Below are 56,919 nucleotides of genomic sequence, written 5' to 3' on the forward strand. Positions count from 1 at the left end.
TCGGCAGCGGCCGGTGGGAGGGTGGCGGAAAGGCCGGTGGGACCGCCGCCGGAACGAATCCCCGGAACAATGCTCAGGACAACCTCGGAGCAATCCCCGGAACGGTCGCTGACGCGCTCGCTGACAAGGTCGCTCGGAGGGGTGGGGGAGGGCCGTGGGGGGACGGGTGGAAGATCTCCTGTCTGCCGTCCCCCGGAAATGAAATAGATGTCTCACGATCCGGACCAGGGGCAGAAAGTCCGGTCCGGTGAGTGAGACTGGGGCAACCGGAAACGTCCGTAGACGGTATGAGGAAACGAGGTCGGATGATGCGTACGCGTCCGCTGAAGGTGGCGCTGCTGGGCTGTGGAGTGGTCGGCTCAGAGGTGGCGCGCATCATGACGACGCACGCCGACGACCTCGCCGCCAGGATCGGGGCCCCCGTGGAGCTCGCCGGAGTGGCGGTGCGGCGGCCGTCCAGGGTCCGGGAGGGCATCGACCCCGCCCTCGTCACCACCGACGCCACCGCCCTGGTCAAACGCGGGGACATCGACGTCGTCGTCGAGGTCATCGGCGGCATCGAGCCCGCTCGCACGCTCATCACCACCGCCTTCGAGTACGGCGCGTCCGTCGTCTCGGCGAACAAGGCGCTCCTCGCGCAGGACGGCGCCGCGCTGCACGCCGCCGCCGAGGAGCACGGCGAGGACCTCTACTACGAGGCCGCCGTCGCCGGCGCCATTCCGCTCATCCGACCGCTGCGTGAGTCCCTCGCCGGGGACAAGGTGAACCGGGTGCTGGGCATCGTCAACGGCACCACCAACTTCATCCTCGACAAGATGGACTCCACGGGCGCCGGATACCAGGAGGCTCTCGACGAGGCCACCGCCCTGGGCTACGCGGAGGCCGACCCGACGGCCGACGTCGAGGCGTTCGACGCCGCCGCCAAGGCCGCCATCCTCGCCGGGATCGCCTTCCACACGCGCGTGCGCCTCGACGACGTCTACCGCGAGGGCATGACCGAGGTGACGTCGGCCGACTTCGCCTCCGCCCGGGAGATGGGCTGCACCATCAAGCTGCTCGCCATCTGCGAGCGTGCCGCCGACGGGGCGTCGGTCACCGCGCGGGTGCACCCCGCCATGATTCCGCTGAGTCACCCGCTCGCCTCCGTGCGCGGCGCCTACAACGCCGTGTTCGTCGAGTCGGACGCGGCCGGGCAGCTCATGTTCTACGGTCCCGGCGCCGGCGGTGCTCCCACCGCCTCCGCCGTGCTCGGCGACCTGGTCGCCGTCTGCCGCAACCGGCTCAGCGGGGCGACGGGGCCCGGCGAGTCGGCCTACGCCGCGCTGCCGGTGTCGCCCATGGGCGATGTCGTCACCCGGTACCACATCAGTCTCGACGTCGCGGACAAGCCTGGCGTTCTCGCCCAGGTCGCCACCGTCTTCGCCGAGCACGGAGTCTCCATCGACACCGTGCGGCAGCAGGGCCGACTGGACGGAAGCGGCGAGGCCTCCCTCGTCGTCGTCACCCATCGCGCGTCCGACGCCTCCCTCACCGGGACCGTCGAGGCGCTGCGCAAGCTCGACACCGTGCGGGGTGTCGCCAGCATCATGCGGGTTGAAGGAGAGTAACCAGCAATGACCCACCAGTGGCGCGGAATCATCGAGGAGTACCGGGACCGGCTGCCGGTTTCCGACAGCACGCCCGTAGTGACGCTCCGTGAGGGCGGCACGCCTCTCGTGCCCGCGCAGGTGCTCTCCGAGCGCACGGGCTGCGAGGTCCACCTCAAGGTGGAGGGCGCGAACCCCACCGGCTCCTTCAAGGACCGGGGCATGACCATGGCCATCACACGGGCCAAGGAGGAAGGCGCGCAGGCCGTCATCTGCGCCTCCACCGGCAACACCTCCGCCTCCGCCGCCGCGTACGCCGTGCGTGCGGGCATGGTCTCGGCCGTCCTCGTCCCGCAGGGCAAGATCGCGCTCGGCAAGATGGGGCAGGCGCTCATCCACGGCGCGAAGATCCTCCAGGTCGAGGGCAACTTCGACGACTGCCTCACACTGGCGCGTTCGCTGAGCGACAACTACCCGGTGGCGCTGGTCAATTCGGTGAACCCGGTGCGCATCGAGGGCCAGAAGACGGCTGCCTTCGAGATCGTGGACATGCTGGGCGACGCCCCCGACATCCACGTCCTGCCGGTCGGCAACGCGGGCAACATCACCGCGTACTGGAAGGGGTACCAGGAGTACGCCGCCGACAAGGTCGCCGCGCGCACGCCCCGGATGTGGGGCTTCCAGGCGTCCGGCAGCGCCCCGATCGTGCGCGGCGAGGTGGTGAAGGACCCGTCGACGATCGCCACCGCGATCCGCATCGGCAACCCGGCCTCCTGGAAGTTCGCGCTGGCCGCGCAGGAGGAGTCCGGCGGCTTCATCGACGAGGTGACGGACCGTGAGATCCTGCGCGCCTACCGGCTGTTGGCCGCGAAGGAGGGCGTCTTCGTGGAGCCCGCGTCGGCCGCGTCGGTGGCTGGTCTGCTGAAGGCGGCCGAGCAGGGCAAGGTCGACCCGGGGCAGCGGATCGTCTGCACCGTCACCGGCAACGGCCTGAAGGACCCCGACTGGGCCGTCGCGGGTGCGCCGCAGCCGGTCACCGTCCCGGTCGACGCGGCGACGGCCGCCGAGCGCCTCGGACTCGCGTAAGCGAGACCGGACGGACGAGGGTCGGACGGACGCGCGCCGGACGGACGAGGGTCGGACGGGGAACGGGCGTCGGGCGGACGGACGGTGGGCGGCATCGGGCGATGCCGAATGCCGCCCGGTGACGCCGACGCCGGCGCAGATGTCGACGTCGAGGTCGACGTCGAAGCAGATGCCGACGCAGGTGGCTCAAGGCCTCTCCGGTCGCCTGCCGGCCGACCGCCAGGTGGCCCTGGGCATCTCCGGCCCCCTGCCCCGGCGCCCCGGACGACCCCGGGTCCTCGCGCGATCCGCGCGGTCCTTCCGGTCCGCGCGGTCCTTCCGGTCCGCCCGGTCCGCGCGGCGTGCGCGACCTGTGAGCGACCCACCGGGGAGTTCCCCACCAGGGGTGCACGGGGGGCTTACGACACGCATCGTGCGCCTCCTGTGCGCCCTATGTCGCGGCAGAACCTTCCTTCGATAGGCTGTACCCAACCCGCCCACCGCATCTGCCGCAGTGACGCGTCGCCGTCGCCGTCGCGGTCCCGGGTCCTCATCTACGCATCGCATCTCATTCGACAGCCCCGCAGCTCAAGGAGAGTCATCGCAAGATGGCCGGTCCCGCCTTTCGCGCCGCCCCCGTCCGGGTGCGTGTCCCCGCCACCAGCGCCAACCTCGGCCCGGGCTTCGACGCCTTCGGCCTCGCGCTGGGACTCTTCGACGACGTGGTCGTCCGGGTGGCCGACTCAGGGCTGCACATCGACATCGCGGGGGAGGGCAGCGAGACGCTGCCGAGGGACGAGAAGCACCTTCTCGTCCGGTCCCTGCGCACGGCCTTCGACGTCCTGGGCGGCCAGCCGCGCGGCCTGGAGATCGTCTGCGCCAACCGCATTCCGCACGGCCGGGGTCTCGGTTCCTCGTCGGCCGCGATCTGCGCGGGAATCGTCGCCGCGCGCGCGGTGACCATAGGCGGTGAGAGCAGGCTCGACGAAGCGGCGCTGCTGGAACTCGCGACCGAGATCGAGGGGCACCCGGACAACGTGGCGGCCTGTCTGCTCGGCGGGTTCACCCTGTCCTGGATGGAGGCGGGCGCCGCGCGCGCGATCAGGATGGAGCCCGCCGGTTCCATCGTTCCGGTGGTTTTCGTGCCCGGAAAGCCGGTGCTGACCGAGACCGCGCGCGGATTGCTCCCGCGCTCCGTGCCGCACGTCGACGCGGCCGCCAACGCGGGCCGCGCCGGCCTGCTCGTCGAGGCCCTCACACGACGTCCCGAACTGCTGCTGCCGGCCACCGAGGACCGTCTGCACCAGGAGTACCGCGCGCCGGCCATGCCGGACAGCGCCGCACTGGTGGAGCGGTTGCGCGCGGACGGGATCCCCGCGGTGATCTCCGGCGCGGGGCCCACCGTGATGGCGCTGGCCGACGCGGGAACGGCCGACAAGATCGAGGCTTCGGCCGGTGCGGAATGGGCCGCGAACCGCCTGGCCCTGGATCTGCGAGGGGCGAGCGTGCTGCCCCTGGCGCCCTCCGGCGACATCTAGAAATGCGCGGTTGCCGGATTTCGAGAGGGGGAATGTTTGTTGGATCCGGTAGTGTTAATCTCAAGTCTGCACCCGACCCCACCATGGCGAGGTGCTTCGTGTCCCCCTTCGGGACAGACATTCTTCCGGGAGCCTCCCAAGCCGCACTGCGTTCCGTACGTCGTACCTGGGCAGTACGCCGTGCAGCGACGCTGAGCGGTCCTCGGGGCACGCTCCGGAATCGGTGCGACCTCGCGACGTGACACTGGGTGTCACGGTTCGCTCAGGAAGCGCCATCACCAGAAATCTCTTCCGCCGCTTCGGCGGACAACCGCCCCGGCTCGGCCACAGCAAGGACCGAAGTCGGACAGCACAAACGGTCGCCGAGCCAGACAGGCCGACGTCCGCTCCAGGGAAGGACCCTTCGTGAGCGACACCACCGATCTGATGGGCGCACGTGTCGAGGAGACCGCTGCCGCGCCCGCCACGGACGCCTCCGCGCCTGCCACCGGTGCGGGCTCGCGGCGGCGCCGCGGTACCGGCCTCGACGGCATGGTGCTGGCCGAGCTGCAGCAGGTCGCATCCGGACTCGGCATCAGGGGCACGGCGCGGATGCGCAAGAGCCAGCTGATCGAGGTCATCAAGGAGGCGCAGGGCGGGGGAGGCGGAGCCGCCCCCGCGAAGGCGACTCCCGCGGCCGAGGCCGCCGAGACCAAGCCCAAGCGCCGCGCGACCTCCAAGGCGCGCACGGGTGAGGCCGCCGAGAAGAAGGCGGACGCCGCCCCGGCCGAGGCCGCCGAGAAGGCCGTGGCCCAGCAGCAGATCGAGATTCCCGGCCAGCCGGCCGGTGGCGAAGCCCCCGCCGAGCGCCGTCGTCGCCGCGCCACCGCCGACGCGGGCAGCCCGGAGACGGTCGTCGCCGAGGCGAAGACCGCCGCGAAGACCGAGGCGGCCGCCCCGGCGCAGACCGAGGCCCAGGGCCAGCCGCAGGGCGACTCCCGCGGTGACGCCGACGGCGCCGAGGGCCGTCGTCGCGACCGCCGTGAGCGCGGCCGCGAGCGCGGTGACCGCAACGACCGTGGTGACCGCGGCGACCGCGGTGACCGTGGTGACCGTCGCAAGGGCGACGAGCAGCAGGGCGGCCAGCAGCAGCGTGGCGGTCAGCAGCAGGGCCAGCAGCAGAGCGGCGGCCGTCAGGACCGCCAGCAGCGTGACAACGGCCCGCAGGACGACGACGACTTCGAGGGCGGCCGGCGTGGTCGTCGCGGCCGTTACCGCGACCGCCGTGGCCGCCGTGGGCGCGACGAGATCGGCGCCGCGGAGCCGCAGCTCGCCGACGACGACGTCCTGATCCCCGTCGCGGGCATCCTGGACATCCTCGACAACTACGCCTTCATCCGGACGTCGGGCTACCTGCCGGGTCCGAACGACGTCTACGTCTCCCTCGCCCAGGTCCGCAAGAACGGCCTGCGCAAGGGCGACCACGTCACGGGCGCGGTCCGTCAGCCCAAGGACGGCGAGCGCCGCGAGAAGTTCAACGCGCTGGTCCGGCTGGACTCCACCAACGGCATGGCGCCCGATTCCGGGCGCGGGCGACCGGAGTTCAACAAGCTGACGCCGCTGTACCCGCAGGACCGCCTCCGTCTGGAGACGGACCCGGGCGTGCTGACGACGCGGATCATCGACCTCGTGTCGCCGATCGGCAAGGGCCAGCGTGGTCTGATCGTGGCTCCGCCGAAGACCGGCAAGACCATGATCATGCAGGCGATCGCCAACGCGATCACGCACAACAACCCCGAGTGCCACCTGATGGTCGTCCTGGTCGACGAGCGTCCGGAAGAGGTCACCGACATGCAGCGGTCGGTCAAGGGCGAGGTCATCTCCTCGACCTTCGACCGCCCCGCCGAGGACCACACCACGGTCGCCGAGCTCGCCATCGAGCGTGCCAAGCGTCTGGTGGAGCTGGGCCACGACGTCGTCGTGCTGCTCGACTCGATCACGCGTCTGGGCCGTGCGTACAACCTCGCCGCGCCCGCCTCCGGCCGCATCCTGTCCGGTGGTGTCGACTCGACCGCCCTGTACCCGCCGAAGCGCTTCTTCGGTGCGGCCCGCAACATCGAGGACGGCGGCTCGCTGACCATCCTCGCCACCGCGCTGGTGGACACCGGGTCCCGCATGGACGAGGTGATCTTCGAGGAGTTCAAGGGCACCGGCAACATGGAGCTCAAGCTCGACCGCAAGCTCGCCGACAAGCGCATCTTCCCGGCGGTGGACGTGGACGCGTCCGGCACCCGTAAGGAAGAGATCCTGCTCGGCAACGACGAGCTGGCCGTCGTCTGGAAGCTGCGCCGGGTGCTGCACGCGCTCGACCAGCAGCAGGCGATCGAGCTGCTGCTCGACAAGATGAAGCAGACGAAGTCGAACGGCGAGTTCCTGCTCCAGATCCAGAAGACGACGCCGTCGCCGGGCAACAACGACTGACGTCCGTCTCGCCGCACACCGCGACAAGGGCCGCCCTCCCAGGGGGCGGCCCTTGTCGTGTCAGTGGTCGTTGTTACGATCACGCTCTTCGATGGGCTGTTCGAGCCCGTACCGAATCTGATTCCTGATCCCTAGGGGGGGACCGAGTGGGTACATCCACGTCCGGGAGCGGTCGGCACAGACGCAAGCTGCGCATAGCGCTGCCCGTCGTCGCGGCAGGGCTGGCCGCTTCCGTCGCCGGTGCGCTGCTGACCTCGTCCGCCTCGGCCGCTACGGCGCCTCCGAGGCCCTCGTACAGCGCGCCGTCGGCCGAGCAGCTCACCAAGCGCCTCGCCATCGCCGTGGCCGGTGACGACACGCCGGGCGCGACGGGCAAGACGTCGCTCGGCGCACACACCGGCACCGGCACCGCCACCGTCGACCCGAAGATCATCGGCGGCACCACGACGACCATCACCACGGCCCCGTGGATGGCGCAGCTCTGGTACGGCGACGACCGCGGCACCGCGACCACCAGCGACGACATCGGCTTCTTCTGCGGCGGCACGGTCGTGTCGCCGACGAAGATCCTGACGGCCGCGCACTGCCTCAAGGACGAGACCGGCAAGAACTACAGCTGGTACTCGCACGGCACCGTCATCACCGGCACCTCGCAGCTGCCGGCCACCGACAGCAGCGGCAACATCACCGACCTGCACGGCGGCACCGTCAGCGGCGTCTGGCGGCAGTGGAACCACCCGTCGTACAGCCCGTCGACGATCGACAACGACATCGCCGTCCTGACCCTGCCGAACCCGGTCAAGGCCACGCCGATCCGTATGACGACGGCCGCCGACACCGCGTCGTACGCCGCCGGCACCCAGGCCAAGCTCTTCGGGTGGGGCCGCACCAGCTCCACCACGCAGGACATCTCCGACGTGCTGAAGACGGCCACGCTGCCGATCCAGTCGGACACCGCCTGTGCGAACTTCTACGGGGTCGACTTCGTCAAGGGCCACAACGTGTGCGCGGGCGACCCCGCCAGCGGCAGCGACGCGGGCACCACCTCCGCCTGCAACGGCGACTCCGGCGGTCCGCTGATCGTCAGGAACGCGGCCGGCGAGGACCGGATCGTGGGCGTCGTCTCCTGGGGCGTGAAGGACTGCGTCCAGAGCGGCGCGTACAGCGTCTTCACCAAGGTCTCCACGTACGTCGGCGCCGCCTATCCGCGCGTCGAGGACACCAACCTCAACGGTGACCACCTCGCCGACCTGTGGGTGCGCAACGCCTCCACCAAGACCGGCTACGAGCTCGACTCCAAGGGCGCCACGCTCGCCGCGCGCCAGTCCTGGGGCTCCTTCAGCGCCTACAACGTCGTCCTGCAGACCGACCTGGACCGGGACGGCTACCAGGACCTGCTGGTGCGCCGGGCGTCGGACGGTGACGTCTTCTGGCAGCACTACGTGCCCTCCACCGACTCCTGGGCGACCAAGCTCATCGGCGACAACTGGAAGACCCGTCAGAGCATCGTCGCCCCCGGCGACATGACGGGCGACTACCTGCCCGACATGCTGGCGGTGGACTCCGCGGGCGCGCTGTGGCTGTACCCGGGCAAGGGCAACGGAAGCTTCGGCAGCCCGCTCAAGATCGGTGCGGGCTGGAACAACTTCAACGTGGTGCGCGGCCACGGCGACTTCAGCGGCGACGGCCTGACGGACCTGATCGCGCGCAACAAGAGCACGGGCGCCGTGTACCTGTACCGGGGCCGCGGCGTGCTCAGCACGGCCGTTCTCCAGCCCGCTGTCAAGGTCGCGACCTGGACCAACACGACGTACAACGCCTTCGACGCGGTGGGCGACCTGAACAGCGACGGCAAGGCCGACCTGGTGGTCCGCACCCCCGGCGGCACCCTGTACCTGCTCAAGGGCACCGGTAGCGCCACGAGTGCGATCTTTGCCACAAGGGTCTCACTCGGGACGGGTTACCAGCAGTACGACCTCTTTGGCTGAGTCCCGCCGAAAACGCAGGTGAGCGAGGTGCGCCCGCTCGCCCGCGTCACGCTCCGTGCCCGGTCCGCTGCGGACCGGGCACGGAGCGTTGTGCAACCCTGTCCCGAGTTTCCCCGTCTGTCCTGGCGGAGTGACGATAGTGAGGTCGCGCGACAAAAGGAGCGAAGTGTCCGCCGAGAGCACGCCGGAGCCCGGCATACCGGGTGAGTCCGGCACAACGAGCGGGGCCGACGGCAGCAAGGGCCCGCGCCACCGCAGGCAGCGGGGCAGGCGCAAGGGGCTGTTGATCGCCGCATGGACCGCCGCGGGCATCGTGGTGCTGGGCGGCACCGGAGTGGGCTACCTGTACTTCAAGCTCAACGGCAACATCAAGAGCGTCGACATCGACCAGGCGCTGGGCACGAACAGGCCCAGCAAGGCCGACAACGGCTCCGAGAACATCCTCGTCCTCGGCTCGGACACCCGCTCCGGCGCCAACAAGAAGCTGGGCGGCGGCGCCGACGACGGCAGCGCCCGCTCCGACACGGCGATGATCATTCACGTGTACAAGGGCCACAAGAAGGCGAGCGTGGTCTCCGTTCCGCGCGACACCCTCATCGACCGCCCCGCCTGCACGGACGCCAAGGGCGTAGCGCACGACGCCGCGCGTGGCGTGATGTTCAATTCGGCGTACTCGACGGGTGGCGCGGCCTGCGCCGTGAAGACGGTCGAGTCGATCAGCGGCGTCCGGATGGACCACTACCTCGAAGTCGACTTCTCCGGGTTCGAGAAGCTCATCGACGAGCTGGGCGGCGTCCCGGTCACCACGACGAAGGCCATCAAGGACCCCGACAGCCATCTGGACCTCAAGGCCGGCACGCACACCCTCGACGGCGAACAGGCCCTCGGTCTGGTCCGCACCCGGCACGGCGTGGGCGACGGCTCCGACCTCGGGCGCATCCAGCTCCAGCAGGCCTTCATCAAGGCGCTCGTCAACCAGGTCAAGCACGTCGGCCTGTTCACCGGCGGCACGAAGCTGTACGACCTCGCCGACACCGCCACCAAGGCCGTCACGACCGACTCCCACCTCGGCTCGCTGAACTCCCTGATGTCCTTCGTGAACGGCCTCAAGGGCATCAGCGCGACCAACATGAACATGGTCACGATGCCGGTCCTGTACGACCCGTCCGATCCCAACCGGGTCATCGTCTCGGAGGCGAAGGCCAAGCAGGTCTGGGCGGCCCTGAAGAACGACCGGCCCATCCCGAAGACGGCCACGACGGGCAACGCGACGGGCGAGGCGGCCGGGGTCGTCACGTCGTCCTGACGCTGTAGTGACGGCGCACCGAGGTCGCCCTGACGTCGTCGTGAGGCCGGGGGGACGACCGGGCCGGCCGGCCCCCGGCAGGCCCGGGGAATAGATCGCCCCACCCCCCGGTTTTGGGGGATGCGGCCAGTCCTGGCAGACTGGTACGTCGGCTCCGGTTCACGCTCGTCGTATCCCGCGACAGCGACCCGGCGCCCTCCCGAAACTAGGAGACACCTTGAAGCGCGACATTCACCCCGAGTACGTCGAGACGCAGGTCAGCTGCACCTGTGGCGCGTCGTTCACCACCCGCAGCACGATCGAGGGCGGCAACATCCGCGCCGACGTCTGCTCCGAGTGCCACCCGTTCTACACGGGCAAGCAGAAGATCCTCGACACCGGTGGCCGCGTGGCCCGCTTCGAGGCCCGCTTCGGCAAGGCCGCCGCCGGCTCCAAGAAGTAGCGAGCCCCTCTTCGCCGGTCCACGGCAGTGTCCCCGTCCGGGGCACGCCGGGACCGGCGTTTTTGGTCGCCCGCCCTTCCCCCACGTTCGTCATTCAGGAGCCCACCATGTTCGAGGCCGTCGAGGAGTTGCTCGGAGAGCACGCCGACCTGGAGAAGAAGCTCGCCGACCCGTCGGTCCACTCCGACCAGGCCAACGCGCGCAAGCTGAACAAGCGCTACGCCGAGCTGACCCCCATCGTCGGCACGTACCGCTCCTGGAAGCAGACCGGCGACGACGTCGAGACCGCGCGCGAGTTCGCCGCCGACGACCCCGACTTCGCGGCCGAGGTCAAGGAGCTGGAGAAGCAGCGCGAGGAGCTCACCGAGAAGCTGCGGCTGCTGCTCGTGCCCCGGGACCCCTCGGACGACAAGGACGTCATCCTCGAGATCAAGGCCGGCGCGGGCGGCGACGAGTCGGCCCTGTTCGCCGGCGACCTGCTGCGGATGTACCTGCGCTACGCCGAGCGCGTCGGCTGGAAGACCGAGATCATCGACGCCACCGAGTCCGAGCTGGGCGGTTACAAGGACGTACAGGTCGCCGTGAAGACCAAGGGCGGCCAGGGCGCGACCGAGCCCGGACAGGGCGTGTGGGCGCGGCTGAAGTACGAGGGCGGCGTGCACCGGGTGCAGCGCGTGCCCGCGACCGAGTCCCAGGGGCGCATCCACACCTCCGCCGCAGGCGTCCTCGTGACGCCCGAGGCCGAGGAGGTCGACGTCGAGATCAACGCCAACGACCTGCGCATCGACGTGTACCGGTCCTCCGGCCCCGGCGGGCAGTCCGTCAACACCACCGACTCCGCCGTGCGCATCACGCACCTTCCCACCGGGGTCGTCGCCTCCTGCCAGAACGAGAAGAGCCAGCTGCAGAACAAGGAGCAGGCGATGCGTATCCTGCGCTCCAGGCTGCTGGCGGCCGCGCAGGAGGAAGCGGAGCGGGAGGCCGCCGACGCCCGCCGCAGCCAGGTCCGCACCGTCGACCGCTCCGAGAAGATCCGCACGTACAACTTCCCGGAGAACCGCATCTCGGACCACCGGGTCGGCTTCAAGTCGTACAACCTGGACCAGGTCCTGGACGGCGACCTCGACGCGGTGATCCAGGCGTGCGTCGACGCGGACTCGGCCGCCAAGCTCGCGGCCGCGTAGGCGATGTAGGACGTACGCACGACGAGTACGACACGGAGGACGCGCGTGCAGCAATCATTTGGGGGACGCCCCCCGAGCCCCCGCAGTCTGCTGCTCGCTGAGGTAGCTCAGGCCACCCAGCGGCTGGCCGACGCCGGCGTGCCCTCGCCGCGCAACGACGCAGAGGAGCTCGCCGCGTTCGTGCACGGTGTGAAGCGCGGTCAGCTCCACTCCGTGCAGGACTCCGACTTCGACGCCCGCTACTGGGAGGTCATCGCCCGGCGCGAGCAGCGCGAGCCGTTGCAGCACATCACCGGCCGGGCCTTCTTCCGCTACCTGGAACTCCAGGTGGGCCCCGGGGTCTTCGTCCCGCGTCCCGAGACCGAGTCGGTCGTCGGCTGGGCCATAGACGCCGTGCGCGCCATGGACGTCGTCGAGCCCCGCATCGTCGACCTGTGCACCGGCAGCGGCGCCATCGCCCTCGCCCTCGCCCAGGAGGTGCCGCGCTCCCGCGTGCACGCCGTGGAGCTGTCCGAGGATGCCCTGCGGTGGACGCGCAAGAACATGGAGGGGTCCAGGGTCGACCTGCGGCAGGGAGACGCCCTGGACGCCTTCCGCGACCTCGACGGCCAGGTCGACCTGGTCGTCTCCAACCCGCCGTACATCCCGCTCACCGAGTGGGAGTACGTCGCCCCCGAGGCCCGGGACTACGACCCCGAACTCGCCCTGTTCTCCGGCGAGGACGGCCTCGACCTGATCCGCGGCATCGAGCGCACCGCGCACCGGCTGCTGCGCCCGGGCGGCGTCGTCGTCATCGAGCACGCCGACACCCAGGGCGGCCAGGTGCCGTGGATCTTCACCGAGGAGCGGGGCTGGGCCGACGCCGCCGACCACCCCGACCTCAACAACCGGCCGCGCTTCGCCACCGCCCGCAGGGCGATGCCGTGAGCGTCGTCCCCGATGATTTCGACCCGCAGCAGGACGCGCACCCATACGCGCACAGGTACTTCGTGTACGAGGAGGCCCGCTAGATGGCACGGCGATACGACACCAACGACGCGACCGACCGCGTGACCGGTCTGCGCGAGGCCGCGTCCGCCGTCCGCCGTGGCGAGCTCGTGGTCCTCCCGACCGACACGGTGTACGGGATCGGCGCCGACGCGTTCTCCTCGGAGGCCGTCGCCGACCTGCTGGCGGCCAAGGGCCGGGGCCGCAACATGCCCACCCCCGTCCTCATCGGATCCCCGAACACGCTGCACGGGCTCGTCACGGACTTCTCCGAGATGGCCTGGGAACTCGTCGACGCGTTCTGGCCGGGCGCGCTGACGCTCGTCGCCAAGCACCAGCCGTCCCTGCAGTGGGACCTGGGCGACACCCGCGGCACCGTCGCCGTGCGGATGCCGCTGCACCCGGTGGCCATCGAGCTGCTCACGGAGGTCGGCCCGATGGCGGTCTCCTCGGCCAATCTCACGGGTCACCCCTCGCCGGAGACCTGCGACTACGCCCAGGAGATGCTCGGCGACTCGGTCTCCGTCTACCTCGACGGCGGTCCGACCCCCGGCAACGTGCCCTCCTCGATCGTCGACGTCAGCCGTGAGGTGCCGCTGCTGCTGCGGGCGGGCGCGATCTCCGCGGACGAGCTGCGGAAGGTCGTACCCGACCTCGAGGTGGCGAATTGACAGCCCCTGACGCGGGGCGTGGCATAGGCAACGGGGAACGTGCCGCGGAGCAGACGACGACGTTCGGGTTTCCGCGCGACACCTTCCGCATCCTCCACGTCAGCACCGGCAACGTCTGCCGCTCGCCCATCACCGAGCGGCTGACCCGGCATTTCGTGTCGCAGCGGCTCGGGGTGCTGGGCGGCGGGCTGATCGTGGAGAGCGCGGGCACCTGGGGCCACGAGGGCGCGCCGATGGAGGCCAACGCGGAGACCGTGCTGGCCGACTTCGGCGCGGACGCCTCCGGTTTCACGGGCCGCGAGCTGCTCGACGAGCACGTCATCATGGCCGACCTGGTCCTGACGGCGACCCGTGACCACCGCGCCCAGGTCATCTCCATGGGCCACTCGGCGGGCCTGCGCACCTTCACCCTGAAGGAGTTCACCCGGCTGGTGAACGCCATCGACCCGGCCACCCTCCCCCCGCTGGACGAGGGTGTGGTGATGCGCGCGCGGGCCCTGGTCCGCGCGGCGGCGGCTCTACGCGGGTGGCTTCTGGCCCCGACCCTGGAGGCGGACGAGGTCTACGACCCTTACGGGGCTCCCCTGCCGTTCTTCCGCTCGATCGGCGACGAGATACACCAGGCCCTGGACCCGGTCGTCACGGCCCTGACAGGCGTCCCGGCCCGCACCTGACCGGGCGCGCCCCCAGGCGGGTCGTGTCCGCACCACCGGCGTCGGACGTGGCCCGTGGTGGCACCGGGTGCCGTAGCCGTCCGCGGGACGTCGGCGGAGGCGCGGGGCCGTTCGCCCCGCGCCGCCGGGCGGCCCCGGAAGGACGTCGAGGCCGCGCGCGGGGTCTGTGGCGGGCCTACATTGGACGTACGTCACCGTCGACGCCCCGGAGCGCATCATGTCGGTCACCCATGTCCCCGAGGCCGATGTCCTGCGCCGGCAGGACCCCGAGCTGGCCGAGATCCTGCTCGGGGAACGGGAGCGGCAGGCGTCGACGCTGCAGCTGGTCGCCGCCGAGAACTTCACCTCGCCCGCAGTGCTCGCGGCGCTGGGCTCGCCGCTCGCCAACAAATACGCCGAGGGATATCCGGGGGCCCGCCATCACGGCGGCTGCGAGATCGTCGACGTCGCCGAGCGCATCGCCGTGGACCGTGCCAAGGCCCTGTTCGGGGCCGAACACGCCAACGTCCAGGCCCACTCGGGCTCCTCGGCGGTGCTGGCCGCCTACGCGGCGCTGCTGCGGCCCGGCGACACCGTCCTCGCGCTCGGGCTGCCCCACGGCGGGCATCTCACCCACGGTTCGCCCGCCAACTTCTCCGGGCGCTGGTTCGACTTCGTCCCCTACGGGGTGGACGCGGAGACGGGCCTCATCGACCACGGGCAGGTCCGGGCGCTGGCCCGCAGCCACCGGCCCAAGGCGATCGTGTGCGGATCCATCGCCTACCCCCGGCACATCGACTACGCCTTCTTCCGCGAGGTGGCCGACGAGGTCGGGGCCTACCTCATCGCCGACGCCGCCCACCCCATCGGTCTCGTGGCCGGGGGAGCGGCGCCCAGTCCGGTGCCGTACGCCGACATCGTCTGCGCCACGACGCACAAGGTGCTGCGCGGGCCGCGCGGCGGGATGCTCCTGTGCGGCGGCGAGCTGGCCGAACGGGTGGACCGGGCCGTGTTCCCGTTCACCCAGGGCGGCGCGCAGATGCACACCATCGCCGCGAAGGCGGTCGCGTTCGGGGAGGCGGCGACACCGGCGTTCGGCGCGTACGCCCATCAGGTGGTCGCCAACGCGAGGGTTCTCGCCGCCGCTCTGGAGAGTGAAGGGCTCAGCGTCACGACCGGCGGCACCGACACCCACCTCATCACCGCCGACCCCGCCCCGCTCGGCGTCGACGGCCGTGGCGCGCGGGGGCTGCTCGCGGCCGCAGGGATGGTGCTGGACTGCTGCGCCCTGCCGCACGCGCATGTCCGCGGTCTGCGCCTGGGCACCGCCGCGCTGACCACACAGGGCATGGGGGAGCAGGAGACGAGGCGGATCGCGGCGCTGATGGCGGGGGTGCTGCGGGGCGAGGTCGAGGGCAAGAAGGCCCGCGAGGAGGTGCGCGAGCTCACGTACGCGTTTCCGCCGTATCCGGGCTGAACCGGGGTACGCGTGCCCCGTGCGCACCCTCTCGCACACCCCCCGTGCGCCCGTGCACACAGCCTCACGTGAAACCATCGTCACTACCCGGCAGTCCTCACACATATGCGCCGTGCGGTAGACGATCGCTAGGGTGTGGGACTGAGATGGCCAGCGAGACCTGTGGGGAAGCCCGTGCGTGAATACCTGCTGACGCTCTGCATCACGGCCGCGGTGACGTATCTGCTGACCGGGCCGGTACGCAAGTTCGCGATCGTGGCCGGAGCGATGCCGGAGATCAGGGCCCGTGACGTGCACCGGGAACCCACTCCGCGGCTCGGCGGGATCGCCATGTTCTTCGGTCTGTGCGCCGGTCTGCTGGTCGCCGACCACCTCACCAACCTGAACGAGGTCTTCGAGAAGTCGAACGAGCCGCGCGCCCTGCTTTCGGGCGCGGCGCTGATCTGGCTGATCGGCGTCCTGGACGACAAGTTCGAGATCGACGCGCTGATCAAGCTGGGCGGCCAGATGATCGCCGCCGGCGTCATGGTCATGCAGGGTCTGACGATCCTGTGGCTGCCCATCCCGCTCGTCGGCACGGTCGCGCTGACCCAGTGGCAGGGCACCCTGCTGACGGTGGCGCTGGTCGTCATCACCATCAACGCGGTGAACTTCGTGGACGGCCTCGACGGCCTCGCCGCCGGCATGGTGTGCATCGCGGCGGCCGCGTTCTTCATGTACGCCTACCGCATCTGGTACTCGTACGGCATCGAGGCCGCAGCCCCCGCGACGCTGTTCGCGGCGATCCTGATGGGCATGTGCCTGGGCTTCCTGCCGCACAACATGCACCCCGCGCGGATCTTCATGGGCGACTCGGGCTCGATGCTGATCGGGCTGGTGCTGGCCGCGGGCGCGATCTCCATCACGGGTCAGGTCGACCCCGACGTCATGAAGCTGTTCTCCGGATCCGAGCGCAACGCCGTCCACCAGATGGTGCCGGTCTACATCCCGCTGGTGATGCCGTTGACGATCATCGCGATCCCGGCGGCCGACCTGATCCTGGCGATCGTGCGCCGCACCTGGCGCGGTCAGTCGCCGTTCGCGGCGGACCGCGGGCATCTGCACCACCGCCTGCTGGAGATCGGCCACTCGCACAGCCGCGCGGTGCTGATCATGTACTTCTGGTCGGCGCTGATCGCGTTCGGCGCGCTGGCCTACTCGGTCAACTCGGCCTCCATGTGGATCGTCCTCGGCGTCGTGGCGCTCAGCGCGGTCGGCCTCGGGCTGCTTCTGCTGCCGCGCTTCACGCCGCGCACGCCGCGCTGGGCCGAGGCCTTCGTCCCGCCCCGGTACCGGCGGCGGCGGGCGGAGGAGCGGAGCGGGGCCGTGGCGGCCGCCGCCGGGCCGGTCCCGGTGGGAGCGGCTCCCGCCGGGCGGACGCCGGAGACGGTCCCGGCCCGCGAGCCGGGCCCCCACCGCAAGCTGAACGGCAGCACCGCCCTGTCGGAGCGGACCGCGCGGGTGCGGACCCAGGAGCGCGAGCGGGCGTAGGGCGGGCGCGGTGCGGCGCGTGCGGGCCCGGGCGCGTGTGGGGGCCGGCCGTACGGTCCGCCGGCCCGGAGCGGGCGGTGAACTGCCTCTCGCTCCAGGGCCGTTGGAGCAGGGACGCCGGTCGGTCACGGAGCAGCCGTCCCACCCGTTGATGAGGGACGTTTCACAGATGACGGAGGGTCGGATGAGACCGTTGCCCCTGCCTCTCACTCACTCCCGACAAGGTAAGAATCTGACTAGAGCATTGCCAAGTCGTGGGGGAAATGCGGGCAGTCAAACGCCCCCAATACCAGACAAGCTCCCCGCGAATCCGCACAGACGCGCGCTGTCACTCTCATGTGTGACAGCGAGCACACCTGATAGGTAAAGACCTCATCAAATAGTTTGTGATACGGTTCACGAGTACCCCCGGACAGAGCCGATGGACCGCACCACGACGGTCCGCCGGAGCGAGGCGGCGTGAGGTCTCTCGCCCCTCGGGCCGGGACTACGCTCGTCCATGACGACACCCTGCCCCCCTTGATTGCGGAGTTGCCGCCATGCAGTCCAACGACGTACGAACGCTCCTGCACTGTGCCCTGCCCACCGCTGTCGCGGGTGTGGCGGGAGTCGCGGTGAGCGCCGCCGTCGCCGGCGGCAAGGGAGCGCTCGGAGCCGTCTTCGGGGCGCTGCTCGTCCTGCTGTTCATGGGGGGCGGACTGGTGGTGCTGCTGCGCACCGCGCGCCAGTTCCCTCATCTGTTCCAGTCGATGGGGCTGTTGCTCTACACCACACAGATCCTGTTGCTGATGATCGTCCTGATCACTTTCAAGGGGACCTCGGCCTTCAATCCGAAATGCTTCGCGTTCACGCTGCTCGCCGCCACCCTCGTGTGGATCGCGGCTCAGGTGCGTTCGCACATGAAGGCCAAGATCCTCTACGTCGAGCCGGACTCCGCCCGGACCTCGTCGTGACCTGTAGGGCCGGTGTAAAGGGCCTTCCGCTCTTTTGCTATGGTCTCGCCACAACTGCGGCAGAGCTGGCGCGGGCGGCAAGCGTGCCTGTGACGTCTCACGGTTCGGAGCCCAGTCGCCGCCCCCTTATCCGCAAGTCCAGTCCAGTGCCGTCCCGCGGTCGCAGGCCGCGCCGACACATCGAGGTTGCCGTACCCATGCGCCACGCTGAAGGAGCTCGCGGTGAGTAACGCCAAGACGCTCGCCTTCGAGACCGACTGTCATATTTTCGACGGGTGCGGTTTCCCGACCCCCGGCCTGCACTCGTTCATGTTCGAGCCGCTCTTCACCGTCGGCGGCATCGAGTTCAACAAGCCGATGCTGCTCTCGCTGGTGAGCACCGTCGTCGTCATCGGGTTCTTCTGGGCGGCCTTCAACAAGCCGAAGCTGATTCCCGGCAAGCTCCAGATGGTCGGCGAGGCCGGCTACGACTTCGTGCGCCGAGGCGTCGTCTACGAGACGATCGGCAAGCGCGAGGGCGAGAAGTACGTCCCGTTGATGTTCGCGCTGTTCTTCTTCATCTGGATCATGAACTTGTGGTCGATCATCCCGATCGCCCAGTTCCCGGCCACCGCGGTCATCGCCTTCCCGGCGGGCCTCGCGGCCATCGTCTACATCCTGTGGATGAGCCTGACGTTCAAGCGCCACGGCTTCATCGGCGGTTGGAAGAACATCACCGGCTACGACCCGTCGCTCGGCCCGGTGTTCCCCATGGTCATGTTCTTCGAGTTCCTGTCGAACGTGTTCATCCGGCCGTTCACGCACGCCGTCCGGCTCTTCGCGAACATGTTCGCGGGCCACGTTCTGATCCTCATCTTCACCATCGGAACCTGGTACCTGCTCAACGGCATCGGCATCGCCTACTCGGCGGTCTCGTTCCTGATGGTCCTGGTGATGACGGTCTTCGAGCTGTTCATCCAGGCCCTCCAGGCCTACGTCTTCATCCTCCTGTCCTGCAGCTACATCCAGGGCGCGCTCGCCGAGCACCACTGAGCACCCGCACCACCCCCTGAACTTCCGGTGGCCAACCCCCACCGGCCTGTGTAAAGAGAAGGAAGTTACGGCATGTCCGCTCTCGACACCCTCGCCGCGGTCGAAATCAAGGGCAACCTCGCTGCCATCGGCTACGGTCTCGCGGCCATCGGCCCCGGCGTCGGCGTTGGCATCATCTTCGGTAACGGCACCCAGGCTCTGGCCCGTCAGCCCGAGGCTGCCGGCCTGATCCGCCAGAACCAGATCCTGGGCTTCGTCCTCTGTGAGGCGCTCGCCCTGATCGGCCTGGTCATGGGCTTCGTCTACCCGTCTGCCTGACGGTTTCGGCCGACGAGAGAATTCCACGGAAGGAACTGATGTGATCTCGCCCTTGCTGCAACTCGCGGCTGAGGAGGAGGCCCAGAATCCTCTGATCCCGGAGATCCCCGAGCTCGTCATCGGTCTGATCGCGTTCGCGATCGTGTTCTTCGTCCTGGGCAAGAAGCTCCTTCCGAACATCAACAAGGTTCTGGAAGAGCGCCGCGACGCCATCGAGGGCGGGATCGAACAGGCCGAGATTGCTCGGACCGAGGCGCAGAGCGTTCTGGAGCAGTACAAGGCACAGCTCGCCGAGGCCCGCCACGAGGCCGCGCGCATGCGCCAGGAGGCGCAGGAGCAGGGCGCCACGCTCATCACCGAGATGCGCGCGGAAGGCCAGCGCCAGCGCGAGGAGATCGTCGCCGCCGGGCACAGCCAGATCGAGGCAGACCGCAAGGCCGCCGCGTCCGCGCTGCGTCAGGACGTCGGCAAGCTCGCCACCGAACTGGCCGGCAAGCTCGTCGGCGAGTCCCTCGAGGACCACGCCCGGCAGAGCCGCGTCATCGACCGCTTCCTCGACGAGCTCGAGGAGAAGGCCGAGGCGTCTCGATGACCGCACACGGAGCGAGCCGCGAGGCATTCGCAGCAGCCCGTGAGCGTCTTGACGCGCTGACGGACTCCACGTCCGTGGACGCGGCGCTGCTCGCAGAGGAGCTGGCGTCCGTCACGGCGCTGCTCCACGGCGAGATCTCGCTGCGCCGGGTCCTCACCGACCCGGCGCAGGCCGCCGACCGCAAGGCCGAGCTGGTCAAGCGCCTGCTCGGCAGCCAGGTCAGCGGTCCCACCGCCGACCTGGTGGCCGGCACGGTGCGTTCCCGCTGGTCGCAGTCCCGCGACCTGGTGGACGTGCTGGAGGAGCTGGCGAACATCGCCGACCTCACCGCCGCGCAGAAGGCCGGCACGCTCGACGACGTCGAGGACGAGCTGTTCCGCTTCGGGCGGATCGTCTCCTCCAACACCGAGCTGCGCGCCGCACTGACCGACCGGAAGGCCACCGTCCCGGCCAAGAGCGAGCTGCTGCGCAGCCTGCTCGGGGGCCGGGCCGACGCGGCCACCGTGCGACTGGTGACGCGCCTCGTGACCGTGCCGCGTGGACGTAGCCTGGAAGCGGGCCTCGAGTCCCTGTCCAAGCTGGCCGCGGAGCGCCGCGACCGCATGGTCGCCGTCGTCACCTCGGCGGTTCCGCTGAGCGACCCGCAGAAGCAGCGTCTCGGCGCGGCCCTCGCGAAGCTCTACGGCCGCAGGATGCACCTCAACCTCGACGTGGACCCCTCGGTCCTCGGCGGGATCCGGGTGCAGGTCGGCGACGAGGTGATCAACGGCTCCCTCGCGGACCGCATCGAGGACGCCGCCCGCCGCATGGCGAGCTAGCAGCAACTCAAGACCGCAGTACGAACTGATGGCGGCCCTGGTTGGGCCGTGCAGAGGATTCACCTCTTCCAGGGGGGAGTCCCCATCCCCCCAAAGTGAAACTTCGGGCCCAACAAGGAGAGCAGGGAACCCAGATGGCGGAGCTCACGATCCGGCCGGAGGAGATCCGGGATGCGCTGGAGAACTTTGTCCAGTCGTACAAGCCGGACGCGGCCTCGCGCGAGGAGGTCGGTACGGTCACCCTTGCCGGCGACGGCATCGCGAAGGTCGAGGGCCTCCCCTCGGCCATGGCCAACGAACTGCTGAGGTTCGAGGACGGCACCCTCGGTCTCGCGCTCAACCTCGAAGAGCGCGAGATCGGTACCGTCATCCTCGGCGAGTTCAACGGCGTCGAGGAAGGCCAGCCGGTCACCCGCACCGGAGAGGTCCTGTCCGTCGCCGTCGGCGAGGGCTACCTGGGCCGGGTCGTCGACCCGCTCGGCAACCCGATCGACGGCCTCGGCGAGATCGAGACGTCCGGCCGCCGTGCCCTGGAGCTTCAGGCTCCCGGTGTCATGGCCCGTAAGTCGGTGCACGAGCCGATGGAGACCGGCTACAAGGCCGTCGACGCGATGACCCCGATCGGCCGTGGTCAGCGGCAGCTGATCATCGGCGACCGCCAGACCGGCAAGACCGCCCTGGCCGTCGACACGATCATCAACCAGCGCGACAACTGGCGCACCGGCGACCCGAAGAAGCAGGTCCGCTGCGTCTACGTCGCCATCGGTCAGAAGGGCTCGACCATCGCCTCCGTGCGTGGCGCCCTCGAAGAGGCCGGCGCGCTGGAGTACACGACCATCGTCGCCGCCCCGGCGTCCGACCCGGCCGGCTTCAAGTACCTGGCGCCGTACACCGGTTCGGCCATCGGTCAGCAGTGGATGTACGAGGGCAAGCACGTCCTCATCATCTTCGACGACCTCTCGAAGCAGGCCGACGCCTACCGCGCCGTGTCGCTGCTGCTGCGCCGCCCGCCGGGCCGTGAGGCCTACCCGGGTGACGTCTTCTACCTGCACTCCCGTCTGCTGGAGCGCTGCGCGAAGCTCTCCGACGAGCTGGGCGCCGGCTCGATGACCGGTCTGCCGATCGTCGAGACCAAGGCCAACGACGTCTCGGCGTTCATCCCGACCAACGTCATCTCCATCACCGACGGCCAGTGCTTCCTGGAGTCCGACCTGTTCAACGCCGGTCAGCGCCCGGCCCTGAACGTCGGTATCTCGGTCTCCCGCGTCGGTGGCTCCGCCCAGCACAAGGCCATGCGCCAGGTCTCGGGCCGGCTCCGCCTCGACCTCGCCCAGTACCGTGAGCTGGAGGCGTTCGCCGCCTTCGGTTCCGACCTGGACGCCGCGTCGAAGTCGCAGCTGGAGCGCGGTCAGCGCCTGGTCGAGCTGCTCAAGCAGCCGCAGTACCAGCCGATGCCCACCGAGGACCAGGTCGTCTCCGTCTGGGCCGGCACCACCGGCAAGATGGACGACGTTCCGGTCTCCGACGTCCGCCGCTTCGAGAAGGAGCTGCTGGACTACCTGCACCGCAAGGAGCAGGGCCTCATGACCTCCATCAAGGAGGGCGCGAAGATGTCGGACGACACCCTCACCGCTGTTGCCGACGCGATCGCCGAGTTCAAGAAGCAGTTCGAGACCTCGGACGGCAAGCTTCTCGGCGAGGACGCCCCGGCCGCGGCCAAGTGACGTAAGGAAGGGACCTGACTCATGGGAGCCCAGCTCCGGGTCTACAAGCGTCGCATCCGATCCGTCACCGCGACCAAGAAGATCACCAAGGCGATGGAGATGATCGCCGCCTCGCGCGTCGTCAAGGCGCAGCGCAAGGTGGCGGCCTCCGCGCCGTACGCGACCGAGCTCACCCGCGCGGTCTCGGCGGTCGGCACCGGTTCGAACACCAAGCACCCGCTGACCACGGAGGCGGAGACGGCGACCCGTGCCGCGGTGCTGCTCCTCACGAGCGACCGCGGACTGGCCGGCGCCTTCAACTCCAACGCGATCAAGGCCGCCGAGCAGCTGACGGCGCGCCTCGAGGCGGAGGGCAAGGAGGTCGACACGTACATCGTCGGCCGCCGCGGTCTGGCCCACTACAACTTCCGTGAGCGCAAGGTCGCGGAGTCGTGGTCGGGCTTCACCGACGAGCCCACCTACGCGGACGCGAAGAAGGTCGCGGGTCCGCTGATCGAGGCCATCGAGAAGGACACGGCGGAGGGCGGGGTGGACGAACTCCACATCGTCTTCACCGAGTTCGTCTCGATGATGACGCAGACGGCGCTCGGCGACCGTCTGTTGCCGCTCAGCCTCGACGAGGTCGCGAAGACCGAGTCATCAGCGGCTCCCGCCGCGGGGGCGCCGAAGGGCGAGATCCTTCCGCTGTACGACTTCGAGCCCTCGGCGGAGGACGTCCTCGACGCCCTGCTGCCGCGCTATGTGGAGAGCCGCGTCTACAACGCGCTTCTCCAGTCGGCAGCCTCGAAGCACGCCGCCACGCGGCGCGCGATGAAGTCGGCCACCGACAACGCAGGAGAGCTCATCGAGACGCTCTCCCGCCTTGCCAACGCGGCCCGCCAGGCCGAAATCACCCAGGAAATCAGCGAGATCGTCGGTGGCTCCGCAGCCCTGGCCGACGCGACCGCGGGGAGTGACAGGTAATGACGACGACAGTTGAGACGGCCGTTGCCACGGGCCGCGTCGCCCGGGTCATCGGCCCGGTCGTCGACGTGGAATTCCCCGTCGACGCCATGCCGGAGATCTACAACGCCCTTCACGTCGAGGTGGCCGACCCGGCCCTCGCCGGCGAGAAGAAGACGCTGACCCTGGAGGTCGCCCAGCACCTGGGTGACGGCCTGGTCCGCACCATCTCCATGCAGCCCACCGACGGTCTGGTCCGCCAGGCCCCGGTCACCGACACCGGCACGGGCATCACCGTCCCGGTCGGCGACTTCACCAAGGGCAAGGTGTTCAACACCCTCGGTGAGGTGCTGAACGTCGACGAGCAGTACGAGGGCGAGCGCTGGTCCATCCACCGCAAGGCCCCCAACTTCGACGAGCTCGAGTCGAAGACCGAGATGTTCGAGACCGGCGTCAAGGTCATCGACCTTCTCACCCCGTACGTCAAGGGTGGAAAGATCGGTCTGTTCGGCGGTGCCGGCGTCGGCAAGACGGTGCTCATCCAGGAGATGATCTACCGCGTCGCCAACAACCACGACGGTGTCTCCGTGTTCGCCGGTGTCGGCGAGCGCACCCGTGAGGGCAACGACCTCATCGAGGAGATGGCCGACTCGGGCGTCATCGACAAGACCGCCCTGGTCTTCGGTCAGATGGACGAGCCCCCGGGCACCCGTCTGCGCGTGGCCCTGGCCGGTCTGACCATGGCGGAGTACTTCCGCGATGTGCAGAAGCAGGACGTGCTGTTCTTCATCGACAACATCTTCCGCTTCACCCAGGCCGGTTCCGAGGTCTCGACCCTGCTCGGCCGCATGCCCTCCGCGGTGGGTTACCAGCCGAACCTGGCCGACGAGATGGGTCTCCTCCAGGAGCGCATCACCTCGACCCGTGGTCACTCGATCACCTCGATGCAGGCGATCTACGTCCCCGCGGACGACCTGACCGACCCGGCCCCGGCCACCACCTTCGCCCACCTCGACGCGACGACGGTGCTCTCCCGTCCGATCTCCGAGAAGGGCATCTACCCGGCCGTGGACCCGCTGGACTCCACGTCCCGGATCCTGGACCCCCGCTACATCGCGGCGGACCACTACAACACCGCGATGCGCGTCAAGACGGTCCTGCAGAAGTACAAGGACCTTCAGGACATCATCGCGATCCTCGGTATCGACGAGCTGGGCGAAGAGGACAAGCTCACCGTCCACCGCGCCCGTCGTGTCGAGCGCTTCCTGTCCCAGAACACCCACGTCGCCAAGCAGTTCACCGGCGTCGACGGGTCGGACGTCCCGCTGGACGAGTCGATCACCGCGTTCAACGCGATCATCGACGGCGAGTACGACCACTTCCCGGAGCAGGCGTTCTTCCTGTGCGGTGGCATCGAGGACCTGAAGGCCAACGCCAAGGAGCTGGGCGTCTCCTGAACTCCCTGAGTTCGCAGTGAGCCTCGCGGCTCACGTCTGAGGGGGCGGGCGCGTCCCGCCCCCTCACTCACGCCCCTTAGACTTGTAACCAACACCCGGCAGAATCAGCCGGGTGGTGACCCGAGGAGCCACCTTGGCTGCTGAGCTGCACGTCGCGCTGGTCGCGGCCGACCGAGAGGTCTGGTCCGGCGAGGCCACCCTGGTCGTCGCGCGCACCACGTCCGGCGACATCGGCGTCATGCCCGGTCACCAGCCGCTGCTCGGTGTGCTGGAGTCGGGCCCGGTGACCATCCGTACGAGTGATGGTGGAACGGTCGTCGCCGCGGTGCACGGCGGTTTCATCTCGTTCGCGGACAACAAGCTGTCGCTGCTGGCCGAGATCGCCGAGCTGTCGGACGAGATCGACGTCCAGCGCGTGGAGCGGGAGCTGGAGCGCGCGAAGGCGGAGGGCGACGCCGCCGCCGAGCGTCGTGCCGACGTACGACTGCGTGCGGCGGCCTCGCGCTGACCCAGGGCACAGCCGCATGACGTCACTCAGCCGCGGTCGGTTCCGGAGCAATCCGGCGCCGACCGCGGCTGAGGCAGATATGGATGTTTTTTCCGTTCCGTTACCTATTTCGGTACCTAGGAGACGAGGAGGTCGGTGTCGATGGTCCTCGCTCTGACTGTGTGCGGAATCGTCGTGGCCCTGGTGGTGCTGGGGTTGTTCGTCTTCGGTCTGCGCCGCAGACTCATCCAGCGCTCCGGCGGCACCTTCGACTGTTCGCTGCGCTGGGACGTCCCCGAGGAACCGGACACGAGCGGAAAAGGCTGGAGTTACGGCGTCGCCCGCTACAACGGCGACCGCATCGAGTGGTACCGGGTCTTCTCCTACGCCTACCGCCCGCGCCGTGTCCTGGAGCGCGGCTCGATCGAGGTCGCCGGCCGCCGGCTGCCCGAGGGCGAGGAGGAGCTGGCGCTGCTGTCCGACGCGGTCGTCCTCGTCTGTGTGCACCGGGAGACCCGTCTCGAACTCGCCATGAGCGAGGACGCGTTGACCGGGTTCCTCGCCTGGCTGGAGGCGGCCCCGCCCGGTCAGCGGGTGAACGTGGCGTAGCGGCGTCCGCCCTCCCCGGACGGATCCGGGTCCGAAGGGGAGCGAACGCCGCCGGTGGGGCCGGTTCTACAGGTTGTTGCTGATGGCGCTCACGAGTTCGCCGCTCGCGGTGTCACCGCTGAACTCCCAGAAGAACGCGCCGCCCAGGCCCTGGTTCTTGGCCCAGGTCATCTTTCCGGCGATGGTGGCCGGGGTGTCGTAGGACCACCAGTTGCTGCCGCACTTGGCGTACGCCGTGCCGGCGACGGTTCCGGTGGCCGGGCAGGACGTCTTGAGGACCTTGTAGTCCTCGATGCCCTGCTCGTAGGTGCCCGCCGCAGGGCCCGTGGCGGTACCGCCCGGGGCGTCCTGGGTGACGCCGGTCCAGCCCCGTCCGTAGAAGCCGATGCCGATGAGCAGCTTGCTCGCGGGCACGCCCTTCGCCTTGAACTTGGCCATCGCGTCCGCCGTCGTGAACCCGGCCGTCGGGATGCCGCTGTACGAGGTGAGCGGCGAGTGCGGGGCGGTCGGGCCCTGGGCCGCCCAGGCGCCGAAGAAGTCGTACGTCATCACGTTGTACCAGTTGACGTACTGCGCGGCGCCCGCGTAGTCGGCGGCGTCGATCTTGCCGCCGGAGGAGCCGTCGGCGGTGGTGGCCGCGGTGACCAGGTTGCCCGTGCCGAACTTGGCGCGCAGGGCCTGCATCAGGTTCTTGTAGGCCGCGGCCCCGCTGGTGTCGCAGGACAGGCCGCAGGCGTTGGGGTACTCCCAGTCGATGTCGATGCCGTCGAAGACGTCGGCCCAGCGCGGGTCCTCGACCAGGTTGTAGCAGGACTGCGCGAACGCGGCCGGGTTGGCCGCGGCCTGGGCGAAGCCGCCGGACCAGGTCCAGCCGCCGAAGGACCACAGCACCTTGATGTGGGGGTACTTGGCCTTCAGCTGACGCAGCTGGTTGAAGTTGCCGCGCAGCGGCTGGTCCCAGGTGTCGGCGACGCCGCTGACGGACTGGTCGGCGGTGAAGGCCTTGTCGTAGTCCGCGTAGGAGTCGCCGATCGCGCACTGGCCGTTCGTGACGTTGCCGAAGGCGTAGTTGATGTGCGTGATCTTGGCGGCGGAGCCGGACGTCACCAGGTTCTTGACGTTGTAGTTGCGGCCGTAGATGCCCCACTCGGTGAAGTAGCCGAGCTTGACCTTGTCGCCGGTGGTCGGAGGGGGATTGGTGCCGCCGCCGGTGGTGTGCACCGAGACCGCGCCGCCGGCCGGACCGGTCTGGTCGGCGGTGTCGCGGGCCCGGACGCTGTAGGAGTAGTCGGTGCCGGCGGTCAGACCGGTGTCGGTGTACGAGGTCGTGGTCACCGTGGCGACCTTGGAACCGTCGCGCAGGACGTCGTAGTTCTTGACGCCCTTGTCGTCGGTGGCGGCCGACCAGGCCAGCTTCACCGAGGTGTCGGTGACGGCGGACGCGGTCGGGGTGCCCGGAGCGGACGGGGCGGCGTCGCCCGGGACCGTCGTGCCGTCACAACCGCCGCCGTTGAGCTTGCAGTTGGACGGGGAGCCGGTGCCCGCGCCGTTGAATCCGAAGGAGACGGAGGCACCGGGGGCGATGGCGCCGTTGTAGGACTTGTTCTTGGCGGTCCAGTGGGCGCCGGAGGAGGTGACGTCGGCGTCCCAGGCGGAGGTGACGGAGGTGCCGGAGGGGAAGTCCCACTCGACCGTCCATGAACTGATGGCGGTGGTGCCGGTGTTCTTCACCGTCCACCTGCCCTCGAAGCCGGTGCCCCAGTCGGACGCCTTGGCGTAGGTGGCGGTGGCCGCCGATGAGTCTGCCGCGGCTTGGGCGGGGCCCGTGAGGCCCACCAGTCCTGCCAGCGGGAGCAACAGGGTCGCGAACCCTGCCGCGGCTCTGTGTCTGAAGCGCATCCTGCGCCTCCTCGGGGGGAGTTGGGGGGGCGTGACTGAGCCTTCACACCCACGGTGCCGCGAGAATAGAAAGGTCTGGACCACAGGTCAATAGGTCTGGACCAGTGCGGGGCGATAAACCTCGGACCGCCCTCCGGATGGCCTCCGAACGGGTTCGGGGAGATCTCCGGATGATCTGCGGATGACCTCCCGGTATCACTCGGGCCCGGTCCGCATTCCCAACTCCTGTGCCGGCAGCGCCGCTTGGACCCGGCTGCGCAGCTCCGGTTTCCCCGTGGGCCGGCTCACGCGGGTCTTTGCCGTCGCCTCCGCCCCGTCCCGGAGGGCGCGCGGGCCGGCCGCGCGGCCGGCCCGCGCGCCCTCCGGGACGGGGCGGGCTCGGCGATCGGACGCCGGGTCACGGCCGGGGCGATCGGCCCCTCCCCGGCCGCCACCGTACGGACCGCGGCCGGCAGTCTGCGGCCTCCGTGCTCTTCAGCGGAAAGCCGGCAGCGGCGGATGCTGTGCGCCGTCGGCGTCACCCTCGTCGTCGCCGCGAGGTACACCCTCTTCCCGAGGAGGCGAGCGAAGGGTGAACCGGAGCGGGNTGGCCGCCGATGAGTCTGCCGCGGCTTGGGCGGGGCCCGTGAGGCCCACCAGTCCTGCCAGCGGGAGCAACAGGGTCGCGAACCCTGCCGCGGCTCTGTGTCTGAAGCGCATCCTGCGCCTCCTCGGGGGGAGTTGGGGGGGCGTGACTGAGCCTTCACACCCACGGTGCCGCGAGAATAGAAAGGTCTGGACCACAGGTCAATAGGTCTGGACCAGTGCGGGGCGATAAACCTCGGACCGCCCTCCGGGACGGGGCGGGCTCGGCGATCGGACGCCGGGTCACGGCCGGGGCGATCGGCCCCTCCCCGGCCGCCACCGTACGGACCGCGGCCGGCAGTCTGCGGCCTCCGTGCTCTTCAGCGGAAAGCCGGCAGCGGCGGATGCTGTGCGCCGTCGGCGTCACCCTCGTCGTCGCCGCGAGGTACACCCTCTTCCCGAGGAGGCGAGCGAAGGGTGAACCGGAGCGGGAACCGGCCAACCTGGGCCGGCCCTTCGATCGTCCAGCCGTGCCCGGGTCGCACCCCGTCAGCGTTCGCCGCCCGGCACCCACAGCACGTCGCCCGTGGCCTTGTTGGCCGTGCGGGCAAGGATGAAGAGGAGGTCCGAGAGCCGGTTGAGGTAGGTCGCGGTCAGCGGGTTCATGACCTCGCCGTGCACCTCCAGCGCCGCCCAGGTGGAGCGTTCGGCCCGCCGGACGACCGTGCAGGCCTGGTGCAGCAGGGCCGCGCCCGGGGAGCCGCCGGGAAGGATGAACGACCGCAGCTTCTCCAGCCGCTCGTTGAAGCGGTCGCAGTCCGCCTCCAGCCGGTCGACGTAGAACTGCTCGACCCGCAGCGGCGGGAACCCGGGGTTCTCCGTCACCGGCGTCGACAGGTCCGCGCCCACGTCGAACAGGTCGTTCTGGACGCGGGTGAGGACCGCGACGAGCTCCTCGTCGAGCCCGCCCAGCGCGAGCGCCGTGCCGATCACCGCGTTCGCCTCGTTGGCGTCCGCGTACGCGGCGATCCGCAGGTCGGTCTTGGCGACCCGGCTCATGTCGCCGAGGGCGGTGGTGCCCTGGTCGCCGGTCCTGGTGTAGATGCGCGTCAGATTGACCATGCCGCCAATCTAGACCGTCCACGCCCATGCGTTCCGTTCCCTTCGTCACTGCCACGACCCTGGGGTCAGTTCAGGGCCAATCGGTGGGAATCGGACAGGAATTGACGACGTGACCGGCGTCTCACGCCCTGAGACGTGAAACGCGTTACTAACCGGTCACACAGCGCCTCGCGACCGCTAATCTCCGGCCGAGAGGCACACGGACAGGTGCAGGGACGGGCAACCGGACAGGCGACCGGAACGGCTGCGCCGGATGGTTGAACGCCGGTGACATCGGACGCGTGAGCGGGCAGGGCTTCTACAGGCGCACACCGCACAGGCCCCACGGGCCTCACCCCTGCGGGTGAATTCGGTATCGGTTCGCTCACAGACGGCAACCTCCGGCCGCTTCACGCAGTCAGAGGATGCAACGCACGACCGGACATCACACCGCGGAGCACGAGACGCACGCTTAGGGGAGCGCTATGCACATCAGGGGCGACCACGTCGAGCTGGTCGTCGGGGGCCGCCTCGACGTCCGCAGCGCGGCGGACGCCCGTACGGCCCTGCACACGGCCGTCGACGACGGAGACGGCGACCTCGTGCTCGACCTGTCCGAACTGGATTCCTGGGACGCCACCGGACTCGGCGTCATCATGGGCGTCCATCGACGGGCGGGCCGCTGCGGCCGACGGCTGGTGCTGCGTGGCGTACCGCCGCAGATGCAACGCCTGCTGGTGGCCACCCGGCTGCACCGCATCCTCGCGATCGAGGGCGGCATCGGCGTGGAATCGCTGCCCCGGGTGTGACCGGAGAGGGCCGTGGCCTGCGCGGGAAACGCGTGACGGGCGCAATCCTCACGAGACGGTGACGCTTCGGGCGGCGTGGCACCCCGGGCTGTCGTAGATGCTGTGCGAAGGTTTACGGTTCGTCTGCCCGCTGCTTTCAGCCTCGAGCGGGCACCGGACCAGAAGCGACAGCGCAGTGTGCAGCAAGGCCGGGAGGGGCTACCGCCACACGACGCTTTTGGGGGCTCGAACCTATGGACCCGAACCCGCGGGGACCTGAGGAGTACGGCCATGACGGCGACGGGAAAGCGCCGCGTCCGCGCCCTTCCAGGGATCCCCTCACGCCCGACTTCGGCCAGCACCAGCCGGCCCAGGCCCGCACGGTGCGGCTCGTCGTCGGCGAACATCTGCTCACCGTCAACCCGGTGGACGGCAGCGAGATAGAACGGCGGCCGCCCGGGGCGCAGGAGACCGAGCGGCCCGTCAACCGCACGCCCGAGCAGCGCGCCGAGACCGAGCGCGCCGCCCGGCCGCCCGCCCCCGCCGGACCGGCCCGCCCCCCGTGGCCGCTCCAGGGCCGCCAGGACGAACGCGAACAACTGGTCCGCCTGCTCGCCCGCGGCCGCTCCGTCCGCGTCACCGGGGCCCCCGGCTCCGGCCGCACCAGCCTCCTCGACCTCGTCGCCGAGGACTGCGAGGACCTCGCCCCCGACGGCGTCGTCCGCCTCTCCGGCTTCGGCCGCACCGCGTCCGACCTGCTGCACGACCTCTTCCACGCCGTCCACGACGCCCCCCGGCACCGTCCCGAGGACGACGAACTGCGCGCCCTCGTCCGGGAGGTCGGCGCGGTCGTCGTCGTCGACGACCTCGACCTCGGCGGCGCCGACCTCGACGAACTGCTCGACGCGACGCCCGAATGCGCCTTCCTGCTCGGCGCCGCCCCGGACGCCCCGGCGCCCTCCGCGGAGTCCGCAGTCGAGGAGGTCGTCCTCACCGGGCTCGACCGCGCGGGCGGCGTCGAGGTCATCGAGCAGGCGGTGGGCCGGGTCCTCACCGAGGAGGAGGCCAACTGGGCCGGCGACCTCTGGTTCGAGTCCGAGGGCCTGCCGTTGCGGTTCGTCCAGGCCGGGGCCCTGCTCTCGCAGCGCGACCGGCTGCGGGCCGACGCCGACGCCGTGGACGCCTTCGGCGTCTTCGAGGACGCCCGGCCGCGCCCCGGCGCGGCGGACGCCGTCGCCGGAGCCGGCGAGGCGGAGGAGATACCCCTGCCCTCGCTCGGCGAGGCCGCCGCGCCCGCGCCGCTGCTCGCCGCCCGCCTCAGCGCCTCCGCCCGCGCCGCACTGCGCTTCGCCGTCGCCCTCGGCGGCGAGGTCCCGCACCAGGCCCATCTGCCCGCCCTGGTCGGCGACACCCACGCCGACTCGGCCCTCGGGGAACTGGCCGCCTGCGGACTCGTCACCCCGGTCGGCACCCGCTACCGTCTCGCCGCCGGAGTCCAGACCCAGCTGGAGGCCGCCGGATACGCCGACGACGTCGAGGCCCGCGTCCGGACCGCCGCCCAGCACTACGCCTGGTGGGCAGGACATCCCTCGGTCACGCCGGAGCGGGTGTGCGCCGAGGCCGACGCCGTGCTCGCCGCCCTCGCCGCCGTCGTCCCCGGCACCACCCGCCCCGACGAGGGCGAGGAGGCCACCGCGGTCCAGCTCGCCCGCACCGCCGCGCCCGCGTTCGCCGCGGGCCTGCACTGGCGCGCCTGGGAGAGCGCCCTGCACGAGGGCGCCGAAGCCGCCCGCATGGCCGGCGAGTCCGCCGACCGCGCCTACTTCCACCACGAACTGGGCGTCCTCGCCCTGTGCACCGGCGACCTCGACCGCGCCCGCTCCGAGCTGGAGGCCTCCCTCGCCCTGCGCGGGGTCATCGCCGACAAGCGGGGAACCGTGGCCGGCCGCCGTGCCCTCGCCCTGGTCGCCGACGCCTGCGGCGACATACCCGGCCTGCTGACGGCGACGGCCGACGAGGAGACGCCCCACGCCCGGCAGGAGGAGCCGGCGTCCCCGTCGCGCGCCGTCCAGGCGGCGCTCCCGTCCTTCCCGCCGGAGGCCGAGACCGTCGTCGCCCGCCGCGAGCCGCCGCACCCGCCGGCCCGGCACCACCGCGCCGGTCTGCGGGGCCTGGCCCGGCGCAACCTCGTCGCGGCAGGGGCGGGCGCGCTGCTCGTCGCCGTGCTGGGCACGGTGGTCACGCTCGGCGCCACCTCCGACAACGACGCCCACAACCCCTCCGACCGGGTGGGCGTCAACCCGACCGCCGACGCCGGCCAGAACGGCGACGACCCGAACTCCGGCGCCCCCGGCGACGGCGGAGCGTCCTCCGGCACCGGCGAGGCGACCAGCAGGCCGACCGACCCCGGCCCGGACGGCACGATGGGCACCTCGGACGACCCCTCGCCCACCGGGTCGGCCGAACCGTCCCCGGACGCCAGCGGGTCGCCCGGCCCCGGACACGGGGGCACGCCGTCCGGCACGCCCAAGCCCTCCTCGTCGCCCAGCCCGAGCTCGAAGCCCTCGTCCTCGCCGTCGGCCTCGTCGTCCCCGTCGTCGTCGCCGAGCGGCTCTTCCTCGCCGACCACGTCGCCCTCGGCGAGCGGCACGCCGACCGGCAGCAGCTCCCACTCGGCGAGCAGCTCGATGTCGTCCTCGCCGGGCAGTTCCCTCACCTCCGCCGGGGGCACCGGCGCGCCGGTCTCGCCGGATCAGGTGATCTGAGCGCACGGACACACGAAAACGGGCCGGACTCCCCGGAAAGGGAGTCCGGCCCGTTTTCGTCGTCCGCGCGCGGGCGGGGTCAGAACAGGCGCAGCTTGTCGTCCTCGATGCCGCGCAGGGCGTTGTAGTCGAGGACGGTGCATCCGATGCCGCGGTCCGTGGCCAGCACGCGGGCCTGGGGCTTGATCTCCTGGGCGGCGAAGACGCCGCGCACCGGCGCGAGATGCGGGTCGCGGTTCAACAGCTCCAGGTAGCGGGTGAGTTGCTCGACCCCGTCGATCTCGCCGCGCCGCTTGATCTCGACCGCGACGGTCCGCCCTTCCGCGTCCCGGCACAGGATGTCGACCGGGCCGATGGCGGTCATGTACTCGCGGCGGATGAGGGTGTAGCCCTCGCCGAGGGTCTCGATGCGGTCGGCGAGCAGCTCCTGGAGGTGCGCTTCCACGCCGTCCTTGATCAGGCCGGGATCGACGCCCAGTTCGTGCGACGAGTCGTGGAGGATCTCCTCCATCGTGATGATGAGCTTCTCGCCGCCCTTGTTGACGACGGTCCACACGCCCTCCTCGTCGCCCGCCCCCTCCTTGAGGGTGCAGGGCGGCGACATCCAGTTCAGGGGCTTGTAGGCCCGGTCGTCCGCATGGATCGAGACGCTGCCGTCCGCCTTCACCAGGATGAGACGGGGGGCGGAGGGGAGATGGGCGGTGAGCCGGCCGGCGTAGTCGACGGAGCACCGGGCGATGACGAGACGCATGGGGCGCAACGCTATCCGACGCCCCCGCCCCCAAGCGATTCGCCCTGGAAAAAGATCGTTCGACGGGCGACCGACCGTGGCCGATAGTGTGCCCAACCGGGGTTCCCTATGTGCCCATTCTCCTGGTGCGGTCACCGTCCGTTGCCTACCGTAGTGAACGGGAGGTCGCGATGCGTGTACTCAGCGTGTGCGGTGTTTCGGCATGCGGACTCCCTTTCCCTGTCCGGCAACCCCTGTTGTTCCGGGGGTGCGAGAGGAGTACCCATGTCGCTCGACGTCTCACCGGCCCTACTCGAACAGGCCGAGCGAGGCGAGGTCGACGAAGCAGAATTCGTCGACTGCGTCCGGACCTCCCTGCCCTACGCATGGGAGATGGTCAGCTCCCTGGTGGCCCAGCTGAAGGTGGACGGCGGAGACTTCGCCGACAACCAGACGCCCCCGCCGGACGAGCAGGCGCGCGGGCAGTTGCTGCGCGCACTCGCGAGTGACGCCATACGCGGTGCGCTGCAGCGGCACTTCGGTGTGCGGCTGGCCTTCCAGAACTGCCACCGGGTGGCGGTGTTCCCGTTGGACTCGGCTGTCGACGAGAAGCTCAGCCGCTTCACCTCGGTCCGTAGCCAGTTGCTGAACCAGTCCCCGGAATTCCGGGACTGCTGAACCTGTGAGGCTGTCGCTTGCCGCTCCTGACGCGGGAGGTTCCACAGACACGGGAGCGGCAGGCCTCGTGGTCGGCTGGGCTGTTCACCGGAGGTGGGGGAGCACCTCCGAGCCCAGCCGCCGCACGTTCTCCTCCGTGGCCGCGAGGTCGCCGGAGCCCTCGACGAGCAGGGCGAAGCGTGAGATGCCGGTCCGCTCGCTGGTCGCCGTGAGGCGGTCGACGCACAAGCGGGGGGTGCCCACCGGGTGCAGCCCGCAGAGCAGTTCGGTGTACGCCACCGGGTCCCGCATGCTGCGGGCTCGGCCGTCCACCGTCACATGGGCGTCCAGGCCCTGCTTCAGCCAGCCCGGCATCGCCTTCACCAAGGTCTCCACCGCGTCCGTGCGCCGGTCCGCGATCTGGCAGACGCCCGCCGAGACGTGCGCCGCGGCGCGGATCTCGTCCCCGGAGCGCCCGGCGGCTCGCGCGCAGCGCCGCCACTGGGCGACCATCTCGGCCTTCTCCTCGTCCCCGACGTGCATCCCGAGCAGCATCGGCAGCCCGCGCTCGGCGGCCAGCCGTACGCTCGCCGGCGAGGTGCACGCCACGACGACCTCCGGCCCCGCCGTGTCGGTCAGAGCCTCCGACGGCCTGGGCACCACCGGGACTTCGCGGAAGTGGAAGCGCTCGCCGTCCGCTCCCACCGAGGGCTCGCGCAGCCAGCGCACCAGCAGATCGAGTGATTCCGGGAACCCCCGCTCGTACGCCTGCAGACCCGAGCCGAACACCTCCAGGTCGACCCACGGCCCGCCGCGGCCCACGCCCAGCGAGAAACGGCCGCCGCTCGTCAGGTGCAGCAGCGCGGCCTGTTCGCCGAGCGCCACGGGATGGACGGTGGGCAGTACGCTGACCGCCGTGCCGACCCGGATGCGCCGGGTGCGGCCCAGCAGCAGCGCCGCCAGCGTGACCGCCGACGGGCACGTGCCGTACGGCACGAAGTGGTGCTCGGCCAGCCAGACCGAGTCCAGGCCCGCCTCCTCGGCCACCTCGGCGGAGCGGACGGCGCGGTGCAGCGCCTCACCCTGGCCCTGGCCGGGGAACTGGGCTCCCAACACGAAACTTCCGACACGCATGGACATTCCTGCTTCCTTGGCTCCGACACGGAGCTCCCCCACCGGGCATAACCGTCCGACACGTGCCGAGGACACGGCCTGGCGGAGAGATTTGCGGATTGTCTGCAGAATGCGGCGTCCGGCAGGGTGACTTGCGGGGACGGCTGCCCTACGGGTGCCCCGGTCCGGGCCGCGTACGCTGGACGCCGAGCCCGCTTCCCGCAGAGCCCCGTGAGGTGTCCCGTGTCCCCGCGTCGCAACCGACCCAAGGGTGAGAACTCGTCCGGCCGGAGCGCCGAGGACGACACCGCGAGCCGTTACGGCGGCTGGCAGTCGGCCGAGGCCTGGCAGGGCGAGCGGTGGAGCGTGCGGCACGTGGCCGGTTCGAGCGCGCAGAGCAAGGCGTACCGGTGCCCCGGCTGCGACCAGCTGATCCCCGACGGCGTCCCGCACGTCGTCGCCTGGCCCGAGCACGCGGGCGTCGACGACCGCCGGCACTGGCACAAGGCGTGCTGGAACGCACGGGACCGCCGCACCCCGGGGGTGCAGCGGTCCCGTAACGCGCCGAGGTTCTAGCCCCGGTCCGCGGAGATCAGGCGGCCTCGCGGCGGTTCAGACGTCCCGCTTCTCCAGCAGGGCGAAGGCGGCGCCGAGGACGACGGCGGTCACGCCCAGCGCGATCCACAGGGGGTCCCAGCCGCTCGGGCCGCTGTCGCTGAGCGAGGTCGCGTAGAAGACGCTCATCTGGTTCGGGATCGAGTACTCGAACAGGGCCTGGCGCAGGCTCTCCAGCGAGGACGAGAACATGAAGATCGCGACGACCAGCGGGGCCAGCAGGACGCCGATCATGATGGTGATCGCGCCGGCCGAGTGCCGGATGATCGAACCGACGGCCAGCGAGAGCAGCCCGAGCAGCGCGACGTAGAGGGACACGCCGACGGTGGCCTTCAGCCACTCCTCGCCGGTCGGCCGGCGGGCGTCGCCCAGCATGCCCACGTGCATCACGGCGACGAGGCCGGACGACACGAGCGTCACCACGAAGGCGACGGCGAAGAACACGACCGCCTTCGCCGCGAGGACCCGGCCGCGCGACGGACAGGCCACCATGGTCGTGCGGATCATGCCGGTGCCGTACTCCGAGGCCGTGGTCAGCACGCCCAGCGTGATGACGCACATGCTGCCCAGCAGGAGCCCGAAGAACCCGAACGACAGGGCGGTCTGGTCCCCCAGGTCGCTCGCGGAGGCGTTCGCGGCGACCACCGCGCCGGCCAGCAGGCCGATGCCGACGACGAGCAGCACGAACACGCCCAGCGTCCACATCGTGGAGCGCACCGACCGGATCTTGGTCCACTCCGAGGCGACGGCGTGCCCGAGGTGGGTGCGCACGACCGGGATCGGCGAGGTGTAGCCGGGGCCGGCCGGGGCGTACGAGGGACCGGGCGCCTGCCAGGCGGGCGCGGCCTGCGGCGACTGGTGCTGCGGGGTGCTCATCGGGGGTCCTCGGACTTGGTCGGGGCGGCGTCGGGGGCGGGGGCAGGGGTGGCGGGAGCGGCGGAGGCCTGCGCCGGGGCGGGGGCCTGCGCGGGTGCCGCGTACGGGTTGGCCCCGCCGGGGCCGGGAGCCGCCCCGGGAGCGCCGTACGCCCCGTGGGAGGCCGCCGGAGGCGTCTGGGCGCCGGGCTGCGGGGGCGCGTAGCCCTGCTGCGGGGGCGGCGGGGCGTACCAGCCCGGCTGGCCCTGGCCGGGCACCGGCATCGGCGGCTGAACGCCGGGCGGCAGCGGCTGCTGGAGCCCGGCCTTCTGGTCGACGGTCGAGCGGTAGTCGACGGCGCCCTGGGTCATCCGCATGTACGCCTCCTCCAGCGAGGCCTGGTGCGGCGACAGCTCCCACAGACGGACGTCGGAGTCATGGGCGATGTCGCTGATGCGGGGCAGCGGCAGACCGGTCACCCGCAGCGCGCCGTCCGGCTCGGGCAGCACATGGCCGCCCGCCTCGGTCAGCGCCGAGGCCAGCTTCTCGCGCAGCGGCGGGTCGGTGTGCGGGGTGCGCACCCGGGCGAAGTCGGCGGAGTTGGCCGAGATGAAGTCCGTCACGCTCATGTCGGACAGGAGCTGTCCGCGCCCGATGACGATCAGATGGTCCGCGGTCAGGGCCATCTCGCTCATCAGGTGGGAGGAGACGAACACCGTGCGGCCCTCGGCGGCCAGCGACTTCATGAGGTTGCGCACCCAGAGGATGCCCTCGGGGTCGAGGCCGTTGACCGGCTCGTCGAAGAGCAGCACCTGAGGGTCGCCGAGCAGCGCGGCGGCGATGCCGAGCCGCTGGCCCATGCCCAGGGAGAAACCCTTGGAGCGCTTCTTGGCCACGTCCTGGAGGCCGACGACGCCGAGGACCTCGTCGACCCGGCGGGCCGGGATGCCGGACAGCTGGGCAAGGCACAGCAGGTGGTTGCGGGCATGCCGGCCCCCGTGGACCGCCTTGGCGTCGAGCAGCGCGCCCACCTGTCGGGCCGCGTTCGGCAGCTTGCGGTACGGATAGCCGCCGATCGTCACCGTGCCCGCGCTCGGGTTGTCCAGGCCGAGGATCATCCGCATGGTCGTCGACTTGCCCGAGCCGTTGGGTCCGAGGAAGCCCGTCACGGCCCCGGGCCGTACCTGGAAGGAAAGGTTGTGAACAGCGGTCTTGTCGCCGTAGCGCTTGGTCAGGCCGACTGCTTCGATCATGCTCCGCACCCATCGAAAGGATCAGGACAGCAGGGCGCACGCCCCCGTAAGGGTTAGGAGGATATCGGGGCGCTGACGGTTCCGCTCAAATGCAAGCAAAGACCGAGGACGTCAGGCGTCGCGCTTCTTCAGCAGCACGTATCCGCCCGCCAGCGCGGCGACCACCCACAGCGCCATGATGGCGAACCCGCCCCACGGCCCGTACGGGGTGTCGTCGTCGATCGGCGTCACCACCCGCATGATCTTGCTGCCGGCCTGGTCGGGCAGGTACTGACCGATCTTCTTCGTAGCGGAGACGTTGCCGAGGATGTTCGAGATCAGGAAGAAGAACGGCATCAGGATGCCGAGCGAGAGCATCGGCGAGCGCAGCATCGTGGCCACGCCCATCGAGAACACGGCGATGAGGGTCATGTACAGGCCACCGCCGATGACCGCCCTCAGAACCCCGCTGTCCTCGATAGCGGCCCGGTGCGAGCCGAGCATGGCCTGACCGAGGAAGAACGTGACGAAACTGGTGGCGAGGCCGACCGCCAGCGCCAGCCCGCCGGCCACGGCGATCTTGCTGAACAGGAACGCGCCGCGCTGCGGCACCGCCGCCAGCGAGGTGCGGATCATGCCGGTGCTGTACTCGTTCGACACGACCAGCACCCCGAACACGATCATCGCGAGCTGGCCGAGGCTCATTCCGGCGAAGCTGATGAACGTCGGGTCGAAGGAGAGCCGGTCGTTGCGGCTCATATGGTCGAAGTCGTTGTTCGACAGCGCCGAGATCAGCATGCCGAGAGCGATGGTGACGACCACCGCGAGGGAGAGCGTCCACACCGTGGACGCCACCGACCGGATCTTGGTCCACTCGGACCGGATGACCTGGGTCGCCGCCATTCTCAACTCCTCGTCCGGTCGTCGCCCCACCGCTGCTCCGGCGGCGCGTCCGTGTGCGCGTGATACTCCACCGACTCCGCGGTCAGCTGCATGAACGCCTCCTCCAGCGAGGCCTGTTGCGGACTCAGCTCATGCAGCACGACCTGGTGCTGTGCGGCCAGCTCCCCGATGTGCTCGGGCTTGCCGCCGTCCACCTCCAGCGCACCGTTGCCGGTCTCCACGACGGTGATCCCGGCCCCGTGCAGGACGTCGAGCAGCCGCTCGCGCTGCGGGGTGCGGACCCGCACGTACGACCGCGAGTTCTGCGCGATGAAGTCGGCCATGGAGGTGTCGGCGAGCAGCCGGCCCTGCCCGATCACCACGAGGTGGTCGGCCGTCAGCGCCATCTCGCTCATCAGATGCGAGGAGACGAACACTGTCCGCCCCTGCGCGGCCAGCGATTTCATCAGGTTGCGGATCCAGTGGATGCCCTCGGGGTCGAGCCCGTTGACCGGCTCGTCGAACATCAGGATCCGCGGGTCGCCGAGGAGCGCGCCCGCGATGCCCAGCCGCTGGCCCATGCCCAGCGAGAACCCCTTGGCCTTCTTCTTCGCCACCGCCGTCAGGCCCACGGTGTCCAGCACCTCGTGCACCCGGCTGCGGGGAATGCCGTTGCTCTGGGCCAGACACAGCAGATGGTTGAAGGCGCTGCGCCCGCCGTGCATGGCCTTGGCGTCCAGCAGGGCGCCGATGTACTTCAGCGGGTCCTTGAGCCGGTCGTAGTGCTGCCCGTCGATCCGCACGTCCCCGGCCGACGGCCGGTCGAGGCCCAGCATCATCCGCATGGTGGTGGACTTGCCGGCGCCGTTGGGACCGAGGAAGCCCGTGACGATGCCCGGTCTGACGGTGCAGGTGAGGTCGTTCACCGCGACCTTCTCGCCGTACCGCTTCGTCAGGCCCTCGAGCTCGATCATGCGGCCACGCTAGAACGCGGCGAAGCCCTCTGCCACCGGAGTGGCAAAGGGCTCCGCCGATGTTCGGTCGCCGTACCCCCGGACGTTACCGGGACTGCTGCGCCGGAACCCCACGGGAGATCGGCTCGTCGTCCGTGGACGGCGTGCCGGCCGCGGCCACCGCGGCGCCGGTCAGCGTGGCGAGCATCTCGCGGACGTTCGTCAGCTGAGCGTTGATCGAGTCGCGGCGGTTGGTGAGAGCCGCCAGCTCGCGCTCGGATTCCGAACGGATCCGGTCCGCCTTGGCGTTGGCGTCGGCCACGATGTCCTCGGCCTGACGCTGCGCCGTCTCGACGGTCTGGCGCGCGCGACGCTCGGCGTCGGTGCGCAGCTTCTCGGCCTCCAGACGCAGCTGCTCCGCGCGGTGCTCGATCTCCGCGAGACGCTTCTCCGCCTTCTGCTGACGGGACGCGAGGTCGCGCTCCGACTGCTCCCGGCGCTTGGCCAGGTTGGTCTCGAAGTCGGCGGCGGCCTGCGCGGCCTTGGCACGGGTCTCCTCGAAGAGGGCGTCGGCCTCCTCACGCTTCGACTGCGCGTCCTTCTGCGCCTCGGAACGCAGCTGCGACGCGTCGCTCTTGGCCTTCTCGACGATCCGGACGCCCTCGTCCTCAGCCTTGGCCTTGCGCTCCGCAGAGAACGATTCTGCGTCGTTGCGCACCTGCTGGGCCGCCGACTCGGCGAGCTCACGGTGCTGCTCGGCCGCGCGACGGGCCTCCTCGCGCAGATCCTTGGCCTCTTCCTCGGCGAGGCGGAGGATCTTCTCGACACGCGCGCCGAGACCGGCGTACGACGGCTCCGCGTCGCTTACCTGGGCCTGGGCGTTCTGCGTCTCGAGGTGAAGCTCCTCGATGCGCTTTTCCAGAGCAGTGATACGGGCCAGAGCGCTGTCACGGTCGGAGACGAGCTTCGAGATGCGTTCGTCCACCTGAGCGCGGTCGTACCCACGCCGCACAAGCTCGAAGCCGTAGGGGGAAGTGTCGCTCATGGGGTTCCTGTCGAATGAGACCGGTGAGGTGATAGGTGGAATCCTAGGGGCCTTTGCGGTGTGTCATCGAGCGTATGCGTGTTTGATCTGGAGAATGACACCCCTTTTGGGTGGCTCGGCGGCGGACCGCTTGCCAAAGGTGCGCTCAAAGGACCAAGAATTTAACGCAATCCACACATTCCGCTAGCCGTCCGAGGACTTCCCACCCGATCGAGGGGCTCCGATGGCGGCGGCCGCCTTGACGCCCCCGTCCTTGCCCCCGGCCGGCGCCTCGAACGACTCCAGCGCCTCCAGCACGTCCTGGACCCGGGAGATCTCGGCGTTGATGTCCTCGCGCCGGCGCACCAGGACCTCCAGCTCGCGCTTGCCCTCCTCGACCGTGCGCCGCGCCTCGCGGATCGCCTCGGCCTTGAGCTCCTCGGCCTCGCGCACCAGCGTCGACTTCTTCTGCTCGGCCTCCTTGAGGAGCCCCTCGGCCTTCTTCACCGCGGCGATACGGACCTTGCCTGCCTCGGAGTTGGCGTCCGACACCAGCTCCCTCGCCTTGGCCTGCGCCTTGGCGAGCTGCTCCTCGGCCGCCTTGATGAGCGCGTCGCAGCGGTCGCCGGTCGACCTCATCGTCTCGGCCGCCTCGCGGCGCGCCCGGTCGTGCAGCGCCTCGATCTCGCTGGTGATGCGGTCGCGCAGCTCCTCCGCCCGCTCCCTTATCGCGGTTGCGTCCCGGCGGGCGCCGACCAGCAGCTCGTCGGCGTCCGTACGCGCCTTCTCCACCCGGGAGTTGCCCTCGACGGTCGCCTCGGACACCAGCCGCTCCGCCTCGCTGCGGGCAGCGCCCACCATCGAGTCGGCCTGCGCCTCAGCGTCCGCGGTGGTCTTCTGCGCCTGCTGCTGCGCCTCGGTGAGCAGCTTGTCCGCCTCGGCCGCGGTCTCCGTGATGAGGGTGTCGACCTGCTCGGCCGCCTCGGAGCGCCGCTTGTTGGCCTCCTTGCGGGCCTCGTCCAGCGTCGAGTCGGCCTCCTCGCGGGCCACGCTCATCAACCGGTCGGCCTCCGCCGCCGCCTCGGTCCTGACACGCTCGGCCTCGGCCCGGATCCGCTCCGCGTGCTGCTGCGCGGACCCCACCGTCTCGGCGGCCTCGGCGCGCAGCCGCTCCGCGTCCCCGGACGCGTCCTGGATCAGCTTCTCCGCCTTGGCGACCGACTCGGACCGCAGCCGCTCGGCCTCCGCGATCGTCTCGGACTGGAGGCGCTCGGCCTCCGCGACGGTCTCGCTCTGGAGCCGCTCCGCCTCGCTGCGGGCCTCGTTGATGAGGGTGTCGGCCTGCGTCGCCGCGTCCGAGCGGATGCGGTTGGCGTCGTCGCGGGCGTCCGCCCGGGTGCGCGACGCGTCCTGGTCGGCCTGGGCGATGGCGTCCGAGACCTCGGTGCGCACCCGCTGGGCGTGCGCGGACGCCTCCGAACGCAGCCGCTCCGCCTCGGCGATCGCCTCGCCGACGGTCCGCTCGGCCAGCTCCTGCGCGGCCTGAGACGCCTCGTTCGCCTCGCGCCGGACCCGGCCCGCGTCCTCGGCGGCCCGCTCCCGCTCGGCGTAGGCGTCGGCGCGGACGCGGTCCGACTCCTCCTCGGCCTCGCGCCGGGTGCGGTCCGCCGCGTGCTCGGCGGCGGAACGGAGCCCGGTGATCTCCTCCTGGGCCTGCTCGTGCAGCCCGGCCACGGAGTCGCGCACCTGCTGTGCGTGCTGTTCGGCCGCCGACACCATCTCGGTGGCCCGCCGGTCCGCGTCCTCGACCAGACGGACGGCCTCGGTCTGCGCCTCCTCCACGCGCTTGCGCGCGGAGGCCAGCAGCTCCTCGCTCTGCTCGCGGGCCCGCTCGCGCTCCTGGCCGGCCTCCTGGCGGGCGGAGCCGAGGAGTTCCTCGGCCTCGCGTCGACGCCGGGCGGCCTCCTCCTGGGCGGCGGCCAGCGTCTCGGACGCCTCGGCGGACAGCCGCTCGGCCGCGGCCTGCGCCTCCGCGCGCACCCGGTCGGCGGTGTCCTGCGCCTCCGACTTCAGCCGCTCCGCCTCGGCGGCGGCCTCGGAACGCAGCCGGACGGCGACGGCCTCGCCCTCGGCGCGCGAGGCGGCTGCGTCGGACGCGGCCTCGTTGCGCAGCCGGTCGGCCTCCGCGTCGGCCTGCTGCTGCAGGGAGCGGATCCGCTCCGCGGCCTCCGAGCGCAGCCGGTCGGTCTCCTCGGCGGCCTCGCGGCGGATCCGCGCGGCCTCCTCCCGGGCGTCCGTCAGCGCCTGCTCCGCGGAGGCGAGGCGGGCCTCCGCCTCCGTCTGCAGCCGGGTCAGCTCCTCGGCGGCCTCCGCCTGCCGGGCCTCGACCGCCCGCTCGGACTCCGCGCGCAGCTCGCTCGCGGCCTGTTCGGCGTTCGAGGTGATGGTCTCGGCGAGCTCCACCGCCTCCTCGCGGGAACGCTCGGCCTCCGCACGGGTGCGCTCCAGGACCTCCTCGGCCTGCCGGCGCAGCGTGGTGGCGCGCTCGATGGCCTCGGTGCGCACCTTCTCGCTGTCCGAGGTGGCCTTCTGGCGCAGCTCGTCCGCATCGGCCTTCGCCTTGGACAGCAGCTCCTCGGCGGACCGTGCCGCCTCCTCGATCTGCTGGACGGCCTCCTTGCGGGCCTCCGCGCGGATCTTCTCGCCCTCGGCTACCGCGTCGGCGCGCAGCTGCTCGGCCTCGCCGCGCAGCCGGCGGGCCTCTTCCTGCAGCTCGACCGTCTTGGCGCGGTACTCCTTGGTGTCGTCCTTCGCCGAGCCCTTGAGCTGCTCGGCGATGTCGTGCGCCTCGGCGCGCAGCCGGTCGGCCTCGCTCTCCGCCTCGCGACGGATCCGCTCGGCCTCCTCGGCGGCGGCCTTCGTGGTGCGCTGAGCGTCCTCCTGCGCCTTGTTGAGGACGTCCTCGGCGGTCTTGGCCGCCTTCGACAGCTGGGTGGCGCTCTCCTCGGCGGTGAGCGTGCGGGCCTTCTCCGAGGCCTCCGCGACGATCTTCTCGGCCTCGGCGCGGGCGTCGGCGACGAGCTGCTCGGCGTCCGCCTTGGTGGTCTCGGCCTCCTTGGTGGCCTCGCTGACCAGCCGGGCGACCTGCTCCTTGGCCGTACGGGTGCGCTGTTCCTTGGCCGCCTCCGCGCCGGCGAGCGCCTTCTCGGCGGCGGCCTTCGCCTCCGCGAGCACCTTGTCCGCCTCGGCCTGCGCCTTGCGCAGCGCCTCCTCGGCCTCGGACATGCGCTGCTCGGCGGCGCGGCTGAGCTCACCGGCCTGGCGGCGGGCCGCGTCGGACTCCGTGACGGTGGAGGTGCGCAGCTGCTCCGCGTGGTCGCTGGCCTCCTGGGCCTGTGTGGAAGCGGCGTTCAGCAGCCGCTCGGCGTCCGTGCGGGCGCGCAGCAGGAGCTGCTCGGCCTCCGCGCGGGCCGACTCGGCGTCGGCCTGGAGCCGCTGGCGCGCCTCGGCGGCGACCCGCTCGGCCTCGGCGCGGGCCGTGGCCAGGGCCTGCTCGGCCTCCGCCCGCGACTCGTCGAGCAGCCTGCGGGCCTGCGCCTCGCTGCGGGCGCGCAGCTGTTCGGCCCAGGCCACGTTCTCGTTGACGTGCGACTCGACGTTCTGCCGGCGCTCGGCGAGCTCCTGGTCGAGCTGCTGGCGACGGGTGACCGCCTCCTGGTGCAGCTCCGCCTGCAGCCGGGCCGCCTGCTCGGCGTGCTCCTGCAGGATCCGCTGGGTCTGCGCCCGCACCTGGCTGAGCTCGCGCTCGGCGTCCTGGCGCAGCTGGTCGGCCTGCATCTGCGCGTTGCGCAGCAGCTGTTCGGCCTGGTACCCGAGGTCGCCGCCGTCGAAGGCGGGCCGGGACATGATGGTGCGACGCGCCTCGTGCAACTTGGCGCGCAGCACCTCGACCTGGTAGCCGAGGTCCTCGGCGTGCTGGATCGCCTTTTCCCGCTCGGTCTTCAGCCGCTTCATCTCGGCTTCGAACCGAGTCAGGTGGTCGACGTCAGCCGCCGGTTCCCGCTCCTGGCTCTCGTAGCCCCGCACTGCGCGGTCCCATCCGTCCCTGGTCGCAAGCTTGCCGAACGAGCTCCGTCCATCCGCCGAACGGGGCTCCCGGGGAATGGTGTCAGATCAACGACGGAGCATGGGCTGCTGCCCCGACGCTCGTCCCCCGAAACCCGGACCCCGGCTGCGTCCTGCCGCCGTACGGCAGGACCGGGTCGCCCCGGTGTGAGCGGCGACCGAGCCCAACCCTACCGGCCCATATGTACGAGGGTCAGTGCTCAGGTGACTCAACAGCGGCCGATGTGACCAGTTCTGTCAGTACTCCGTGGCAATCCTTGGGGTGCAAGAAGGTGATTCGTGACCCCATGGAGCCGCGTCGGGGCTCTTCGTACAGAACGCGTACGCCCTTGGAGCGGATGTCCTCGGCGTCGCCGTCCACATCCGCCGTACCGAAAGCGATGTGGTGGACGCCCTCGCCGTTCTTGGCGAGCCACTTGCCCACGGCGGAGTCCTCCCGGGTCGGTTCGAGAAGCTGCAGGTAGGAGGCGCCTCCGTCGGACGTGTCGTTGATCTTGAGCATGGCCTCGCGCACGCCCTGCTCCTCGTTGACCTCGGAGTGGAACACCTCGAAGCCGTATGTGGAACGGTAGAACTCGACGGTCGTGTCGAGGTCGTGGCAGGCGATCCCGATGTGGTCGATTCGCGTCAGCATGATGTCAGTGCAGCGCGCCCGAGGTGGTTACGCAACGTGCGCGCGATCACACTGACGGCCCGATGACGGCACGGAGTGCCACTCAGTACATTCGAAGTAAACCCTCGTTCACTCCTCGGCCTGTGCAGGCCGGTAAGGGGAATCGCAGCTCATGACTGGATCGACTGGCTCCAACGGCACGACCTCGGTGATCGTCGCGGGCGCGCGTACGCCCATGGGACGGCTGCTGGGCTCCCTCAAGTCCTTCTCCGGCGCCGACCTCGGCGGCTTCGCGATCAAGGCCGCCCTCGACCGTGCCGGGATCGGCGGCGACCAGGTGCAGTACGTGATCATGGGCCAGGTGCTGCAGGCGGGCGCGGGCCAGATCCCGGCCCGGCAGGCCGCCGTCAAGGCCGGCATCCCGATGAACGTGCCGGCGCTCACCATCAACAAGGTGTGTCTGTCGGGCCTCGACGCGATCGCGCTCGCGGACCAGCTGATCCGTGCGGGCGAGTTCGACATCGTGGTGGCGGGCGGCCAGGAGTCCATGACCAACGCCCCCCACCTGCTGCCCAAGTCCCGTGAGGGCTTCAAGTACGGCGCGATCGAGATGCTCGACGCGATGGCGTACGACGGGCTGACCGACGCCTTCGAGAACATCGCGATGGGCGAGTCGACCGAGAAGCACAACACCCGCCTCGGCATCGCGCGCCCCGAGCAGGACGAGTTCGCCGCCCTGAGCCATCAGCGGGCCGCCGCCGCGCAGAAGAACGGCGTCTTCGAGGCCGAGATCACCCCGGTCGAGATCCCGCAGCGCAAGGGCGAGCCGGTCGTCTTCAGCAAGGACGAGGGTATCCGCGCCGACACCACGGCGGAGTCCCTGGGCAAGCTCCGCCCGGCGTTCACCCGCGACGGCACGATCACCGCGGGCACCTCCTCGCAGATCTCCGACGGCGCGGCGGCCGTGGTCGTGATGAGCAAGGCCAAGGCGCAGGAACTCGGCCTGGAGTGGATCGCGGAGATCGGCGCCCACGGCAACGTGGCCGGACCGGACAACTCGCTGCAGTCCCAGCCCTCCAACGCCATCCTGCACGCGCTGAAGAAGGACGGCCTGGAGGTCGCGGACCTCGACCTGATCGAGATCAACGAGGCCTTCGCCGCCGTCGCGGTGCAGTCAATGAAGGACCTCGGCGTGTCCACGGAAAAGGTGAACGTCAACGGCGGCGCCATCGCCCTGGGCCACCCGATCGGCATGTCCGGCGCCAGGCTCGTCCTGCACCTGGCGCTGGAGCTCAAGCGCCGGGGCGGCGGCGTCGGCGCGGCCGCGCTGTGCGGCGGCGGCGGTCAGGGCGACGCGCTGATCGTCCGGGTGGCCAAGGCCTGAGCCGTCGTCGAGCCGGACGACCATGGTCGAGCCGGACGACCGGATCCGGCCGGAGCTGACCGGAACCAGCCGGAACCAGCCGGATCCGACCGCAGACGGGCGGAGTTGAACGGAGCTGAACGGAGCTGTGATGCAGGACGTCTCCTCGCTGGCCGCCCAGGCCAGGGAAGGCCGGCCCCGGGCCGTGGCCCGGCTGATCTCCCTGGTCGAGGGGGCGTCCCCGCAGCTCAGGGAGGTCATGGCGACGCTGGCCCCGCTCACCGGCAACGCCTATGTCGTGGGCCTGACCGGTTCGCCGGGCGTGGGCAAGTCCACCACGACCTCCGCGCTCGTCACCGCCTACCGCAGACAGGGCAGGCGGGTCGGCGTGCTGGCCGTCGACCCGTCCTCGCCGTTCTCCGGCGGCGCGCTGCTCGGCGACCGCGTCCGGATGTCCGAGCACGCCTCGGATCCCGGCGTCTACATCCGTTCCATGGCCACCCGGGGCCATCTGGGCGGCCTCGCCTGGGCTGCCCCTCAGGCGATCCGCGTGCTGGACGCGGCGGGCTGTGACGTGATCCTGGTCGAGACGGTCGGCGTCGGCCAGTCGGAGGTCGAGATCGCCTCCCAGGCGGACACCAGCGTGGTGCTGCTCGCCCCCGGCATGGGCGACGGCATCCAGGCCGCCAAGGCCGGGATCCTGGAGATCGGCGACGTCTACGTCGTCAACAAGGCCGACCGGGACGGCGCGGACGTCACCGCGCGCGAGCTGAACCACATGCTCGGTCTCGGCGAAGCACGCGCGCCCGGCGACTGGCGGCCGCCCATCGTGAAGACGGTCGCCTCCCGGGCCGAGGGCGTCGACGACGTCGTCCAGGCGCTGGAGAAGCACCGCGCCTGGATGGAGGAGCACGGCGTCCTCGCCGAGCGGCGCCGCTCGCGCGCGGCCCGCGAGGTCGAGACGATCGCCGTCACCGCCCTGCGCGAACGCATCGGAGACCTGCACGGCGACCGCCGGCTGAGCGCGCTCGCCGAACGCATCGTCGCCGGCACCCTGGACCCCTACCGCGCGGCGGACGAACTGGTGGTGGGGCTCACCGAGGGGTGAGCAGCCCCCGGGCCGGCCGGACGCCGGCCTGGTGCCGCAGGCCGGCGCCGACGGGTGGAGCCGCACGGCACGACCCGCGGCGGCGCCGTGCCCGCCCGGCCCGGCGGATCCGTCGGCCGCCCGGGAGCCCGGCGACGCGCGGTGCCGTCGCCCCGGCCCTCACCTCCCGGCCGCCACCAACCCCCAGCCGGTGAGCCGGTGAGCCGGTGAGGCGGTGAGCCGGTCAGCCGGACGGCGGACAGCCGGTCGGCCGTCGGCCGGTCAGGTCAGGTGTCCGGGTTTGCGACCCGGCCCTTGCGCGCCTCCATCAGCCACTCGCCGCCCGGCGGTTCCACGCCCCAGGCCGCGGCGGCATCCGTGGAGGTGGCCGGATCGCGGGGGCAGTGGGGGCGGGTGCCGGCCAACCTGCTCGACCACGCGCCGCGGCACGCTCGTTCGGTCGGCACGGTGGCCGTGCGGCGCGAGACGACGGGGGATCGGGAGGGTGCGGTCGTCGCCGCCCACGACGGGACGGGGCCCGAGGTGGAGCTGGAGCGCGTCTTCGAACGCTTCGCACGGCTCGCCGCAGGCCCGCGGCCGGGACGAGGGCGGGGAGGGGCCGCCGCGGCCGGTGGCCGGCCATCGCCCGGGACATGACTGTCCGCCACGGGGACACGCTCACGGTCCGCCGGACGCCGGACGCCGGACGCCGGACGCCGGACGCCGGACGCGGGACGTCGGACGCGGGACGCCGGAAGGCGGAGCCCTGTTCGAGCTCCGCCTTCCGGACGGTTCCTGGCCGAGGGGTTCGCCTACGGCCGTCCCCGGTGCCCGCGGAGGTGTTCCGCGACGGGCTTGAGGGCCTTGGAGAGTTCCGCCAGGGCCTCGGGGGAGAGAAGGTCGATGAAGTGCCGCCGCACGGAGTCCACATGGTGCGGCGAGACCTTCTGCATCGTCTCCATGCCGTGCTCGGTCAGGACCGCGTACAGGCCGCGGCGGTCCGACTCGCAGTTCTCACGGCGCACCAGGTCCGCGTTCTCCATGCGGGTGATCTGGTGCGAGAGACGGCTCTTGGACTGGAGGGTGGCGGACGCGAGGTCGCTCATCCGCATCCGGAAGCCCTCGGACTCGGAGAGGTTCACGAGGATCTCGTAGTCGTTCATGGTCAGGCCGAACGGCTGCAGATCCTTTTCGAGCTGGTACGTCAACAGCCTGTTGACGTCCAGATGGGTGCGCCAGGCGCACTGCTCCGCATCGGTCAGCCACCGAGTGGCCGTGTCGGTCTCCATAAATGAAGTCTACCTAAAATGTTGAAAGGCGAACTAGTGAGGGTGGTGTGACGGTGCGCACGCGTTCGATGTCACACTCCGCAGACTACCGCTCACAGCCCGAAGCGACGCTGGAGGTCCCCCAGCTGTCCGGGAAGGCGCGGTGCGCCGGATTGCGCTCCGGGGCCGCCGTGACCACCCGCGCCGGCCCCCGAACCGGGCACTCCCGGCTCGTGCGGAACCGCCCCCGTGGCCTGCTCCGCCATCAGGATCTCGGTCGACTGCAGCAGGACCGTCCCGGCCCCCACGAACTCGAACTGGTGCTCCTCGCCGGAGGCGCCGCCCAGGCCCGTCAGTGCACGTAGACCGCCCATCACGCCCGTCATGTACCCGTGGTCGTAGTGGTGGCACGGGGAGGGGCAGTCGGCCCATCCGACGAGCGCCTGGGGGTCCACCCGGAGGGGAGGTTCCATGAACACCACCGGACCGTTGGACGCGGCCACGAACTTTCCGGTTCCGATCAGCGTGAGGAATCCCGGCACGATCGACTGCTTGAGCGACAGACTTGGCTGAAAAGCGAGCAGATTGCCCGAGCGAATGGTCAGGTTGCCGTCGTCCAAGTCGTACGAATTCACGTCGAAGGCCCGGTCGGCGAGGAGCATCTTGCCCGAGCCCTCCGCCACGACCCAGTCGCTCGCGTGCAGAGGCGAATGGAAAGAAGTGCGCACCAGACGGTCCAGCCGGCCGTGTCCGACGCCGTTGAAGTCGATCGACCCGTAGTAGGCGATCATCTTCCCCTTCTGCAGGAACCACTGGCTCCCCTTGAGCTCCACGCAGAAGGTGTAGTTGTTCACGTTGTCGTCGACCGGCAGGGTCATGGGGTCGTACACCGTCGGGCCGCCGCCCGGAGCCCCGTACATGCTCACAGCTTCTCCTCCGACGCCTGGACGAACACCGCACCGCTGCCGCTGAGCTCCAGCTGGAACGCCTCGCCGGAGCCGCGGCCCACCATGTCCCGCCAGCCGAGCGCGGTCGACAGCTTGTTGCGGACGTCGCCGTGGTGGGCGACATAGGCCTGGGGGTCGACATGCACCGGGCGCTGCGGGGTGATGGGGACCTCGAAGACCCCGCCGTGGGCCATCACGGCGACGGCCCCCTGGCCCTTGAGGGTGGTGGTGAACAGCCCCTGTCCGCTGATCTGGCCGCGGACCATGCCCATGACCCCGCCCTGGGAGCCCAGGAACATCGTGCCCTGCTGAAGAGTGCCCTCGAAGGCGAGCAGCCGGTCCGCCTCGACGTACAGCGTGTCGCCGGTGAGCCGGATGACCTGGACGTGGTGGCCGCCGTGCCCGAAGAGGACGGTGCCGCTGCCCTCGACGGTCATCAGCGGGGTGTCCTCGTTCGCGAGCCGTCGGCCGATCATGGACATCACGCCGCCCTGGCCGCCCTGGATGTTGGGCGTGAAGGACACCTCGCCGCGGTACGCGAGCATCGCGCCACGCTGGCTGTAGAGCCGCTGGCCGGGGACCACGGTCGCTTCGACGATCTTGGAGTTGATCTCACGGAACGTCATGTCACACATCCCCCGCGATCGTGTTGCGCTCGCTCGGCTGGACGTATACCAGGCCGTTCCCCTCGAAGCGGATCTGGAAGGCCTCGCCGCCGCCCTCGCCCATGAAGGTGCGGAACGTCACGCCGGAGTGGAAGGACTGCCGGACGTCGCCCTGGTGCGCGATGTACGCCCCGGGGTCGACGGTCAGCGGGTACTGCGGGCTGACGCGCAGCACCACGGCCGGGCCGTCCGAGGTGATCGCGGCCTGGCCGTGCCCCTCGACGGTCGTGGTGAAGAGTCCGTTGCCCTGGGTCGCGCCGCGGAGCCCGGTGAAGCTCGTCCCCGTCCGCAGCCCGGCGTCGGTCGCGAGCAGATTGCTCGCCTCGACGTACAGCTTGTCTCCCTGGAGCTGGACGAGGTTGATCTCGGAAGCACGGTCGGCGAACCAGCACGTGCCCTGACCCTTCACCTCCATCACGGTCATCTGCTCGCCGGTGAGCCGCCGGGTCACCATGCCCCGGATGCCGTCACCGCCGCCGCTGAGCTTCTTGAACGCCATCTGCCCGTCGTACGCGACCATCGAGCCGTTCTTCGCCTTCACGGCGTCCCCGGTCATGTCGACGGCGAGCACCTTGCTGCCTTGGAGTCGAAACATCGCCACGCTGCGAAGGTATCCGCCACCCGGGTGCGCACAACAGCACCCGGGGGTGGAGAACGACCCTGAACGCACCCTTAGGGGGACCGTTTGCCACAATGGACGAACGCTTGTGCGTGCATTCACAAACCGTCCTGCCCGACGCCGTACCTCCCCCCCGAAGGTGACCCGTGGACCTGAAGACCGCCTCCGCCATCCGCCGACTGCGTCTGGTCTCCGCGCCCGAGGCCGTGTCCTTTCTCCTGCTGCTGGTCTGCTCCGTGCTGAAGCGGACCACCGACTTCAACGCGGTGCCCGTGATGGGCATGGTCCACGGCGTGCTGTTCGTGCTGTACGTGCTCTTCTGGGCGGACGCCTGGAACCGGGCCAAGTGGTCCCTGAGGACCGCAGCCCTCTACTTCGTCCTCTCGGTCCTGCCGACCGGCGGTTTCTTCGCCGAGCGCAAGCTGCGCCGTGAGGCCGAGGACGCGGTCATCGCCTCCCGCGCCCGCAGCGAAGGCGTGGTGAACGCGTGATCGTCGCCTTCTCGGTCACCCCGCTGGGCGTCGGCGAGGACGTCGGCGAGTACGTCGCCGAAGCCGTCCGCGTCGTCCGCGAGTCGGGCCTGCCGAACCGCACCGACGCCATGTTCACCTCCGTCGAGGGTGAATGGGACGAGGTGATGGACGTCGTCCGGCGCGCCGTGGCCGCCGTCGAGGAACGCGCCCCCAGGGTCTCCCTGGTCCTGAAGGCGGACATCCGCCCCGGCGTGACCGACGGCCTGACCTCGAAGGTGGCGACCGTGGAGCGGCACCTGGCTCCGTAGCCCCCTGAACACCCGTCCGGCCGGTCACCCGAACGGACACGGAGAGGCGGGGTTGCCGCCCGAACCGCATGGCTAGTGTCTCCCGGAGTCGATCATGTGACGCGCGACGGCGCGGCGCCTGAAGGGGAGTGTGCGGTGGCAGGGCGGCGAGGACCGGGAACTCTCGGCAGGGCGATCACGGCGTTCGTGCTGGCGGCGTCGCTCTCCGCGGTCTGCGTGGGGGAGGCGCGGCGCGCCCCCGCGTGCGCCCTGGCGCGTGGCGAGCTGACCGTCGAGGACCTGCCCGCGGGCTCGTCCGTGCGGGACTGCCGCGCCGTCGGCCGTGTGGTCACCCACGACGGCGCGGGTCTGGCGGTCCCCGAACCCGGCACGACGGTCAGCGTCGACGCGCTCACCGCTGACGGCTCGGCGCACGACTTCACCGTGGCGGTCGACGCCGACGGCACGGTCTCCTACGCCTACGAGGCGGATCACGCGCAGGCCCGCCCGCACCGGCGTCGCCGTACCGACGCCCCCGCCCCCTGCGCCGACGGCGCGTACGCCACCGCCGGGCGCAAGGAGTACGGCACGTACGAGTGGTTCCTCGGCGACGGCCCGCTGCCCGCCCACCTCTCCCGCGCCGAGGCCCGGCACGCCTTCGAGGCCGCCGTCGCCGCCATCACCACGAGCCGCAACGACTGCGGCTACGAGGACACCGTCACCGCCAGGGCCAGGTATCTGTCGACCACCGACCACGAGGCGGGCATCGACCACGAGGCGCGCTGTGTGCGCCGGGACGGCCTGAGCGTGTGGGACGCGGGCGACATCGGCCCCGAGGCCGTCGCCACGACCTGCTCCTGGAGCCGCCCGGTGCACGACGGCCCGGAGGAGCTGCTGGAGGCCGACGTCCGCTTCAACACCCACGACTACGAGTTCACCGACCACCCGTCCGGCGCCTGCACGCGCGCGTACGACCTGCGCAGCGTCGCCACGCACGAGGCCGGGCACGTCTTCGGCCTGGCCCACGCCGGCCCGGGACACGAGAACCTCACCATGTACGCGAGCTCGTTCGCCTGCTCCGCCGCCGCCCGCACCCTCGGCAAGGGCGACGTCCTCGGCCTGCGCAGCCTCTACTGACGGCATAGGCGTACAGCCTCGGCCCGGGCGGTTTCGGGGGACCGACAGGCGAGACGGGGCTGACCGCGATGTGACCGGCCGGTAAGGTCTGGAGGCGTGCCGAAACCGCTCAGTCTCCCTTTCGACCCCATCGCCCGCGCCGATGAGCTCTGGAAGCAGCGCTGGGGGAACGTGCCCTCCATGTCCGCGATCACCTCGATCATGCGCGCGCACCAGATCCTGCTCGCCGAGGTGGACGCCGTGGTCAAGCCGTACGGCCTGACCTTCGCACGGTACGAGGCGCTGGTGCTGCTCACCTTCTCCAAGGAGGGCGAGCTGACCATGTCGAAGATCGGCGAGCGGCTCCAGGTGCACCCCACGTCGGTGACGAACACCGTCGACCGGCTGGTGCGGTCGGGCCTGGTCGACAAGCGCCCCAACCCCAACGACGGACGCGGCACTCTCGCCGTCATCACCGACAAGGGCCGTGAGGTCGTCGAGGCGGCCACCCGCGACCTGATGGCGATGGACTTCGGGCTCGGGGTGTACGACGCGGAGGAGTGCGGGGAGATCTTCGCGATGCTGCGGCCCCTGCGGGTGGCGGCGCACGACTTCGAGGACTGACCGGCGCGGCGGGTCCGGCCCCGGGCAAGATCGCCCCAAAACCGGTGGTTAGGCTCGGCCTCATGAAAAAGAGCGTGCTGACCCGCTATCGCGTCCTGGCCTACGTCACCGGTGTCCTGCTGGTGCTGCTGTGCCTGAGCATGATCGCCAAGTACGGCCTGGACGTGGACGGCGCCGCGGACTTCACCCGCGTCATCGCCATCGCGCACGGCTGGCTGTACGTCCTCTACCTGGGCTTCGCCTTCGACCTGGGCTCCAAGGCGAAGTGGCCGTTCGGCAAGCTGCTGTGGGTGCTGCTGGCCGGGACGATCCCCACGGCGGCCTTCTTCGTCGAGCGGAAGGTCAGCCACGAGTTCGCCGGCCGGACCGAGGGCACGGCCCCGGCGCCCGTCCGGGCGTGACTCCGCCGCCCGTCGAGGCGTGACCCCACTGCCGGTCGTGGCAGACCCCGTCGCCGTGCGCTCCCGCGCGTGCGGCGGTCTCGCGCGTGCGGCTGTGCCGCGTCGGCGCGGACCGGCGCGCCCTGGTGCGGGTCGTCACGTGCCGTGATGCGCCGGGCCGCGCGGTGCTGTGCCGTGAGCGGGCATGACGCACCGTCATACGGTGGAGCGGCGTGGGAGGTCGCGCCCCGGCGGGTCAGCTGCCGGACGGGCCGGACGCGCCGGAGGAGCCGGACGGGCCGGAGGAGCCGGACGGGCCGGAGGAGCCGGACGGGCCGGAGACGTCGTTCGGGACCGATGCCGACGACAGGCCGTGCAGCAGCACGCGCGTGAACCCGCGCACCCACTCCTCGTCGGCCGGCTCCGCGCTCACCAGGGTGCGGTGCACCACCGCGCCCGCCACCACGTCGAAGATGAGGTCGACCGTGCGGGCGGCCTCCACCGGGTCGTTCTCCGGGGGGAGTTCGCCGCGGGCCTGCGCGCGGGCCCTGCCCTCCAGGACCAGCCCCTTCTGGGGGTCGACGATCGAGGCGCGGATGCGTTCGCGCAGCGCGTCGTCGCGGGTGGACTCGGCGATGGCCGCCATCAGCCCGCTCTTGGCCTCCGGTCGGGCCAGGATCGCCGCGAACTGCAGGACCACGCCCTCGATGTCGGCCGCCAGGCTGCCGCGGTCGGGGAGTTCGAGTTCGCCGAAGAGTTCCGCGACCGCGTCGACGACCAGTTCGTTCTTGCCGGCCCAGCGGCGGTACAGGGTCGTCTTGGCGACTCCGGCGCGGGTCGCCACGTCCCCGAGGGTCAGTTTCGACCAGCCCAGTTCGACCAGCGCCTCCCGCGTCGCGGCCAGGATCGCGGTGTCCGCGGCGGCGCTGCGCGGACGGCCGGGACGGCAGGCGGGAGTGCGGATCTGCATGCCTCCGACCATAACCGCAGGTTTTTTCCCCGCCCCCGTGAGGCAGATCACCGGGGGGCGGTGTTGCGGAGGCACCCCGTGCCATTACGCTACGACTCGTATCGAAAGCTCGTGACGGACGTACACGGGCCAGGTCCGGCAGGGCGCGGGTGGGGACCCGGGCGCTCGTGTTCGGGATGTTCGGGACGTATTCGGATCGCTTTTCACGCAGGCGCGCGGACGGGGGAGGATAGACGCATGCAGCCACGGAACATGTCCATGAGCGGAGTCGTCGACCTCGCCGCGGTGAAGGCGGCCCAGGAGGCCAAGGCGAAGGCGGAGCAGACGCGCGCCGAAGCGGCCCGGCAGGGCGGCGCGGGGGCCGTCTCCCCGGCCGATCTCGTCATCGACGTCGACGAGGCGGGGTTCGAGCAGGACGTCCTGCAGCGGTCCGCCGAAGTGCCCGTCGTCATCGACTTCTGGGCGGAGTGGTGCCAGCCCTGCAAGCAGCTGAGCCCCGTCCTGGAGCGGCTCGCCGTCGAGTACAACGGCCGCTTCCTGCTCGCCAAGATCGACGTCGACGCCAATCAGATGCTGATGCAGCAGTTCGGGGTGCAGGGCATCCCGGCGGTGTTCGCGGTCGTCGCCGGGCAGGCGCTGCCCCTCTTCCAGGGAGCCGCCGGCGAGGCGCAGATCCGCCAGACCCTCGACCAGTTGGTGGAGGTCGCCGAGCAGCGGTTCGGGCTCACCGGTCTGACGGTCGACGCCGACGCCGAGCCGGGCGCTCCCCAGCCGGTCGCGGCCGAGCCCGTCGGGCCGTACGACGCCCTGCTCGAAGCCGCCGTACGGGCCCTGGACGCCGGTGACTTCGGCGGCGCCGTCCAGGCCTACAAGAACGTGCTCGCCGACGACCCGGGCAACAGTGAGGCCAAACTCGGTCTGGCTCAGGCCGAGTTGCTCCACCGGGTGGGCGGCATGGACCCGCAGCAGGTGCGCAAGGACGCCGCCGAGAGGCCGAAGGACGCCGAGGCCCAGATCGCCGCGGCGGACCTGGATCTGGTGGGCGGTCATGTCGAGGACGCGTTCGGCCGGCTCATCGACACCGTGGCCCGTACGGCCGGTGACGACCGGGACGCCGTGCGACTGCGGCTGCTCGAACTGTTCGAGGTGGTCGGCCCCGAGGACCCCCGGGTCGCTGCGGCCCGGCGCGCGCTGGCGCGCGCCCTGTTCTGATCCCCCGAGCGCCCGGGTTCTGACCAGTCGCTAAACGTCAGAGCCCGTGCTGTCGGAGTGAAAATTCTGCCGATGTGGTTCCCCCGCGGCCGCGCTTTACCAAATCTTGGTAATCGCGGCCGCTGTTACTGGGAGTAAGACGCGGCCGTCGATCTGTCGGATTCCGTCCATCG

Annotated in this window: 52 protein-coding genes; 36 read left to right on the plus strand and 16 right to left on the minus strand. The window is 70.7% G+C overall.

Annotated features, from left to right (window positions below; translation table 11 throughout):
- The first annotated feature begins 308 nt into the window (after window positions 1–308).
- The 23 genes from BG482_RS17330 to BG482_RS17440 all read left to right on the plus strand — a co-directional run bounded on the left by BG482_RS17330 (window position 309) and on the right by BG482_RS17440 (window position 25,819).
- Window positions 309–1,607, plus strand: a complete 1,299-nt coding sequence (locus BG482_RS17330) for a homoserine dehydrogenase (protein ID WP_069770009.1) — start codon at window positions 309–311, stop codon at window positions 1,605–1,607.
- A 6-nt stretch (window positions 1,608–1,613) separates the two neighbouring features.
- A complete protein-coding gene (gene thrC / locus BG482_RS17335; RefSeq protein ID WP_069769939.1) occupies window positions 1,614–2,672 on the plus strand; it encodes a threonine synthase in 1,059 nt (352 codons plus the stop codon).
- A 587-nt stretch (window positions 2,673–3,259) separates the two neighbouring features.
- Entirely contained in the window at window positions 3,260–4,189 is a 930-nt protein-coding gene (gene thrB / locus BG482_RS17340) for a homoserine kinase (protein WP_069769940.1), read from the plus strand.
- 405 nt (window positions 4,190–4,594) lie between these two features.
- Complete coding sequence (rho, locus tag BG482_RS17345; protein WP_069769941.1) at window positions 4,595–6,649, plus strand: transcription termination factor Rho; 2,055 nt, start codon at window positions 4,595–4,597, stop codon at window positions 6,647–6,649.
- Between the two features lie 146 nt (window positions 6,650–6,795).
- Complete coding sequence (locus tag BG482_RS17350) at window positions 6,796–8,637, plus strand: trypsin-like serine protease (RefSeq protein WP_079141868.1); 1,842 nt, start codon at window positions 6,796–6,798, stop codon at window positions 8,635–8,637.
- Between the two features lie 166 nt (window positions 8,638–8,803).
- Complete coding sequence (locus BG482_RS17355) at window positions 8,804–9,943, plus strand: LCP family protein (protein ID WP_069769942.1); 1,140 nt, start codon at window positions 8,804–8,806, stop codon at window positions 9,941–9,943.
- A 217-nt stretch (window positions 9,944–10,160) separates the two neighbouring features.
- Window positions 10,161–10,385, plus strand: coding sequence for a 50S ribosomal protein L31 (gene rpmE, locus BG482_RS17360; RefSeq protein ID WP_069769943.1), 225 nt, complete (start codon window positions 10,161–10,163; stop codon window positions 10,383–10,385).
- A 107-nt stretch (window positions 10,386–10,492) separates the two neighbouring features.
- Window positions 10,493–11,569 (plus strand): peptide chain release factor 1, encoded by a 1,077-nt coding sequence (gene prfA / locus BG482_RS17365; RefSeq protein ID WP_069769944.1) that lies wholly within the window; start codon window positions 10,493–10,495, stop codon window positions 11,567–11,569.
- Between the two features lie 87 nt (window positions 11,570–11,656).
- A complete protein-coding gene (prmC, locus tag BG482_RS17370) occupies window positions 11,657–12,496 on the plus strand; it encodes a peptide chain release factor N(5)-glutamine methyltransferase (RefSeq protein ID WP_069770011.1) in 840 nt (279 codons plus the stop codon).
- An 83-nt stretch (window positions 12,497–12,579) separates the two neighbouring features.
- The gene (locus BG482_RS17375) at window positions 12,580–13,227 is read left to right on the plus strand and encodes an L-threonylcarbamoyladenylate synthase (RefSeq protein ID WP_069769945.1); all 648 of its coding nucleotides are present in this window, start codon (window positions 12,580–12,582) and stop codon (window positions 13,225–13,227) included.
- Window positions 13,224–13,901: a protein-tyrosine-phosphatase gene (locus BG482_RS17380; protein WP_069769946.1), complete on the plus strand. Its 678-nt coding sequence runs from the start codon at window positions 13,224–13,226 to the stop codon at window positions 13,899–13,901. The genes BG482_RS17375 and BG482_RS17380 overlap by 4 nt, the downstream gene beginning before the upstream one ends.
- Window positions 13,902–14,118: 217 nt before the next feature.
- A complete protein-coding gene (gene glyA / locus BG482_RS17385) occupies window positions 14,119–15,357 on the plus strand; it encodes a serine hydroxymethyltransferase (RefSeq protein WP_069770012.1) in 1,239 nt (412 codons plus the stop codon).
- A gap of 174 nt (window positions 15,358–15,531) precedes the next feature.
- Window positions 15,532–16,887, plus strand: a complete 1,356-nt coding sequence (locus BG482_RS17390; RefSeq protein ID WP_069769947.1) for an MraY family glycosyltransferase — start codon at window positions 15,532–15,534, stop codon at window positions 16,885–16,887.
- A 539-nt stretch (window positions 16,888–17,426) separates the two neighbouring features.
- Window positions 17,427–17,840 (plus strand): hypothetical protein, encoded by a 414-nt coding sequence (locus BG482_RS17395; protein WP_069769948.1) that lies wholly within the window; start codon window positions 17,427–17,429, stop codon window positions 17,838–17,840.
- A gap of 222 nt (window positions 17,841–18,062) precedes the next feature.
- Window positions 18,063–18,872, plus strand: a complete 810-nt coding sequence (atpB, locus tag BG482_RS17400) for a F0F1 ATP synthase subunit A (protein WP_069769949.1) — start codon at window positions 18,063–18,065, stop codon at window positions 18,870–18,872.
- Window positions 18,873–18,944: 72 nt separating this feature from the next.
- A complete protein-coding gene (gene atpE, locus BG482_RS17405; RefSeq protein WP_067259277.1) occupies window positions 18,945–19,190 on the plus strand; it encodes an ATP synthase F0 subunit C in 246 nt (81 codons plus the stop codon).
- 43 nt (window positions 19,191–19,233) lie between these two features.
- Window positions 19,234–19,782, plus strand: coding sequence for a F0F1 ATP synthase subunit B (locus tag BG482_RS17410; protein WP_107450605.1), 549 nt, complete (start codon window positions 19,234–19,236; stop codon window positions 19,780–19,782).
- On the plus strand, window positions 19,779–20,600 hold the full coding sequence (locus BG482_RS17415; RefSeq protein WP_069769951.1) for a F0F1 ATP synthase subunit delta: 822 nt from the start codon (window positions 19,779–19,781) through the stop codon (window positions 20,598–20,600). Before BG482_RS17410 ends, BG482_RS17415 begins: the two co-directional genes overlap by 4 nt.
- Window positions 20,601–20,734: 134 nt before the next feature.
- Entirely contained in the window at window positions 20,735–22,324 is a 1,590-nt protein-coding gene (gene atpA, locus BG482_RS17420) for a F0F1 ATP synthase subunit alpha (RefSeq protein WP_069769952.1), read from the plus strand.
- Between the two features lie 21 nt (window positions 22,325–22,345).
- Window positions 22,346–23,287, plus strand: coding sequence for a F0F1 ATP synthase subunit gamma (locus BG482_RS17425; RefSeq protein WP_069769953.1), 942 nt, complete (start codon window positions 22,346–22,348; stop codon window positions 23,285–23,287).
- Window positions 23,287–24,723, plus strand: coding sequence for a F0F1 ATP synthase subunit beta (atpD, locus tag BG482_RS17430; RefSeq protein ID WP_069769954.1), 1,437 nt, complete (start codon window positions 23,287–23,289; stop codon window positions 24,721–24,723). The genes BG482_RS17425 and atpD overlap by 1 nt, the downstream gene beginning before the upstream one ends.
- A gap of 133 nt (window positions 24,724–24,856) precedes the next feature.
- Complete coding sequence (locus BG482_RS17435) at window positions 24,857–25,231, plus strand: F0F1 ATP synthase subunit epsilon (protein WP_057584029.1); 375 nt, start codon at window positions 24,857–24,859, stop codon at window positions 25,229–25,231.
- 141 nt (window positions 25,232–25,372) lie between these two features.
- Window positions 25,373–25,819 (plus strand): DUF2550 domain-containing protein, encoded by a 447-nt coding sequence (locus tag BG482_RS17440; protein ID WP_069769955.1) that lies wholly within the window; start codon window positions 25,373–25,375, stop codon window positions 25,817–25,819.
- Window positions 25,820–25,885: 66 nt separating this feature from the next.
- Here the strand turns inward: BG482_RS17440 and BG482_RS17445 are convergent, their stop codons facing one another.
- Window positions 25,886–27,718 (minus strand): glycoside hydrolase family 18 chitinase, encoded by a 1,833-nt coding sequence (locus BG482_RS17445; protein ID WP_069769956.1) that lies wholly within the window; start codon window positions 27,716–27,718, stop codon window positions 25,886–25,888.
- 1,113 nt (window positions 27,719–28,831) lie between these two features.
- A complete protein-coding gene (locus BG482_RS17450; protein WP_069769957.1) occupies window positions 28,832–29,404 on the minus strand; it encodes a cob(I)yrinic acid a,c-diamide adenosyltransferase in 573 nt (190 codons plus the stop codon).
- A 464-nt stretch (window positions 29,405–29,868) separates the two neighbouring features.
- Between BG482_RS17450 and BG482_RS17455 the strand changes: the two genes are divergently transcribed.
- Together BG482_RS17455 and BG482_RS17460 are read left to right on the plus strand one after the other, a co-directional pair.
- Entirely contained in the window at window positions 29,869–30,192 is a 324-nt protein-coding gene (locus BG482_RS17455) for an STAS domain-containing protein (RefSeq protein ID WP_069769958.1), read from the plus strand.
- Between the two features lie 233 nt (window positions 30,193–30,425).
- Window positions 30,426–32,936 (plus strand): ATP-binding protein, encoded by a 2,511-nt coding sequence (locus BG482_RS17460; RefSeq protein WP_069769959.1) that lies wholly within the window; start codon window positions 30,426–30,428, stop codon window positions 32,934–32,936.
- A 79-nt stretch (window positions 32,937–33,015) separates the two neighbouring features.
- On the opposite strand, the gene nucS is transcribed toward BG482_RS17460, so the two are convergent.
- On the minus strand, window positions 33,016–33,687 hold the full coding sequence (gene nucS / locus BG482_RS17465) for an endonuclease NucS (RefSeq protein ID WP_069769960.1): 672 nt from the start codon (window positions 33,685–33,687) through the stop codon (window positions 33,016–33,018).
- A gap of 264 nt (window positions 33,688–33,951) precedes the next feature.
- Here nucS and BG482_RS17470 point away from each other — a divergent pair, with 264 nt between their 5' ends.
- Window positions 33,952–34,344 (plus strand): SCO5389 family protein, encoded by a 393-nt coding sequence (locus BG482_RS17470; protein WP_069769961.1) that lies wholly within the window; start codon window positions 33,952–33,954, stop codon window positions 34,342–34,344.
- Window positions 34,345–34,428: 84 nt separating this feature from the next.
- Here the strand turns inward: BG482_RS17470 and BG482_RS17475 are convergent, their stop codons facing one another.
- Entirely contained in the window at window positions 34,429–35,457 is a 1,029-nt protein-coding gene (locus tag BG482_RS17475) for an LLM class flavin-dependent oxidoreductase (protein WP_069770013.1), read from the minus strand.
- A 222-nt stretch (window positions 35,458–35,679) separates the two neighbouring features.
- Here BG482_RS17475 and BG482_RS17480 point away from each other — a divergent pair, with 222 nt between their 5' ends.
- Window positions 35,680–36,012 (plus strand): ATP/GTP-binding protein, encoded by a 333-nt coding sequence (locus tag BG482_RS17480; protein ID WP_069769962.1) that lies wholly within the window; start codon window positions 35,680–35,682, stop codon window positions 36,010–36,012.
- A gap of 36 nt (window positions 36,013–36,048) precedes the next feature.
- Here the strand turns inward: BG482_RS17480 and BG482_RS17485 are convergent, their stop codons facing one another.
- From BG482_RS17485 to mce, 7 genes are all read right to left on the minus strand, one after another.
- Window positions 36,049–36,927: an ABC transporter permease subunit gene (locus tag BG482_RS17485; RefSeq protein ID WP_069769963.1), complete on the minus strand. Its 879-nt coding sequence runs from the start codon at window positions 36,925–36,927 to the stop codon at window positions 36,049–36,051.
- Entirely contained in the window at window positions 36,924–38,159 is a 1,236-nt protein-coding gene (locus BG482_RS17490) for an ABC transporter ATP-binding protein (protein WP_069769964.1), read from the minus strand. The genes BG482_RS17485 and BG482_RS17490 overlap by 4 nt, the downstream gene beginning before the upstream one ends.
- Before the next feature lie 111 nt (window positions 38,160–38,270).
- Complete coding sequence (locus BG482_RS17495) at window positions 38,271–39,041, minus strand: ABC transporter permease (protein WP_069769965.1); 771 nt, start codon at window positions 39,039–39,041, stop codon at window positions 38,271–38,273.
- Window positions 39,042–39,043: 2 nt separating this feature from the next.
- Entirely contained in the window at window positions 39,044–39,994 is a 951-nt protein-coding gene (locus tag BG482_RS17500; protein ID WP_069769966.1) for an ABC transporter ATP-binding protein, read from the minus strand.
- An 85-nt stretch (window positions 39,995–40,079) separates the two neighbouring features.
- Window positions 40,080–41,018 (minus strand): cellulose-binding protein, encoded by a 939-nt coding sequence (locus BG482_RS17505; protein WP_069769967.1) that lies wholly within the window; start codon window positions 41,016–41,018, stop codon window positions 40,080–40,082.
- Between the two features lie 183 nt (window positions 41,019–41,201).
- Window positions 41,202–45,083, minus strand: a complete 3,882-nt coding sequence (gene scy, locus BG482_RS17510) for a polarized growth protein Scy (RefSeq protein ID WP_069769968.1) — start codon at window positions 45,081–45,083, stop codon at window positions 41,202–41,204.
- Window positions 45,084–45,315: 232 nt separating this feature from the next.
- The gene (gene mce / locus BG482_RS17515; RefSeq protein WP_069769969.1) at window positions 45,316–45,756 is read right to left on the minus strand and encodes a methylmalonyl-CoA epimerase; all 441 of its coding nucleotides are present in this window, start codon (window positions 45,754–45,756) and stop codon (window positions 45,316–45,318) included.
- Window positions 45,757–45,907: 151 nt separating this feature from the next.
- Between mce and BG482_RS17520 the strand changes: the two genes are divergently transcribed.
- From BG482_RS17520 to BG482_RS17530, 3 genes are all read left to right on the plus strand, one after another.
- Complete coding sequence (locus tag BG482_RS17520; protein WP_079141869.1) at window positions 45,908–47,119, plus strand: acetyl-CoA C-acetyltransferase; 1,212 nt, start codon at window positions 45,908–45,910, stop codon at window positions 47,117–47,119.
- Between the two features lie 130 nt (window positions 47,120–47,249).
- Window positions 47,250–48,206 carry a methylmalonyl Co-A mutase-associated GTPase MeaB gene (gene meaB, locus BG482_RS17525; RefSeq protein ID WP_069769971.1) on the plus strand — a complete coding sequence of 319 codons (957 nt, stop codon included), beginning with the start codon at window positions 47,250–47,252 and terminating at the stop codon, window positions 48,204–48,206.
- 294 nt (window positions 48,207–48,500) lie between these two features.
- Window positions 48,501–48,842 (plus strand): ATP-binding protein, encoded by a 342-nt coding sequence (locus tag BG482_RS17530; RefSeq protein ID WP_141746633.1) that lies wholly within the window; start codon window positions 48,501–48,503, stop codon window positions 48,840–48,842.
- A gap of 155 nt (window positions 48,843–48,997) precedes the next feature.
- Here the strand turns inward: BG482_RS17530 and BG482_RS17535 are convergent, their stop codons facing one another.
- From BG482_RS17535 to BG482_RS17550, 4 genes are all read right to left on the minus strand, one after another.
- Complete coding sequence (locus BG482_RS17535; protein ID WP_069769973.1) at window positions 48,998–49,474, minus strand: MarR family winged helix-turn-helix transcriptional regulator; 477 nt, start codon at window positions 49,472–49,474, stop codon at window positions 48,998–49,000.
- A gap of 92 nt (window positions 49,475–49,566) precedes the next feature.
- Window positions 49,567–50,373, minus strand: a complete 807-nt coding sequence (locus BG482_RS17540) for an AIM24 family protein (protein ID WP_107450603.1) — start codon at window positions 50,371–50,373, stop codon at window positions 49,567–49,569.
- Between the two features lie 2 nt (window positions 50,374–50,375).
- Complete coding sequence (locus BG482_RS17545; protein WP_069769975.1) at window positions 50,376–51,026, minus strand: AIM24 family protein; 651 nt, start codon at window positions 51,024–51,026, stop codon at window positions 50,376–50,378.
- A 1-nt stretch (window position 51,027) separates the two neighbouring features.
- Window positions 51,028–51,660, minus strand: coding sequence for an AIM24 family protein (locus tag BG482_RS17550; RefSeq protein ID WP_069770014.1), 633 nt, complete (start codon window positions 51,658–51,660; stop codon window positions 51,028–51,030).
- Window positions 51,661–51,830: 170 nt separating this feature from the next.
- Here BG482_RS17550 and BG482_RS17555 point away from each other — a divergent pair, with 170 nt between their 5' ends.
- The 5 genes from BG482_RS17555 (at window position 51,831) to BG482_RS17575 (ending at window position 54,585) form a co-directional block, all read left to right on the plus strand.
- The gene (locus tag BG482_RS17555) at window positions 51,831–52,175 is read left to right on the plus strand and encodes a DUF3817 domain-containing protein (RefSeq protein WP_069769976.1); all 345 of its coding nucleotides are present in this window, start codon (window positions 51,831–51,833) and stop codon (window positions 52,173–52,175) included.
- Entirely contained in the window at window positions 52,172–52,465 is a 294-nt protein-coding gene (locus BG482_RS17560; protein WP_069769977.1) for an MTH1187 family thiamine-binding protein, read from the plus strand. The genes BG482_RS17555 and BG482_RS17560 overlap by 4 nt, the downstream gene beginning before the upstream one ends.
- A 135-nt stretch (window positions 52,466–52,600) precedes the next feature.
- Complete coding sequence (locus tag BG482_RS45810) at window positions 52,601–53,581, plus strand: matrixin family metalloprotease (RefSeq protein ID WP_069769978.1); 981 nt, start codon at window positions 52,601–52,603, stop codon at window positions 53,579–53,581.
- Between the two features lie 96 nt (window positions 53,582–53,677).
- Entirely contained in the window at window positions 53,678–54,184 is a 507-nt protein-coding gene (locus BG482_RS17570) for a MarR family winged helix-turn-helix transcriptional regulator (RefSeq protein WP_069769979.1), read from the plus strand.
- 62 nt (window positions 54,185–54,246) lie between these two features.
- Entirely contained in the window at window positions 54,247–54,585 is a 339-nt protein-coding gene (locus BG482_RS17575; protein ID WP_069769980.1) for a DUF3817 domain-containing protein, read from the plus strand.
- Window positions 54,586–54,820: 235 nt separating this feature from the next.
- Here the strand turns inward: BG482_RS17575 and BG482_RS17580 are convergent, their stop codons facing one another.
- A complete protein-coding gene (locus BG482_RS17580; protein ID WP_079141873.1) occupies window positions 54,821–55,534 on the minus strand; it encodes a TetR/AcrR family transcriptional regulator in 714 nt (237 codons plus the stop codon).
- A gap of 237 nt (window positions 55,535–55,771) precedes the next feature.
- On the opposite strand from BG482_RS17580, the gene BG482_RS17585 reads away from it, so the two are divergent.
- Window positions 55,772–56,746, plus strand: a complete 975-nt coding sequence (locus BG482_RS17585; protein ID WP_069769981.1) for a tetratricopeptide repeat protein — start codon at window positions 55,772–55,774, stop codon at window positions 56,744–56,746.
- Window positions 56,747–56,919 lie beyond the last annotated feature (173 nt).

The sequence above is a fragment of the Streptomyces sp. LUP30 genome (genome assembly GCF_001746365.1).
Classification (GTDB): Bacteria; Actinomycetota; Actinomycetes; order Streptomycetales; family Streptomycetaceae; genus Streptomyces.

What these genes read in the sequence shown, in the direction of transcription:
- BG482_RS17330 (WP_069770009.1), top strand. Translation starts at nt 309, where the DNA reads ATGCGTACGCGTCCGCTGAAGGTGGCGCTGCTGGGCTGTGGAGTGGTC.
- thrC (WP_069769939.1), top strand. Translation starts at nt 1,614, where the DNA reads ATGACCCACCAGTGGCGCGGAATCATCGAGGAGTACCGGGACCGGCTG.
- thrB (WP_069769940.1), top strand. Translation starts at nt 3,260, where the DNA reads ATGGCCGGTCCCGCCTTTCGCGCCGCCCCCGTCCGGGTGCGTGTCCCC.
- prfA (WP_069769944.1), top strand. Translation starts at nt 10,493, where the DNA reads ATGTTCGAGGCCGTCGAGGAGTTGCTCGGAGAGCACGCCGACCTGGAG.
- BG482_RS17375 (WP_069769945.1), top strand. Translation starts at nt 12,580, where the DNA reads ATGGCACGGCGATACGACACCAACGACGCGACCGACCGCGTGACCGGT.
- glyA (WP_069770012.1), top strand. Translation starts at nt 14,119, where the DNA reads ATGTCGGTCACCCATGTCCCCGAGGCCGATGTCCTGCGCCGGCAGGAC.
- BG482_RS17395 (WP_069769948.1), top strand. Translation starts at nt 17,427, where the DNA reads ATGCAGTCCAACGACGTACGAACGCTCCTGCACTGTGCCCTGCCCACC.
- atpE (WP_067259277.1), top strand. Translation starts at nt 18,945, where the DNA reads ATGTCCGCTCTCGACACCCTCGCCGCGGTCGAAATCAAGGGCAACCTC.
- BG482_RS17415 (WP_069769951.1), top strand. Translation starts at nt 19,779, where the DNA reads ATGACCGCACACGGAGCGAGCCGCGAGGCATTCGCAGCAGCCCGTGAG.
- atpA (WP_069769952.1), top strand. Translation starts at nt 20,735, where the DNA reads ATGGCGGAGCTCACGATCCGGCCGGAGGAGATCCGGGATGCGCTGGAG.
- BG482_RS17425 (WP_069769953.1), top strand. Translation starts at nt 22,346, where the DNA reads ATGGGAGCCCAGCTCCGGGTCTACAAGCGTCGCATCCGATCCGTCACC.
- atpD (WP_069769954.1), top strand. Translation starts at nt 23,287, where the DNA reads ATGACGACGACAGTTGAGACGGCCGTTGCCACGGGCCGCGTCGCCCGG.
- BG482_RS17440 (WP_069769955.1), top strand. Translation starts at nt 25,373, where the DNA reads ATGGTCCTCGCTCTGACTGTGTGCGGAATCGTCGTGGCCCTGGTGGTG.
- BG482_RS17445 (WP_069769956.1), bottom strand. Translation starts at nt 27,718, where the DNA reads ATGCGCTTCAGACACAGAGCCGCGGCAGGGTTCGCGACCCTGTTGCTC.
- BG482_RS17450 (WP_069769957.1), bottom strand. Translation starts at nt 29,404, where the DNA reads ATGGTCAATCTGACGCGCATCTACACCAGGACCGGCGACCAGGGCACC.
- BG482_RS17455 (WP_069769958.1), top strand. Translation starts at nt 29,869, where the DNA reads ATGCACATCAGGGGCGACCACGTCGAGCTGGTCGTCGGGGGCCGCCTC.
- BG482_RS17460 (WP_069769959.1), top strand. Translation starts at nt 30,426, where the DNA reads ATGGACCCGAACCCGCGGGGACCTGAGGAGTACGGCCATGACGGCGAC.
- nucS (WP_069769960.1), bottom strand. Translation starts at nt 33,687, where the DNA reads ATGCGTCTCGTCATCGCCCGGTGCTCCGTCGACTACGCCGGCCGGCTC.
- BG482_RS17470 (WP_069769961.1), top strand. Translation starts at nt 33,952, where the DNA reads ATGTCGCTCGACGTCTCACCGGCCCTACTCGAACAGGCCGAGCGAGGC.
- BG482_RS17475 (WP_069770013.1), bottom strand. Translation starts at nt 35,457, where the DNA reads ATGCGTGTCGGAAGTTTCGTGTTGGGAGCCCAGTTCCCCGGCCAGGGC.
- BG482_RS17485 (WP_069769963.1), bottom strand. Translation starts at nt 36,927, where the DNA reads ATGAGCACCCCGCAGCACCAGTCGCCGCAGGCCGCGCCCGCCTGGCAG.
- BG482_RS17490 (WP_069769964.1), bottom strand. Translation starts at nt 38,159, where the DNA reads ATGATCGAAGCAGTCGGCCTGACCAAGCGCTACGGCGACAAGACCGCT.
- BG482_RS17495 (WP_069769965.1), bottom strand. Translation starts at nt 39,041, where the DNA reads ATGGCGGCGACCCAGGTCATCCGGTCCGAGTGGACCAAGATCCGGTCG.
- BG482_RS17500 (WP_069769966.1), bottom strand. Translation starts at nt 39,994, where the DNA reads ATGATCGAGCTCGAGGGCCTGACGAAGCGGTACGGCGAGAAGGTCGCG.
- BG482_RS17505 (WP_069769967.1), bottom strand. Translation starts at nt 41,018, where the DNA reads ATGAGCGACACTTCCCCCTACGGCTTCGAGCTTGTGCGGCGTGGGTAC.
- mce (WP_069769969.1), bottom strand. Translation starts at nt 45,756, where the DNA reads ATGCTGACGCGAATCGACCACATCGGGATCGCCTGCCACGACCTCGAC.
- BG482_RS17520 (WP_079141869.1), top strand. Translation starts at nt 45,908, where the DNA reads ATGACTGGATCGACTGGCTCCAACGGCACGACCTCGGTGATCGTCGCG.
- meaB (WP_069769971.1), top strand. Translation starts at nt 47,250, where the DNA reads ATGCAGGACGTCTCCTCGCTGGCCGCCCAGGCCAGGGAAGGCCGGCCC.
- BG482_RS17535 (WP_069769973.1), bottom strand. Translation starts at nt 49,474, where the DNA reads ATGGAGACCGACACGGCCACTCGGTGGCTGACCGATGCGGAGCAGTGC.
- BG482_RS17540 (WP_107450603.1), bottom strand. Translation starts at nt 50,373, where the DNA reads ATGTACGGGGCTCCGGGCGGCGGCCCGACGGTGTACGACCCCATGACC.
- BG482_RS17545 (WP_069769975.1), bottom strand. Translation starts at nt 51,026, where the DNA reads ATGACGTTCCGTGAGATCAACTCCAAGATCGTCGAAGCGACCGTGGTC.
- BG482_RS17550 (WP_069770014.1), bottom strand. Translation starts at nt 51,660, where the DNA reads ATGTTTCGACTCCAAGGCAGCAAGGTGCTCGCCGTCGACATGACCGGG.
- BG482_RS17575 (WP_069769980.1), top strand. Translation starts at nt 54,247, where the DNA reads ATGAAAAAGAGCGTGCTGACCCGCTATCGCGTCCTGGCCTACGTCACC.
- BG482_RS17580 (WP_079141873.1), bottom strand. Translation starts at nt 55,534, where the DNA reads ATGCAGATCCGCACTCCCGCCTGCCGTCCCGGCCGTCCGCGCAGCGCC.
- BG482_RS17585 (WP_069769981.1), top strand. Translation starts at nt 55,772, where the DNA reads ATGCAGCCACGGAACATGTCCATGAGCGGAGTCGTCGACCTCGCCGCG.